Annotated in this window: 48 protein-coding genes and 1 other annotated feature; of the genes, 32 read left to right on the plus strand and 16 right to left on the minus strand. The window is 38.3% G+C overall.

Features of this window, described 5'->3' with window-relative positions:
• Window positions 1-82: 82 nt before the first annotated feature.
• The 13 genes from BQ9859_RS06295 to BQ9859_RS06355 all read right to left on the minus strand — a co-directional run bounded on the left by BQ9859_RS06295 (window position 83) and on the right by BQ9859_RS06355 (window position 10,028).
• Window positions 83-586, minus strand: a complete 504-nt coding sequence (locus BQ9859_RS06295; RefSeq protein WP_074137156.1) for an antirestriction protein ArdA — start codon at window positions 584-586, stop codon at window positions 83-85.
• 17 nt (window positions 587-603) lie between these two features.
• Entirely contained in the window at window positions 604-1,101 is a 498-nt protein-coding gene (locus BQ9859_RS06300) for an antirestriction protein ArdA (RefSeq protein ID WP_075877384.1), read from the minus strand.
• The gene (locus BQ9859_RS06305) at window positions 1,076-1,312 is read right to left on the minus strand and encodes a hypothetical protein (protein WP_060815474.1); all 237 of its coding nucleotides are present in this window, start codon (window positions 1,310-1,312) and stop codon (window positions 1,076-1,078) included. The genes BQ9859_RS06300 and BQ9859_RS06305 overlap by 26 nt, the downstream gene beginning before the upstream one ends.
• Window positions 1,313-1,388: 76 nt before the next feature.
• Window positions 1,389-1,610 (minus strand): hypothetical protein, encoded by a 222-nt coding sequence (locus BQ9859_RS06310; RefSeq protein ID WP_010817890.1) that lies wholly within the window; start codon window positions 1,608-1,610, stop codon window positions 1,389-1,391.
• Window positions 1,607-1,747 (minus strand): DUF3789 domain-containing protein, encoded by a 141-nt coding sequence (locus tag BQ9859_RS06315; protein ID WP_075877385.1) that lies wholly within the window; start codon window positions 1,745-1,747, stop codon window positions 1,607-1,609. The genes BQ9859_RS06310 and BQ9859_RS06315 overlap by 4 nt, the downstream gene beginning before the upstream one ends.
• Before the next feature lie 15 nt (window positions 1,748-1,762).
• A complete protein-coding gene (mobT, locus tag BQ9859_RS06320) occupies window positions 1,763-2,953 on the minus strand; it encodes a MobT family relaxase (RefSeq protein WP_083662724.1) in 1,191 nt (396 codons plus the stop codon).
• Between the two features lie 240 nt (window positions 2,954-3,193).
• Entirely contained in the window at window positions 3,194-3,601 is a 408-nt protein-coding gene (locus tag BQ9859_RS06325; RefSeq protein ID WP_202613454.1) for a hypothetical protein, read from the minus strand.
• Between the two features lie 2 nt (window positions 3,602-3,603).
• Window positions 3,604-4,986, minus strand: coding sequence for an FtsK/SpoIIIE domain-containing protein (locus tag BQ9859_RS06330; protein WP_075877388.1), 1,383 nt, complete (start codon window positions 4,984-4,986; stop codon window positions 3,604-3,606).
• Between the two features lie 65 nt (window positions 4,987-5,051).
• Window positions 5,052-5,312: a helix-turn-helix domain-containing protein gene (locus tag BQ9859_RS06335; protein WP_171020574.1), complete on the minus strand. Its 261-nt coding sequence runs from the start codon at window positions 5,310-5,312 to the stop codon at window positions 5,052-5,054.
• Between the two features lie 13 nt (window positions 5,313-5,325).
• Window positions 5,326-5,982 carry a GPP34 family phosphoprotein gene (locus tag BQ9859_RS06340; protein ID WP_075877389.1) on the minus strand — a complete coding sequence of 219 codons (657 nt, stop codon included), beginning with the start codon at window positions 5,980-5,982 and terminating at the stop codon, window positions 5,326-5,328.
• Between the two features lie 81 nt (window positions 5,983-6,063).
• Window positions 6,064-6,450 carry a YdcP family protein gene (locus tag BQ9859_RS06345; protein WP_075877390.1) on the minus strand — a complete coding sequence of 129 codons (387 nt, stop codon included), beginning with the start codon at window positions 6,448-6,450 and terminating at the stop codon, window positions 6,064-6,066.
• Between the two features lie 15 nt (window positions 6,451-6,465).
• Complete coding sequence (locus BQ9859_RS06350) at window positions 6,466-6,792, minus strand: YdcP family protein (protein WP_022087958.1); 327 nt, start codon at window positions 6,790-6,792, stop codon at window positions 6,466-6,468.
• Between the two features lie 191 nt (window positions 6,793-6,983).
• Complete coding sequence (locus BQ9859_RS06355; protein WP_075877391.1) at window positions 6,984-10,028, minus strand: SrtB-anchored collagen-binding adhesin; 3,045 nt, start codon at window positions 10,026-10,028, stop codon at window positions 6,984-6,986.
• Window positions 10,029-10,475: 447 nt separating this feature from the next.
• Between BQ9859_RS06355 and BQ9859_RS06360 the strand changes: the two genes are divergently transcribed.
• The 5 genes from BQ9859_RS06360 (at window position 10,476) to BQ9859_RS06385 (ending at window position 15,557) form a co-directional block, all read left to right on the plus strand.
• Complete coding sequence (locus BQ9859_RS06360; RefSeq protein WP_075877392.1) at window positions 10,476-12,656, plus strand: helicase HerA domain-containing protein; 2,181 nt, start codon at window positions 10,476-10,478, stop codon at window positions 12,654-12,656.
• Window positions 12,657-12,988: 332 nt separating this feature from the next.
• Window positions 12,989-13,843: a replication-relaxation family protein gene (locus tag BQ9859_RS06370; RefSeq protein ID WP_075877394.1), complete on the plus strand. Its 855-nt coding sequence runs from the start codon at window positions 12,989-12,991 to the stop codon at window positions 13,841-13,843.
• Window positions 13,844-13,926: 83 nt separating this feature from the next.
• Window positions 13,927-14,115 (plus strand): type II toxin-antitoxin system HicA family toxin, encoded by a 189-nt coding sequence (locus BQ9859_RS06375; protein ID WP_075877395.1) that lies wholly within the window; start codon window positions 13,927-13,929, stop codon window positions 14,113-14,115.
• Between the two features lie 54 nt (window positions 14,116-14,169).
• Window positions 14,170-14,559, plus strand: coding sequence for a type II toxin-antitoxin system HicB family antitoxin (locus BQ9859_RS06380; protein WP_075877396.1), 390 nt, complete (start codon window positions 14,170-14,172; stop codon window positions 14,557-14,559).
• Window positions 14,560-14,828: 269 nt separating this feature from the next.
• A complete protein-coding gene (locus BQ9859_RS06385) occupies window positions 14,829-15,557 on the plus strand; it encodes a DNA-methyltransferase (RefSeq protein ID WP_075877430.1) in 729 nt (242 codons plus the stop codon).
• A 331-nt stretch (window positions 15,558-15,888) separates the two neighbouring features.
• On the opposite strand, the gene BQ9859_RS06390 is transcribed toward BQ9859_RS06385, so the two are convergent.
• Window positions 15,889-17,472 carry an IS1182 family transposase gene (locus tag BQ9859_RS06390; RefSeq protein WP_075877397.1) on the minus strand — a complete coding sequence of 528 codons (1,584 nt, stop codon included), beginning with the start codon at window positions 17,470-17,472 and terminating at the stop codon, window positions 15,889-15,891.
• A 133-nt stretch (window positions 17,473-17,605) separates the two neighbouring features.
• On the opposite strand from BQ9859_RS06390, the gene BQ9859_RS06395 reads away from it, so the two are divergent.
• The 12 genes from BQ9859_RS06395 to BQ9859_RS06450 all read left to right on the plus strand — a co-directional run bounded on the left by BQ9859_RS06395 (window position 17,606) and on the right by BQ9859_RS06450 (window position 30,019).
• Complete coding sequence (locus BQ9859_RS06395) at window positions 17,606-19,357, plus strand: recombinase family protein (protein ID WP_083662714.1); 1,752 nt, start codon at window positions 17,606-17,608, stop codon at window positions 19,355-19,357.
• A gap of 429 nt (window positions 19,358-19,786) precedes the next feature.
• A complete protein-coding gene (locus BQ9859_RS06400; protein ID WP_075877398.1) occupies window positions 19,787-20,485 on the plus strand; it encodes a metallophosphoesterase family protein in 699 nt (232 codons plus the stop codon).
• Between the two features lie 96 nt (window positions 20,486-20,581).
• Window positions 20,582-21,841 carry a polysaccharide deacetylase family protein gene (locus BQ9859_RS06405; RefSeq protein WP_075877399.1) on the plus strand — a complete coding sequence of 420 codons (1,260 nt, stop codon included), beginning with the start codon at window positions 20,582-20,584 and terminating at the stop codon, window positions 21,839-21,841.
• A gap of 149 nt (window positions 21,842-21,990) precedes the next feature.
• Window positions 21,991-22,446 carry an rRNA maturation RNase YbeY gene (ybeY, locus tag BQ9859_RS06410; RefSeq protein WP_075877432.1) on the plus strand — a complete coding sequence of 152 codons (456 nt, stop codon included), beginning with the start codon at window positions 21,991-21,993 and terminating at the stop codon, window positions 22,444-22,446.
• On the plus strand, window positions 22,427-22,789 hold the full coding sequence (locus BQ9859_RS06415; RefSeq protein WP_075877400.1) for a diacylglycerol kinase family protein: 363 nt from the start codon (window positions 22,427-22,429) through the stop codon (window positions 22,787-22,789). The genes ybeY and BQ9859_RS06415 overlap by 20 nt, the downstream gene beginning before the upstream one ends.
• Entirely contained in the window at window positions 22,783-23,181 is a 399-nt protein-coding gene (gene cdd, locus BQ9859_RS06420; RefSeq protein WP_161941284.1) for a cytidine deaminase, read from the plus strand. The genes BQ9859_RS06415 and cdd overlap by 7 nt, the downstream gene beginning before the upstream one ends.
• Window positions 23,178-24,071 (plus strand): GTPase Era, encoded by an 894-nt coding sequence (gene era / locus BQ9859_RS06425; protein WP_075877402.1) that lies wholly within the window; start codon window positions 23,178-23,180, stop codon window positions 24,069-24,071. Before cdd ends, era begins: the two co-directional genes overlap by 4 nt.
• The gene (gene recO / locus BQ9859_RS06430; RefSeq protein WP_075877403.1) at window positions 24,071-24,811 is read left to right on the plus strand and encodes a DNA repair protein RecO; all 741 of its coding nucleotides are present in this window, start codon (window positions 24,071-24,073) and stop codon (window positions 24,809-24,811) included. The genes era and recO overlap by 1 nt, the downstream gene beginning before the upstream one ends.
• 147 nt (window positions 24,812-24,958) lie before the next feature.
• Window positions 24,959-26,356 carry a glycine--tRNA ligase gene (locus tag BQ9859_RS06435; RefSeq protein ID WP_075877433.1) on the plus strand — a complete coding sequence of 466 codons (1,398 nt, stop codon included), beginning with the start codon at window positions 24,959-24,961 and terminating at the stop codon, window positions 26,354-26,356.
• Window positions 26,357-26,368: 12 nt separating this feature from the next.
• Window positions 26,369-28,144 carry a DNA primase gene (dnaG, locus tag BQ9859_RS06440; protein WP_075877404.1) on the plus strand — a complete coding sequence of 592 codons (1,776 nt, stop codon included), beginning with the start codon at window positions 26,369-26,371 and terminating at the stop codon, window positions 28,142-28,144.
• Between the two features lies 1 nt (window position 28,145).
• Window positions 28,146-29,345 (plus strand): RNA polymerase sigma factor RpoD, encoded by a 1,200-nt coding sequence (gene rpoD, locus BQ9859_RS06445; RefSeq protein ID WP_075877405.1) that lies wholly within the window; start codon window positions 28,146-28,148, stop codon window positions 29,343-29,345.
• On the plus strand, window positions 29,345-30,019 hold the full coding sequence (locus BQ9859_RS06450) for a tRNA (adenine(22)-N(1))-methyltransferase (RefSeq protein WP_075877406.1): 675 nt from the start codon (window positions 29,345-29,347) through the stop codon (window positions 30,017-30,019). The genes rpoD and BQ9859_RS06450 overlap by 1 nt, the downstream gene beginning before the upstream one ends.
• Before the next feature lie 93 nt (window positions 30,020-30,112).
• On the opposite strand, the gene ispH is transcribed toward BQ9859_RS06450, so the two are convergent.
• Window positions 30,113-31,024, minus strand: coding sequence for a 4-hydroxy-3-methylbut-2-enyl diphosphate reductase (ispH, locus tag BQ9859_RS06455; protein WP_235846404.1), 912 nt, complete (start codon window positions 31,022-31,024; stop codon window positions 30,113-30,115).
• A 156-nt stretch (window positions 31,025-31,180) separates the two neighbouring features.
• Between ispH and BQ9859_RS06460 the strand changes: the two genes are divergently transcribed.
• Genes BQ9859_RS06460 through BQ9859_RS06470 form a run of 3 tightly spaced genes read left to right on the plus strand, consistent with a single transcriptional unit; the run spans window position 31,181 to window position 34,101 of the window.
• Window positions 31,181-32,539: a DEAD/DEAH box helicase gene (locus BQ9859_RS06460; RefSeq protein ID WP_075877407.1), complete on the plus strand. Its 1,359-nt coding sequence runs from the start codon at window positions 31,181-31,183 to the stop codon at window positions 32,537-32,539.
• Window positions 32,536-33,420, plus strand: coding sequence for a deoxyribonuclease IV (locus BQ9859_RS06465; protein WP_075877408.1), 885 nt, complete (start codon window positions 32,536-32,538; stop codon window positions 33,418-33,420). Before BQ9859_RS06460 ends, BQ9859_RS06465 begins: the two co-directional genes overlap by 4 nt.
• Window positions 33,421-34,101, plus strand: coding sequence for a peptidylprolyl isomerase (locus BQ9859_RS06470; protein WP_075877409.1), 681 nt, complete (start codon window positions 33,421-33,423; stop codon window positions 34,099-34,101).
• Between the two features lie 46 nt (window positions 34,102-34,147).
• Here the strand turns inward: BQ9859_RS06470 and ispG are convergent, their stop codons facing one another.
• Window positions 34,148-35,197, minus strand: coding sequence for a flavodoxin-dependent (E)-4-hydroxy-3-methylbut-2-enyl-diphosphate synthase (gene ispG, locus BQ9859_RS06475; RefSeq protein ID WP_075877410.1), 1,050 nt, complete (start codon window positions 35,195-35,197; stop codon window positions 34,148-34,150).
• Between the two features lie 149 nt (window positions 35,198-35,346).
• On the opposite strand from ispG, the gene BQ9859_RS06480 reads away from it, so the two are divergent.
• From BQ9859_RS06480 to BQ9859_RS06530, 12 genes are all read left to right on the plus strand, one after another.
• Window positions 35,347-37,467, plus strand: a complete 2,121-nt coding sequence (locus tag BQ9859_RS06480) for a peptidoglycan D,D-transpeptidase FtsI family protein (RefSeq protein WP_075877411.1) — start codon at window positions 35,347-35,349, stop codon at window positions 37,465-37,467.
• Between the two features lie 100 nt (window positions 37,468-37,567).
• Window positions 37,568-37,717, plus strand: coding sequence for a 50S ribosomal protein L33 (gene rpmG, locus BQ9859_RS06485; protein WP_075877412.1), 150 nt, complete (start codon window positions 37,568-37,570; stop codon window positions 37,715-37,717).
• A gap of 38 nt (window positions 37,718-37,755) precedes the next feature.
• Complete coding sequence (locus BQ9859_RS06490) at window positions 37,756-38,373, plus strand: MBL fold metallo-hydrolase (protein WP_075877413.1); 618 nt, start codon at window positions 37,756-37,758, stop codon at window positions 38,371-38,373.
• A 91-nt stretch (window positions 38,374-38,464) separates the two neighbouring features.
• Window positions 38,465-39,457 (plus strand): ATPase, T2SS/T4P/T4SS family, encoded by a 993-nt coding sequence (locus BQ9859_RS06495; RefSeq protein WP_075877414.1) that lies wholly within the window; start codon window positions 38,465-38,467, stop codon window positions 39,455-39,457.
• Complete coding sequence (locus BQ9859_RS06500) at window positions 39,435-40,391, plus strand: type II secretion system F family protein (RefSeq protein WP_075877415.1); 957 nt, start codon at window positions 39,435-39,437, stop codon at window positions 40,389-40,391. Before BQ9859_RS06495 ends, BQ9859_RS06500 begins: the two co-directional genes overlap by 23 nt.
• A 14-nt stretch (window positions 40,392-40,405) precedes the next feature.
• Window positions 40,406-40,711 (plus strand): competence type IV pilus major pilin ComGC, encoded by a 306-nt coding sequence (gene comGC / locus BQ9859_RS06505; RefSeq protein ID WP_075877416.1) that lies wholly within the window; start codon window positions 40,406-40,408, stop codon window positions 40,709-40,711.
• Window positions 40,701-41,093, plus strand: a complete 393-nt coding sequence (locus BQ9859_RS06510; RefSeq protein ID WP_161941285.1) for a prepilin-type N-terminal cleavage/methylation domain-containing protein — start codon at window positions 40,701-40,703, stop codon at window positions 41,091-41,093. Before comGC ends, BQ9859_RS06510 begins: the two co-directional genes overlap by 11 nt.
• A gap of 107 nt (window positions 41,094-41,200) precedes the next feature.
• Window positions 41,201-41,602 (plus strand): competence type IV pilus minor pilin ComGF, encoded by a 402-nt coding sequence (locus BQ9859_RS06515; RefSeq protein ID WP_143404390.1) that lies wholly within the window; start codon window positions 41,201-41,203, stop codon window positions 41,600-41,602.
• Window positions 41,583-41,960 carry a hypothetical protein gene (locus BQ9859_RS06520; RefSeq protein WP_075877419.1) on the plus strand — a complete coding sequence of 126 codons (378 nt, stop codon included), beginning with the start codon at window positions 41,583-41,585 and terminating at the stop codon, window positions 41,958-41,960. Before BQ9859_RS06515 ends, BQ9859_RS06520 begins: the two co-directional genes overlap by 20 nt.
• 44 nt (window positions 41,961-42,004) lie before the next feature.
• Entirely contained in the window at window positions 42,005-42,340 is a 336-nt protein-coding gene (locus BQ9859_RS12325) for a hypothetical protein (RefSeq protein WP_143404392.1), read from the plus strand.
• 87 nt (window positions 42,341-42,427) lie between these two features.
• Window positions 42,428-42,620 (plus strand) — a binding site (T-box leader).
• A gap of 40 nt (window positions 42,621-42,660) precedes the next feature.
• Window positions 42,661-45,060 carry a leucine--tRNA ligase gene (gene leuS, locus BQ9859_RS06525; protein ID WP_075877420.1) on the plus strand — a complete coding sequence of 800 codons (2,400 nt, stop codon included), beginning with the start codon at window positions 42,661-42,663 and terminating at the stop codon, window positions 45,058-45,060.
• Window positions 45,061-45,207: 147 nt separating this feature from the next.
• Window positions 45,208-47,436 carry a ribonucleoside-diphosphate reductase subunit alpha gene (locus tag BQ9859_RS06530; RefSeq protein WP_083662722.1) on the plus strand — a complete coding sequence of 743 codons (2,229 nt, stop codon included), beginning with the start codon at window positions 45,208-45,210 and terminating at the stop codon, window positions 47,434-47,436.
• The last annotated feature ends 113 nt before the right edge of the window (window positions 47,437-47,549 follow it).

Genomic DNA, 47,549 nt, shown 5'->3' on the forward strand with positions numbered 1-47,549 from the left:
TGGAAAAGGACAGCCATTTTCAGACTGTCCTTGATAGAAAAAGCTGTCAGTAGCGACCTTGCCTGTCGCTGATCTGCCAGCTCTAATATGGTATCTCGCATATCCCACGGCTTGTTTCAATGAATGTCCCCTCTATGGACAAGTCCCTGCCGTATGCTTCATAGTCGATATAGTTCTGTAACGGTAGCGGTATCTGTCCCAATACCTGTAACTCATCAATGAAGTAATAGGCAACGTCGGTCATATCCTCGCAATTAGGATAATAATAAATCTCGTCCTTATGCTCGTAGACTTCTTCCAGACTTCCATAGTAGGAAACAAACTCGTCCAGAGCGTCCGTGATATAGTCGGGAAGCTCACAAATCATGTCGTACATCTCGTTGAGTTCTTGAATGGAGATATACTCCCCGATTTCAATGGGAAAGTTGTCGGTATCATGGACAGCGTATTCCTCATAATAGCTGTTCAGCCCGATACGCTCCGCAACATCTTCCTCGTCGATAGGGAAAGAGAACCAGTCCCCGACAAGTTCACCCTCATTGTACTTGCCAAGATTAGCGATATACACCCTCATGTCGTCCACCACAGGCACACACCTCTTTTCTACGGAAGCTCATAGATACCGTGGTCGGTTTCCACAAAGCGTCCGTTGTCGTCAAGGTACTGCCCGTAGGCTTCATAATCGAAATAGCGGATAACACTCTCACTAAGAGAAGTGAACGCTGGGTCGTTGTTCAGAATGTGGCGGGCAACGTCCGTCATGTTCCTGCACCATGAATAATGAATGATGTTGTTTCTGTATCGGTGCAGTTCGTCTAGGTCAGTGAAATAGCACATCAGCTCCCCGTAGTCCTCTTTCAAGTCAGAGGGCAGGCTTTCATAGGTATGGTACAGGTCGTCGAGTTTTTCAATGGTGGTATCTTCCTGCACTTCATCAGCAAAGGGAAACTCCTTGCCCGTGATGTAATAATAGTCTGTATCTACATCAATCCCCAGCAGTTCTTCCACCTGTTCCGTGTCGATAGGCAGGGTGAACCAAAAGGCTCGTATCTCGCCGTCTGTCGGCTCTCTGGCTTCAATCTGCACACGCATTTCTTCCATGTTTCATCACGTCCTTTCTTTGTAACGCTTCCTGTATGACGGTGTAAGGCACACCGAATACATAGCGTGAAAAATCTTCCAACTGTTTCTTAGGGTAGTCGGACAGGCAAAGGCGTTTCATCTCAAACCAGACCGCACGCTTGTAGTAGGGCAGGTCGGAGAGATACGGACACCCGATTTTTGCCTGCATATCCGTAAAAATATCTTTCAATCAACCACTCCAATCTGAAATTTGAGTATAGAAAAAGCGGTTGATCTCCAAAGGAGTAACCGCTTTTAACGATAGGCTACGCTCCAATGATACGGTTGAACAGCTCTAACAGCACGTCCTTGACACCGCCTGCATTGAATACCAGCCCGACGGCGATTAAGGCAATCACAAGGAAGCCGATTAACTTAGAAAACTCTCTCTTAAATCCTAAGTAGATACCGATTACCACGATTGCCATAAGCACCAAGCTCTGGGCGTTGCTTAAAAACCAGTTGTATAAGTTCTGTCCGAAATTCATTCTTTATCAATCCTTTCTTTCTTGATTTCTTCCATTTGTTCGTCAGCCATTTTGCTGACCTGTGCGATACTCATAAGTACGACACCGATACCCATTCCCAGCGATACCAGCACCAAATCCTTGACAAGTTCTGCCATAATCTCAATTCTCCTTTATTCTGTGATAAGCTCCTCTGTGTCCGCTGTCTGCTGTCGGATTATCTGCAAGTGCTTTTCCGTCAGCTTTGCGTTGTCCTCAATCTCTTTCAGATAGCTCGTACTGTTGCCAGCGTCTATCTTTTTCAGCATTTTTAAGGTCGGGGCAACCTGTCGGCTTATCCAGCCCAGCGTCCTTTCCAATGTGTAAGGCTCTGGGTCTGTCGTCAGCTTGACAGGCGGGCGGTCTTTCCCGATAAACCACGCCCAGCGGTCATTGAGCTTCCAGTCTGTCTTTCGCTTCTCTGGCTCTCTGTCCACGAAGCGGATATAGTGATTGATGATAGAAAATGCCGTCTGTTCTGCGTCATAATGGGTCAGCAGTTCACGGACGGCATAATAGGCTCTTTCATCTTTCAGTCGTATCTCGAAGCGGTTCTTTATGGGTGCTTCCTCAAGCGGTATTCCCAGCTTTGCGTACTGCTCGTAGTTCTTCTCATAACAGCAGAAGTAGACTTCCGATTTCAGAGAGCCGATATACAGCGTGTGTCCCATGCCCGCCTTGTCCTGCTCGTTGTGCTTCACCAGCTCGCCCGAAGCATAGGACTTGAAAGAACGGAACAGGGAAACACATTCCTCACGGTTGCATTTGGCGGTCAGATCTGGAATATCCAGTATGCCCGCCCTGTCATTAATCGCAAGGTCAAGGCGTTTCATCACACCGCCCTCAACCAGAGCGTCCATGAGGAAGTCATACCAGCTACGCCCCTGTGCCACCAGATAGCTTTCAAACTGGCGACAGCCTTTGCCTTTCAGCTCCAGAAGCGTGCCTTTTTCCTCGTCCTGTGAAGTGTAGACGAACACATCACCCAGATAGTAATGCTCTGTGTATTTGTAGTGTCCGTAGTCCTCATGGAGCATATAGTCAATGTTGAGCTTCAATATATCTCTGATAACGTGCTGTATATCCAGCGTGGGGAAACGGATACGCACATAGTCGAACAGCAGGAACATGGGAGCGTCGGGATTGAATTTCTCGACCGCTTCCATGAGCTTTTCCTGCATATCGTCCGTGAGCTTGACCTTTCCCGCTTCGATACGGTTCAAGTGTTCACGGCTAACATTAGCCATGATTGCAAGCCTTGTCTGGGACACGCCGTAAGATAGGCGTTTCTCTTTCAAGGCGGTGATAAAGGTGCTTTCATTCAGCCTGCATACCCCCAATCGTGAAAGTGTGATATTTTCCGCCGATTGTCACAGTCGGTCAGTAGTTTCAGAAAACCCTTATGCCAAGCGGGATTTCCAGACTTTTTGACCGTAGTTTCCAGCGGAATTGTGCCCCTCTGTTAGATACCGAGGGGCTTCTTTCGTGGAGCAGGGCAAGCCCTGCTCCACAGGACGGCTTGCACGGTCTGGGTCGCTTCGCTGACCGTTCCAGCCGTCAGTGGTTCAGCCTATCCTTGTCATGCCCGTATAAACTACGATACAATCGGTATCTCTTGAAAGGCATTTTCTGGCTATATCCTTGTCAATCTCGTATTCACGGCATACCTGTCTGAAATGCTCCCTGTCCATGACAAGAAACGTATAGCGGAAAAGACAGCCCAGCAGGTTCGCCATGTGTGCGGGAAGCTCCACGGAAAACAGCAACGGCATTTCCAGATAATCCTCCGCCAAATCTTCCAATAAATCCGACATTCTCTCATGGAAAAGTGTTTCTGGATAGTCGTCGTCCTGTTTATAATCACTGTCTGCCGTAAAAGCTAAATCGGACAGGAATTTTCCATATCCCAATCCGATACAGGTAAGTACACTGTCGGTACATTCTGGTTCATAATGGATTTCCAAATATCCCATAATCATTCAATCTCCTTTTGTTTCTCTGGTACGGCTTGCCTTGCCAGTGCAAGAGAGCCGATAGTCTGTAAAAAATCATGCCCCTTTGGTACAAGGGGAGTGTAAAATTCCGATATGACGCTCGTACCTACGTCACAATAACCACGTCCTTTGATACGCTTCTGGAAGAACTGTTTCTTTACGTCGCTTCCAAAAAGCATACCGTAGCCTAGCTCGCTGATACGTCCCAAACCCACACGGAAGTTGAAGTTATCTCTGATACCGTCGCTGAAATACTTTGCGTCGGGACGCTGGCAGGCGACAATAAGAAAATAGCCCGCCTGTCTGCCAAGCATGACGATTTTCTTTAGCTGGCTTAAAAGGCTCATGCTTTCCTTTGTCCCCAGCATTTCCAAGAACGCCACATACTCGTCAAAGATAAGGAAGCAGGGCGGTAAGCCCAGATAGGCATAGTTCTCGCCCGTCTTGTAGGCTGGGTGGTGTTTCATTTCTTCGCTCCTTGCCACCATGCCCTCATAGAACGCATTGACACATTCAATCATATCTTCTTTGGTGTGGTACACGTTGTCCATGACCGTACCCAAGTCCGCAAGGTCAGCGTTCTTAGGGTCTAAGATGAAAAGCTGGGCGTTGGTCTGCAAGAGGGCTTCAATGATTGTCAGCAGGAAATAGGTCTTTCCACCGCCAGTCCCGCCACAGATAAGGGCGTGAGGGAGTATGTCGTATTCCCATGTGAGGTTCTTCATCAGACGCAAGCCCCCGTTTTCAGCTTTTACCTCGTCAATCGTGATACGGTTTGCTATCATGTCATAGAGCAGGGTGTACTCGATATAGCCGTCATGGAGCGTCTTGTCGGTCAGCTCACAGTACAGCCCGCTTTCCAGCTTATCTTCCAGTCTAAGGAGCTGGTCTTGATACTTCCCTAAAGAGATTTCACAGCGGATATGGAGCAAGCCCGTTTCCATTTGATAATAGATTTTAGGAAACCAGACGATTTTTTCCCTTGATCTGCTCTGCAGGTCAGTGAAAAAACCGCTGTCCTGTACGGTCTGTGCTTCATACCACTTATTGTCCAATATCATGCGTGCCAGCTTTTGACGGTGTAATAGCTTCTTGAAGCGGTCATGGAAGAAGCGGTAATAAAGAAAAGCGACCAATGCACAGGCAAAAGTCGCTATCCCTATGGTTATGAAGTTGTATGTGGAAAGCGTCACGTCATTATCAAGCAGGCTGAAATGCTCCCAATCGGTACGCATGAGCTGTCCCATGTTCAGTAGCAGGAGAACCGCCACGAACAGAAATAGGAGCGTACCTACGCAGAAGCGGTACACAAGGTTCTTGTCGCTGGCTCTGATACGCTTTCCCTTGTATTTTAAAATATTCATAAACACCCCTTTCTGGATATGGAAAAAGCGGTCAATCGTAAAGACTAACCGCTTTTGTAATTACTTTAATCGATTTTTAATATGGCTTTAATTTCTGGAATAGTTTTCTTTTGCTCACGCAATTCTTTGATGTAGAAAATTCGTTCCATACTTTCCACACGTTTATAACGTCTTGTCAGATTTTCTTCCGCTTGCTCAAAAGGGAGCATACCTTCTTCCGTATAGAACTTTAATGTACTGTATCTTACATCTGTGAGCCTTACTAATTCACCGATAGTTACATACTCTGAATTTTTTATTACCTCCATACTTCTTTGCCTAGACATATGAACTTCTCCATTAGCTATAAGCTACGATTAAAACATTCATCATTGTAATCATGTATTCCACATTATTCACCATATCTTTAATTGATTTTCCTGTATCAGAATTTGTTATTTCTTTTAATTTCTTCTTAATCTCTTTTTGTTCATATTCAGAAAAATAGGTTTTTAACACCTTGCTCTTATCTAAGAGGATAATCAGCGAAGCAATATCTTCCGTAACTTCAACATCTTCTAAAAATTCTGCCCTTATCATATCAACAACATAATGAACAGCATTTGCATTTGGAATATAGGCATTTTTATTTCCGAATATGCCTGTACGGGTAACTTCAACCAAACCTAAATCTTTTAAAGAAGCACCAATGGTATTAACAAGTTCATAGCCTCTATCCTTAAATGAATAGTTATATGCTTCTAATATTTTTTCCAGTTTTACAGGTTTTTGCTGATTTACAAAATCATATAGAGGTTTTAAATAAAGCTTTTCGTCTGGAAGATTATTCGTCACAGTGACTCTCTTTTTATCAATTTTAATACAGTCCTCTAATTGCAATTCTAATAAACCAGACGCTATAAGGCAAATCAACTTCTCTGAACCAAATCCAGAAATTTTCCCTTTGGAATTTACCGCACAAATCAAATACTCTTGTGTAATAGATAAATCTTTCATTTTGAGTTCTCCTTTCTAGTTACTACTTATTACTTACGATTTAATATTACACTATCGTATGCGGTTAGTCAAGAGAATGTGTTATTTTTTCTGTTGTCCCTGCGGAGCGTGGTTCTGCGGATTGCCTGCGGACTGACCGCCTTTATTTTTCAGCACAATGTCGTCTGCCTTGATGTACCACTCCACGTCTGCCCCTCGGTAGTTGGCGTTAGCCACCGTATCGGCAACAGGATTGATAAGCTCCACCTCGGCATTGTACGGGTAGTCCTTGACAGGGATTTCCGCTGGGATAGATACCTGTATCGTGCGTTCCTGCTGACTACACTTCAAGTCATAGGTTCTACGCTTGATTTCTTCGCTGGTTGTCCCGTCCTCATTCTCCACACGCACCTCATGTCTTAATGCGGAGAACTTCAATACTCCGAAAGTCTTTTCCTTATCTAATACAATTCCATTCGCTAATCTCATAATCTGATACCCCCTTTACTTGCTTTCCTCGGCTGGAAGCATATCATCAGCCGTTAAGATATAGTTTGTGTAGCCACGACCTCGCACGTTCTTTCCCTCGGCGGTAATCTTAGGATTGATGAGCTTGACTTTTTGCTCATACTTGAAACGCTTTTCACCAGCCTTTGCGGGAAGCACCACGATAATGTCGTCGGCTCTCTGAATGTCGGAATACAGGTTATAGCTTCTCGTCACGGGAACAAAGCGACCATTGACACGCTGTTGCTCCACCTCATTTTCTCCTGCAAACTCCAAATTTCCAAAAGTCTGTGCCATATCAGGCACAATATATTTCAATTTCATGTGTTCATACCTCATTTCTTTCTGTGATTGATATGTGGGGAGCTACACTCCCCACGCCCCTAGTGGACTGTTCTTTTCCGTTGATCTGCAAGCAGAAGAACAGAAAAGGAACAGTTTCGATTTTCTTTTCCTGTTACAAGTCCATACGGCGGGGAACGTGATTTCTTCATCATCATAAGCAGACCACCCGATTAGGAACGTCTACGCTTGAAGAAGTATGTTCCTGCCACGCCTGCGCCAGAGAGAACAAGAAGCCCTAAAAATAAGGCAATGTTTGTATTATCGCCTGTCTTTGGAGCGTCGCTTGTTTTGGTCGGTGTATCTGGTGTGGTCGGCTGTTCCGGCTCTGTTGGTTCTTCCGGCGTTTCTGGTACTTCTGTGATTGTCACAGTCTGCCCGTCATCCTCAATGTCCTTATGCTCTGTAACCTTAGTCGGCTCGTCTGGATTGCTCAAATCGTATAATTCCTCAAAGGTCACAAGCTCTTTCCCGCCAAGCTCGGAAGCGTCGAATGTAAAGGCAATCTGTACTTCCATACTTTCACTGTCGGCGGTAAAAGTATAGTCATTCTCGACACGCTCTCCGTTGATGATAAGCTCTGCGTTTTCGTCCTTAATCATCTGCCAGCCTTTGAGCTGATACTTTGTGCCGATTTCCAAGCCGTCAAGGGTCACGGTATCAATGATTGTCACGTCTTTTCCAGCTTCAATCTCTTTCTTTCCGTCCTCGCTGGTCGCTGTGGTATGAATAGAGATGATACGCTCCGTGATAAGAACCGTCTGTCCCTCGTCGTCAATGTCCTTGTGTCCAGCCACCTTTACAGGCTCGTCCTCATTGGAAAGGTCGTAAAGTTCCTCAAAGGTCACAAGGTTCTTGCCACCTAAATCAGACGCATTGAATGTATAGGAAATTTCCACTTTCATTTCTTCATCATCAGCAGTAAAGGTATAGCTGTTCTCTACACGCTGTCCGTCGATAAGAAGCTCGGCGTTTTCCTCTTTCAACATCTGCCAGCCTTTCAACTGATACTTTGTTCCTTTTTCCAGTCCGTCCAGCGTAACCGTGTCAACGATTGTTACCTCTTTACCAGCCACGATAGACTTCTCGCCGTCCTTGCCTGTGGCTGTGGTATGGATAGAGATTTCTTTCTCGTATTCATCAGTAAGTGTCCCTAAGTCAACAGTCACATTGTTTCTGGACACCACGATTTCAAAGGCAGGGATAAGCTCAAAGCCTTTGTTGCTCTCACAGCGTAATTCCTCAATGATATAGGTATCGTAAATCAAAGCACCTTTGCTGTCGTCTGGCTCACTTATTCCAAACCAGATACCGTCCTCGCTGGTCTTTCCTGCGTTGGTGTTGTTCTTATGGGAAGCCCAGTCAGAAGAAGTGGAGAACTGCCCGTTATCATCAGTTACGATAATGTGGCTCTCACCTGTGGTCTTGCTGGTGATCCTAAACGGAACTCCCGCAAGACGCTGGTGTGTGCCAGCACCAATCTTGACACCCTCTAGGTCGCCACGCTTCACTTGATTGTAGATTGATGTGTCTGTCCCTGTAAGGTCAACGATTTTTCCGTCCTCTGTGATTTCAAATTCAATCGGTTCTGCGCCGTCCGTCAGATAGCCCTCTGGTGCTTTGCTTTCCTCAATACGGTATTTCCCGTAAGGGAGTAAATCAGCAGAAGTAGAAGCCACGCCCTCAATGTCGGTAAGGATTGTCTTTACCACTTCGCCTTTATTGTAGAGCTTGCCCTCGACAAGTACGGCGTTGTCATTTAAGGAAATGATTTCAAATTCAGCGTCTTTCAAGGTCGCACTTCCTTGACCTTTGGTATCGCTGGTTTCCAAATCTCTTTTCTGGATTTTCACACCGCCACGGATAACCTTGTCTGATACATGGTACTGATTGCTTCCAGACAATACGGCAATGTCGCCGTCCTCGGTAATCTGTGTAAGGTACATTCCTTTCATCTGTTCTTCGCTACCGTTTGCCTGCATATACGCACCGTCAAGAAGATAGCCGTTAGGAGCTTTCGTTTCCTCAACGGTCAGTGTTCCTAAAGGAAGCACGTTCTTACCGTTCTGTGTATAGAAGCTGTCCCCAGATACCTTGTATTCATCAGAAAGGCGGGAAACGTAATGGATAGTGCCGTCGCCGTCCTTTTCAGCGATTGTCTTTGTCACCCATGTTTTGGTAGGCTCGCTAGGGAGATTGTCAGCGGTATAGTGTCCCGCATAGAATTTCCATGTGAACTCCGCACCCTCTAGGGAAGCGTCGCCCTGTGGAGCGTCTTTCTGTGTTTCCATGTCAATCTTGAAAAGCTCGATAAGTGTATCTGTGACCTTTGGCGTATCTGATACATTAAATGTCGCTGTTTTGCCAGCTTCCACATTTAAGGAATAGACAGTGCTGTCCACCTTATAGCCAGCAGGAGCAGAAAGCTCTTTGATGTAGACTGTGCCAGCCTTTACTTCCACGGTATCAGTATTTCCGCTATTATCAGTTGTAAGGGTGGCAAGCTGTTTCGTACAGTCCTTATCAGAATAGACACCATAAGTCGCACCAGCGATAGAGTAAAGCCCGTTTCCGTCGGTAATGCTGGTATTACTGGAAGTCTTTTTAAGGGTGGCATTTCCTACGGCAAGTTTCGCCCAGAACTGTCCAATGTCCTGTCCCTCACCAGAATAGATGTAACCACCACATGCATAGCGTCCCTTGTTCTCGCTGGCAAAGGCTTTCGCCCCAGAGTAAACCTCGTCCTGTATCGCTTTTGGGATTTCATCATAGGAAGCTCTGACGTTATCGCATTGCCAGCCCAGATGAACACTCAATCTCTGCCATACGACGCACTGTTTCAAAAGATAGATATGCTGACTGCTCAATCCGCTGTGGCTCTGCACATACTGATTAACATACTCGATTGAGAGGGCAACATCTGAAATCTGTTCGTAGCTCATGCGTGTGCTTGCGTCGGCTCTGGTCTTGTAGCCATTGCGGAAGTTGGTGTTAATATCCACGCAGAAAGCGTCCTCGCCCTCAACGGTCATGTGTCCCTCATTGAATGTCGAACCGATAGAACCGTCATTCATCACTTTTTCAACGATACCGACACGCTCGGCACTTTCTGTCCAGTATTGCTTCTCGGAAGCGTGGACTGCCGTTGTCGGCAAAGCGGTAACGATAGTCGCAAAGGCAAGGAAGCCCGTGGCTAATCGCTTCAATATCTTTTTCATAGCTTTTAAAATTCTCCTTTCGTTTGGATATAGAAAAAGCCGTCCATTTCTGAACGGCTGGAAATAGAAAAGGAACGTCAATATCGGCGTTCCATAATCTACTTGCGATATTCAATTTTTAGTTTATCAATACTGATGTGCTGTACCATATCTTTGCAAATCTGGGATTTCTAACGTATCAAGGCTCATTCAATGGTAGTAAAATCGTAGTAATTTGAAGTATTTCAACCCTTGAAAATGCTGATAGATACAGTGTTTTAGCGGACAATCAGATTTTTAGTTGTTTATTATATAAATAAAATCCTATCCATATGATGTGCTTTTTTAACAGAGCAAACTACCCATTTATACGACCCTTAAAATGCCTAAATATATCTTATTCATAATGTAATTAATACATATAAAAAATAAATATTCTATTCATCTATTAGTAAAGGAAGTGAAAAAATGTTATATCAAATTCTACCCCGTTATGATTATCGATTCCAAGATGAACCGATGAGGATGTTGTTGAAGACATTAGCATCTCCACGTCGTATTGATTCAGTTATAGACGGTTTTAAAAAGCTGTTTGATCCAAGTCAAGGTACATTGGATTATCAATTCATCATTGATTGTGACGGAGAGAAAAATAGTAAAGGTATGATTTCATTTTATATGCGTACATCTAATCGAAATGCGCCACTCTTGTTAAATTCATTACAAAACATGTTTCAAGAAAAAGCAGACGTTTTCGAAGCACAAAATAAATTGGAAACCTATCATACTGTACACACACTTTATTTGGATGAAAATCCTAGTAAAGATGAAAAGGAAATAAAAAAATTAGCAACCTTTGTGAATGATCAAGCATTTCTATTTATATTAGGAACAATGAAAAAAAAGACACGTATCACCATTGATTTTAGCATCAATAGAAATGGCTTTGTAAATAAAAGCATGTTTCGAGGAGTCAATACTGATGTATCTGCAGAAGTAATGATCAAAGTTTCTGCAAAAACAAAATATCAACGAAACGAAATTATGGAAATCAGCAATACCATACAATCACTGACTGCTGGAGAAAGAACATTTAAAATTCGCTATCGAGATGTTTATCGGTTGAGTAAGATCTCCGGTGCAGAATTAATGAATATTATGCAATTTCCTACCTTTTATCAAAAACCTATAGACTTAGATGTGCTGCTCCGCATACATAAATTGGAAGTTGGACAAAGGACATTGAAGAAAGAAGAACTATCTGCAGGCGTATGTTGTGGTCGAGTCTATCATCCATTACAAGATCGTGAAGTATATCTTTCTGAACGCCAGTTACGAAAGCATGCGTTTATCACGGGGAAAACCGGATCTGGAAAATCTAGCGTGGCGGAAGAAATGGCAAGGAACTTGTTGGAACGTAATGCAAAAGGACAAAAAAATGTTCCTGGTTTTACTTTTTTTGATCCTGCAGAAACAAGTGTATTAGGTGTGATCGATATGATGTTGAAATTAGAATCAGACGGATATGATATCAGTGAACTGAAAGATAAAATACATTATATTGATTTTTCCTATGAAGAATGTATTTTTCCAATCTCTTTGTTAAATAAAGATGTACCAGTAACAGAGATATTAGATTATTTTCGTTCATTATTTGGGGATTTAAATACAATACAAGTAGATCGTATGATCACATCAGCGATACGTGCTCTTTTACTTGATAATCAAGAGCATACCATTCAAGATATTTCAAAATTGTTTCAAGAAGAAAACTATCGAGAAATCTTAAAAGAAAAACTAAGCGGTAATCTGTATGCTGAAGAATCTAGAGCTTTTCTTGCCAGAAAGTTCAATAGTAGTCAAATTGATCCGATACTGAATCGAACGGATCCATTCTTGAACACGCCACAAAAAAAATTGATGTTTGGATTACATAGCAGATATGATGGTTTGCGAAAAATAACGCAATGGATTGATCAAGGGCATATCATTTTATTTAATTTAAAAGGGTTGAATGATAATGATCGTCGCATCGTATTAGGATACATTATATTAAAATATTATCTGATTGGATTAAAACGAGCAGATAATGCATTACTTCATATGGTATTTATGGATGAAGCTCATAAAACGCAATTTTCGATCTTGCAAAAGTGGGTGGCTGAACTTCGTAAATCTGGATTGGCATTAGTACCTATGACACAGTATCTTGAACAATTCGATCAAGGATTTTTAAAGGCATTGTTAGGGAACGTCGATACAAAACTAACATTTCGACAAGGTGATGATGCAGCACGTCGATTAGTATTAGATATGCCAGGCAACATAGATCGAGAGGCATTAAAAAGGTTACCGGATTGTGTTGGATATGTTTCTACAGAAGATAATCGTGAAAATAAATCTGTAATTATAAAGGTGCGACCACCATATCGTTATACTAATGGAAAACTTGTAAACTATATGGATGAGCAGGCAAATAGAAAAAATGCAGAAAAAAACAGGGAAGAGGCTAGAAAGCTAATGAGGAGAGATTTCATGAGCAAAGAAGAGGCGGAGCAAATTGTTTTTCGTAAACAATATGCAAAGGTCGCACGATTACAGGAGGAAGAAGAATTACTAGAGGAAGGAGATGCTTCATGGGACGTATAAGATATATCTTATTTCATGTATCAAAGATGTTGCCAAAACAGCATAGACGTCCGATTATATTAATATCATCTTTGTTAGGGTTAATTGTTTTCTACAATGTATTATATTCGTTGACAAGATCGTCTTATCTAATGATTTTGAAAAGTGGCTTTTTAGAACTAATTAGTCCGTTAAATGATACGAGACAAATTGTCATTGTTATACTTTTATTCTTCTTGGTGTTAGGATGGTCTAGCTGGAAATATTATAAGTATATTCAAACAGCAATAAATATGGGATATGTTATTTTGTTAATATTAGCTATACTGCCATATTGCATAGGGTTATAGTTTATGGGAAATAAGAATAAACCGATGATCTTGGAAGATGATTTTGATTTGTTTCGTAGAATAGCAAAACATGGTTTTGTTGATTTTGAATATATATACAGATTTACATATAAAGGTAAAAAAAAGAGAACAATCGATGAGCGTATCCGGCAATTTGAGCTACATAATTATCTAATGGTGAATAGAACATTTATTCCTCCAGGTTATACAGCCAGTTATCGAGTAGGATATCGAATTGTTACGCTTGCAAAAAATGGGTTAGAAGTTTTGAAAGGCAGCGGCATCGAGGCGGAAGATCGAACTCGCTCAATTATCAATGGTAGTCCGTATCGTATGTATCATCAGGTACAAGTAGCTACGGTTTGTGACTGTCTGCAAGAAAGTTATGAGAAATCAGTTCAAACAAATTGGGAATTGATAAGAATATTGAATGAGAAAGAAGCATATATGGAAGATAGCCTCAATCAACCAGATGCATTATTGATTTTCCGTCAAAAGGAAAAAGATACTTCACCAGTTGTTTTAGTTTTTTTAGAGTTGGAACGCAGCTATGCAAGTGAGGCATCCTTGAAGAGAAAAATTAAAGGATATAAATTATCCATAGAAGATCAATTATATTTACAGAAATTTAATATAAAGGCATTTGACCAACGAATATTATTTGTTGCACAAACGGATGCTCAAAAGGGAGCTTTGCTGGAGAAATTGAAGATTCTCGATTTAGGAGGATTACATGTTCTATTAGCGGGTTATCAAGAGGTGTCTTATGATCCGTTAGACTCAATCTATATAACGAAGGATTCTGAGGAAAAAATTAAGTTGTTGAGTAATATGAAAAATATAATGAATAAAAATTAGGAGGATAATACAGATGATGATAATTAACAGCTTGACAGTGTGTATAAATACACATTATAATATAGGTGGTCGGAGGTGATGATATGCCAATGACTCCAAAACAGATGGTGAAATTGTTAAAACAAAATGGGTTTCGACAGATACGTTCATGTGGATCCCATGTTCAATTTTACAATGACATTACTGGGAAGAGGACGACGGTGGCTATGCACTGCAAAGACCTGCCAAAAGGAACTGAGCGCAAGATTTTGAAAGATGCAGGGCTTCTTTAGGTCTGCGCTTAGACCTTTTGCATAGTATATTATCAAAAGAGAGGAGCGATTACGATGAAATATCATTATCCAGCTGTATTTCTCTGCGAGAGTGATGGAATTACTGTAACTTTTCCGGATTTTCCTTACTTGGTAACCTGTGGAACAACTTTAGAGGAAGCATGTGAGAAAGCAGAAGAATGTTTAGGAATGGGAATCACAGATTATATTCAAGAGAATCAAGATTTACCTAATATGACGCCATTACAAGATATTGCCTTAGAAAAGAATGAATCCGTTGTAATCGTTAGCGTAGATTTGGATGAATGGCTGCGAGAATTTGGCAATAAATCTGTACGCAGAAATATTACGTTGCCACAATGGATGGATCAACTAGCTACAAAGAGAAAAATTAATGTATCAAAAGTGTGTCAAGAGGCATTACGAAAGGTGCTGAAAGTATAGATGAGTATTCATGAATCTAACACTATTAAAAGAGAGGGTGATTTTTGTGTAGTATCCCTCTCTTTTTTGATGCATGATTTAATAGAAATAATATGATTTTAATTTGTCATTTCTGAAATTAAAGACGAAGATTGCTATAAGTACTTTTGAATGAAAGGAAGTGCTGATATGAAAATTAAAATTGTGATTATTATTAGACGTTAGATTATTAAGATATGCATTTATTTCTAAGAAATACAAGGGTTAAAAAAAATAGATTGAAAAGTAAAATGTTTTATACGAGGGAGGGGATAACCGGTGTTAATATCATATTGGGAGATGCCTATAGGGATATAAAGAAAATCGACGATCATAGTGTGGATCTAATAATTACAGATCCACCTTATGATTTGAATTATTGTAAGAGAAAGAATGAGCTGGGATCAATAACAAAAAGTATGTCTAAGTTAATGGAGGATCTGAAAGATGCTGATGTTATAGGAGGAATAAATTATATAATTTTAGATGAATTTGTTCGTATTATGAAAAAAATTAATATTTACATATTTTGCAATAAGAGACAGATTTTACAATATCTAAATTATTTTGTCGGAAAACATCAATGTTCTTTTGAAATACTTCTTTGGATAAAATCGAATCCAGTTCCTAATTGTAGTAATAAATATTTAAATGATAAGGAATACTGTTTGTTCTTTAGAAAGGGCGTACAAATGAATATGATCTATGAAAGAGCGCATACCTACTGGATTACACCAACAAATAAGAAAGATAAGCTGCTATACCAACATCCAACAGTGAAGCCGCAAAATATTATTGAGCAATTAGTTTTAAATTCATCTAATGTAGGTGATACGGTTTTGGATCCTTTTTTGGGGAGTGGTACCACAGCAGCTGCAGCTATAAAATGGAAAAGAAATTTTATTGGTTTTGAGAAGAATGAAAAATATTATAGGATTGCCAAACAGAGATGCTTAAATATAGAGGTAATGAGAAAATAGAAAACTTTATAATTGAGGCGAAAAATGTTTATATAACCTAATATATAAAATAAAAATATGTTAGGGGGATGGCAAAAAAAGGTAAATTTATTGAATGTTTTTGACTTTTATATTATTATATATTTGCTTGAAAAGCACGTTCAACATCCTACAAATGTGAACAAAGAGAAGAGGCTGTAACGAAATAGAAGATTTTAATTAAACGAATCTGTCTATTGAGGTTACGACCTCTTTTTTCTTTTCTTTACTTTGAAATTGTTTCAATTCTCCCAATTATCCCTGTTTTTTGGCATTATGAAAACACCTATTGTGGAAAACCCATCAACATTATTTATGCTTGTGCTTTTTTTCTTATTTTTTTGTTATGATATTTCATCAGATTAAAGCCTACGCACACCAACAGGAACTCCATTTCTACATTTTTGATGCTTCTCCTATGTAATCTGTCATAAGCATAATCTTCTTTTATGACTCCAAAAGCTCCTTCGCTTTGTATGGATCTTTGCACTCGATGATGGATTCCTTCTTCGCTATTTAGTTTTTTTCTCGCTGTTCTTTCAAACTCCTCAAGTATCGGATTCACGCTTATCGTTCGATCTCCCTTGGCTTTCGTACATTGAGATTTGAGTGGGCAATCCGTGCATTTGCCACAACTGTGCGTTTGATTGATTCGATAATATTTGCTTCTCTTATCAACCGTTTCATTGATACAGCCAAATTCATGTCCTGCCGGGCAGATATATCTTCCATTTCCATTTCTGTTCCAGTTTGATTTGATGAATGTTTTTTTCTTGTAGCTCGTTTCTTTTTCTTTTGAATACATCATATATTTGATATAGGCTTCCATATCATTTTCTAAACAGAAGAAATAATTATCATAGGATCCATATCCTGCATCCGCTGCTACTGTTTTAGGCATCCTGTTATAAAGTGCTCTGAATGTTTCAAGAAATTTGATAAATGTCTTTTGATCGGTTCTATCCTGATAGATACAAGCCAATTGGATATATTCGCTGCTTACTGCTATCTGTGCATTGTATCCTGCCTTGAAGATTCCTGTCTTCATATAATGGTCCTCTTTCATGTGCATCATCGTTGCATCGTGGTCTGTTTTCGAACAGCTGTTTCTGTCAGGTCCGCATAGTTCAATTCTTTCCAAACAGTTTTGCAGTGTTTCTTTGTATTTCATCAATTCATCATAATAACGCTGGATCTGGCTTTTTCGCTTACCTTTTCCATAAATGAAAGTGATTCCCTCTTGTTCAACGATATGAAAAATTTGGTTAGCCATATTTTCTATGTCTTTTATTGTCCACTCCTCTTTTTGAGATGCTTCAATACGATCACCCAGTTTCTTGACCCATTCGTTTAATCGAGTGAATATTTTATCTCTTGTTTTGATTGCAGTCTTTTTCCAGATGAAAGTAAACTTGTTGGCATTGGCCTCAAGCTTGGTTCCATCAATATAAACCGTATCATGATCAATTGACGGATCTAATATCTCAATTGATTCAAATATATCTCTAAAAATGAATTGGATGTCATATTTTAAATACTTTTGGATGAAACGATGAAATGCCATGTGACTTGGCGTTTCCTCCTGCATCAAGAACATGAAACGGATGTCTGTTCTACAGCTTTTTTCAATATCTCTTAGACTATAAATATGATTCATGAACGCAAACAGGATGACTTTGATCATCTTGAAGGGATTATATTCTTCACGCCCTCTGTGAGCAGGGTGATCAAGATATTTGTTCCAGTTGACTCCTTCCATCACTTCAAGAAAACTGTACACCGGATCAGAAGAATCGATCTTTTTTTCACAATCCAGTGGTAAAATCATCTGAAATGCGGTATAATTCCTATTGCTCAAATAGGAATGATTTAGCTCTAACACTTCGATGTTTTTCATAGCTAAATTATACCAAAAAATGCATCCTTTCTCTTTCGAGATTAGATGCATTTTTTATTTTTGGCTATTCCTTATTCGTTACAGCCTCTTCTTTTTTTTGTACAGCAGAGATTAAGATAGGAGGATTTATATCGTGCTGACATGTTATGAAACAAAAAAATTTGTAGAATATTTGAAGAAAATGGAAAACGAGAACCAAAGAAAACATTATTTAGTCTTAGGATATGAGGAGGCAAAAGAAAGGATTGAGAAATACTTAAAACTATATAATTACAGTAGTCTAAGATTGAATATAAAGGAAAAAGTCTATGCCAGTAATATTAATCATATTATCCAGTTAACTGAAAGCTATTCGATAAATGAAATGATAATTCCCTCTGTAGATAGTATTAATCTTAACTTAGAACTATTGGAGTATTTTTTGGGAATATTAATTGCCAAGAATATAAATATCATTTCTATCAATGATAATATTCAGATCCATGCGGACCAACAATATTTGAGGGAAGTCGAAAAAAGGTTATTTATAAGCAAATCGATGTCTAAAAAAATTAAACAAATCAATGGTAGAGAACAGATAAAAGATGATTTTAGACAAGATAATAAAAATAAGAGAGTAGCAGCTTATTTACGAGTGTCTAGCAGGGAGCAGACACTTGGTTACAGCATAGATAACCAGCGAGAAAAAATACTTATGTATCTGGAACTATTTGATTATAAAAACACGCAGGTAGATTTTTTTGTTGATTCAGGGAAGTCAGCATCTAACTTAAAAAGACCAAAAATGCAAGAACTTTTAGAAAAAGTAAAAAAAGAAGAATATGATGAAGTGATAGTTTATAAACTCGATCGTTTAACAAGAAATGTAATCGATGTTTACAACTTACTACAGTTGTTTTTAGCAAAAAATGTAAATCTGATTGCAATCTTAGATAACTTAGATATAAAGACTGCAAATGGCAGAATGCTAGTTGGTATTTTAGCTATTATTGCACAGTGGGAAAGAGAGACGATTGTTGAACGAACGAATGATGGTCTAATGCAAATTGCGCTAGAGGGGAAATATCCTGCTAGTAAATGTCCGCTTGGATATGTCAAAGATGAAAAGTTATTTTTACATATCGATCCAAAAACTGAGCCTATCGTGAAAAAAATATTTTATTTAGCCGGACTTGGATATACATATATAGAAGTAGAAAATAAGATACAAGAAGAATATGGATATCAAGTTCATAGAGAAAGAATAAAACGGATTATATTTGAACCAGGATATTATGGACAATACCATTATAAAGGGTATGTTTTTCCAGAAGTTATGCCAGCAATAATAACGGAAGAAGAAGCGCATGATGCTCAAAGAATGCTAGGAAAGCGGTCTCCGTATGGGAAAGAACAAAGTAATTTCATTTTTACAAATAAAATTTATTGCTCTAAGTGTGGCAGACATCTAGCAGGCATACCTACTTATAAGAAGAAAAAGAAATATTATTACTACTATTGCAAGGAATGTAATAAACGTATTAATCAAGATTATATAATCGAGAGACTATTAATTACTATACTCGATAAATTAAAAAAGAATATCCATACTTCAGATATAAAGAAACGGATTAATCGCATCAATATGATTAATAGGAAGTTGAGAAAAATTACAAGAGAGTATTCTGAAAATATTCTTGATGAAGAAATCTATATGGGAATGGTAAAAGAACTAGAAAAGAAAATACGAGCTGAACGTAATGAGGTTAAACTAATTAAAATTGACAATCTATCCTGGTCTGAAATGAAAGGAGAAGAAAAAAAATTAATCGTAGAAAAAGTAATTAAAGAAATTCGCATAGATTTAGAAAAGAAAAAGATATACCCTAAATACATTGTATCGTAATCAAAAATTATTTTTTTGTTACAAATATAAAAAAGTAATTGCAATTATTGACGAACTATTGTAAAGTATATGTGTAGGATGATGAGCGGATAAGCTGATCAAGTATAACTGCAAATAGTTCGAATAGTGTTTAAAAAAAGTGCCAGTTGAAAAAGTGCCTATAACATGATTATTATAGGCTTTTTTTATGTTTTAGAGTTGTATCACTAATTTAAAAAAACACGTGAGAAAATGCTAAAATACTTGATAGTACAACAATAGTATAACAAATATTGTGTGAAAGAATCAGAAATATCAAGAAGGAGATTTCCGTATAATATAAAGGCTTGTAACGGTAGAATAATGAAAGCAAATCATTAAATAATGTATTGTTATCTATGTTATAATTTAAGAAAACAAAGTTGATAAAAAGAAAAGGGTGAGGATACAATGATCTATGTATTAAGCGATATACATGGAATGTATCAAAAATATCGAGAGATGTTGCAATTGATCCAATTTAATGATGAAGATACGTTGTATATATTAGGCGATGTCATTGACCGAGGAAATGATGGGATGAAAATATTGCTTGATATGATGATGAGAGAGAATGTGATTCCTCTGATTGGAAATCATGAGTGGATGGCGATACAATGCTTAACCTGGATACAACAAGAAATTACAGATGATTTTTTGGAAAGTTTAAAGGATTCACATATCCTTTCGCTCTCCTTGTGGCTGCATAATGGAGCGATTACCAGCATACAGGAATGGAAAGGGCTAGATGATGAACAAAGGAAGGCAATCGTAGACTATTTAATGGATTTTATCCCATATAAAACGATAAATGTAGGAAATAGAAAATTCTTGCTGGTACATGCAGGATTACCTGATAAAAAGGAAGATCTGCAACTGGATGATCAAAAATTAGAAGATCTGGTTTGGACAAGACCGGATTTTGAAAAAGAATATCATTTTACAGAGGATTGTACACTGATTGTCGGGCATACACCTACTTTTTTGATTCATGGAAATCCGGAAATTTTTCATGGAAAAGGGATTATTGGGATTGATTGTGGAGCGGTATACCCAAATGGGAAATTAGCATGTTTATGTTTAGATACGATGAAAGAGTATTATGTGTAATTTTATAAAATGACAATTCCATGATTTTATTATAACAATAATGAAATTTTAAGCTTTTTACAATTTTGACATGATAGAATAGATGACGGTGATAGTATGAGAAAAGAATATAAGGGTAAACGTTCAAATAGAGTGAATAAAAAGAGACTAGGTATTGTAATCATTTGCGCTGTCTGCTTAATTGCAGTCGTAGTAGGAATTGGCTGGTTTGTATATCGAACATTTTTTTATGATCCGTTTCCTGAAGATCCATTTATGACGAAAGAAGTTGGTCATGTAACAAAAGAAATCGATCAAGAAAATGGCTGGATGATTCGTTATCCAACATTTGATGATCAAATTGTTGATGAGACGGTTCAGACTGCAATTGAAGATATCAAGAAGGATGCAGAAGAAGGAAAAACAATTATTGTAGATTATCGAAGCAGTGATGTTTATGATCATTATACAAGTGTATTGATTAAAGAAACAGTTAAAGAAGATAATAGTTCAAAAGTTTTATACCATAGTATCAATTATGATAAGAAACAAAAGAAAATATTACAGACAGATGATATATTAAGAGGTCAATATTGTCGTGACCTGTTGGGAAAAGTGAAGAAAGATAATATTGATGCACTGGAGATAACAAAGAAAGAGATTACTGCGTATCTATCTAACGATAGTGAAAAGAAAATTACATATGAGGATCATAAAGAATATATTGCTTTAACAGATCCTAATATTCCAAGTTTGTTTCAGCAAGATCCTTTAGAAGTCGCTGCAAAGCAAAAAGTGGATCCTAAAAAGCCGATGGTCGCATTAACATTTGATGATGGGCCAAATCCAAACACAACTCCAGAGTTGCTAGATATTTTGAAAAAGTATGATGCTCGAGCCACTTTCTTTATGGTAGGAACCAATGTATCTAATTATCCAGATATAGTAAAGCAGATTTATCAAGATGGCCACGAAATAGGAAATCATTCTTGGGCGCATGAAGATTTATCCTTGATGAAGAATGGAAATCAAATTATTGATAACTATCAAAAAACAGATGATAAAATATTTGCTGCATGTGGTCATGATCCTAAATATGTACGGCCTCCTTATGGAAAAATGTCAGATGTTTATGATAAAGCAGTGGAGCGTGAATCTGTTCTTTGGACAGTAGATACTAGAGATTGGGAAAGTCATAATGCCAAGGCAATACAATCTATCATTGAAAAGTATGTAGGAGATGGTTCGATTATATTATTGCATGATATACATGCAGACAGTGTGGAATCAATGAAAAGCGTGATTCCAATGTTACAAGAAAAGGGATATCAGCTTGTAACGATTGATGATCTGTTACGTTATCGGTATTCAGATTAAATTAAAAATAGTATCGTTTAAATAATTGAAGCGCTATGTTGTATCCTGTAACAAATGCGCTTCGATTTTTATTTGAATTCGCATGGTTCACTTTTCGTTTGCAAACAGATTATGCTATAATTGGTTACGAAAATGGACTGGTGATATATATGGAAATAACAATTGTAAATCAAAGTGGCGAAAAAAATTGGAATCGATACCGCCATGATTTTGAAATGATCGTGGAGCGGGCTGTTCAGTTTGTGAATATTGATCCAGAGGCTTGCTTATCTGTCATCTTTGTTAATGAAGAACAAATTCATGAAATGAATCGTGATTATCGAAACATCGATCGTCCAACGGATGTAATCAGTTTTGCATTGCATGATACACAGGATGATTATGAATGCGGTGAAGAGGAGGAACAATTGGGAGATATCTTTATTAATGTAGCAGCTATTCGTTCACAAGCAGCAGATTATGGACACTCTTTGCGCAGAGAAGTTTGCTTTTTGTTTACACATGGGCTGTTACATTTGCTTGGATATGATCATATGCATAAAGACGAAGAAAAAATAATGTTCCAATTGCAGGATGAGATACTAGATGCGCTGGTTAAAAGATAAATTAATGCATAAATTTGGTTATGCTTTTTTTGGGATCATCCATGGAATCCGTCACGATTCTAGTATTGCACTGCAATGTATTTTAGGGTGTGTCACGATTTTTGTTTGTTTATTTCTGCATTTGACCGTTATTGAATGGTGCATCATTTTGATCATGATTTTTTTGGTCATCTCCTTTGAATTCATCAATTCAGCTATTGAATCGACCGTAGATTATATATCTCTGCAACAACACCCTATGGCGAAAAAGATAAAGGATCTTGCGGCTGGAGCTGTTTTACTCATTTCCATATGTGCTCTTTGCGTTGCTGTCTTGATCATAGGAGGAAAGATATTTTGGTAAAAAAAGATATTATTGCGGCTGCTTATGCAGCATTAGAACACGCTTATGCCCCGTATTCTCAGTTTCGTGTAGGAGCATGTGTGGTAACAAAGGATAATCGGTTATTTGTCGGAACAAATGTTGAAAATGTCTCTTATGGATTAAGTTGTTGTGCTGAACGAAATGCACTGTTTGCAGGAATCAGTGCCGGCGTAAAAAAAGGCGAATTCTGTATGCTGGCAGTGGTGAGCGAAAAGAAGCAAGCGCCTGCACCTTGTGGTGCATGTCGACAGGTGATGTGCGAATTAATGGATCCAAATGCACAAATAATCATGGTGGGTGCAGAAGAAGAATACAGTATGACAGTGAGAGATCTATTACCATTTGCTTTTGATGAGGAGGATATGCAATGAGTTTTAAATCAGGTTTTATCGCAATTATTGGAAGACCTAATGCAGGAAAATCAACGTTGCTGAATGCATTGTTACATCAAAAAATTGCCATTATGTCTCCAAAACCAAATACGACCCGCAATAATATCATGGGAATCTTGACTACAAAAGACACACAGTATGTCTTTATCGATACGCCGGGAGTACATAAACCTAAGCATGAACTCGGCAGAACGTTGAATAAGAATGCATATGTAGCAATTGATGAGGCAGATATAAATGCCTGGATCATTGATATTACGCAGCCATTTGGCAGTGGGGATGGATTCTTGTTAAATCGTCTAAAAAATAGTGAAGTACCATGTTTGTTATTGGTTAATAAGATCGATCTTTTGCCTAAAGAAGAAGTTATCAAACGGTTATTGCAATGGCAGCAAGTATATTCTTTTGATGAAATCATCCCTTTATCTGCATTAAAGCAAGATAATTTAGATGAGCTGTTGCGTGTGATTCGCTCTTACTTAAAAGAAGGAGTAGCTTATTTTCCTGCAGAAATGGTCAGCGATCATGGTGAAAATTTCCGGATTTCAGAAATCATTCGGGAGAAAATCTTATTTCGCACCGAAGAAGAAGTACCGCACAGCATTGCGGTCATCATTGAAAATCGTGAAGATCATACAGATAAGATCTATATACAAGCATTAGTGATCGTAGAACGTTCTTCACAGAAGGCAATCATGATTGGCAAACAAGGTTCTATGATTCGAAACATCCGAATTGCTGCGCAAAAGGAATTGAAAAAAATGTTGCATAAGCCTGTAGAACTGGAATTGTATGTGCGAGTGGAAAAAAATTGGCGTAATCGTGAATCAAAGTTGAAACAATTCGGACTGCAAGAATTGGATGAATGATGGAACAAGAAGTTTCGGGAATCGTTTTGTCGGTCAGTGAGTATCGTGAGAAAGATGCATTGATCACGATTCTGACAGACAGGGATATGAAGATTCGATTTGTAGCACGTGGTGTACAAACGATCACAAGTAAAAATGCGGGTGCATTGTTAGTAGGAACTCAATCTTTCTTTGTATTGCAAATGAAAGAGCATAGAGATCTGCATATGTTAAAACAAGCACGTGTTCAGCAATATCGTCGCCATATTGGGGAGTCTTTGTTAAAGCAGGCTCTTTCTCTGTTTTACTGCGAATTGTTTTTGAAATGTGAAAATGTGGAACATGGATATGAACTTTTAGTGCGTGCATTGGATGATCTGGAAAAAAAGGAAGACAACTATACGTGTGCTTGTGTATTGATCAATCTACTGTGCATGTCACAAGGTATTGCTCCCTGGGTGGACAGCTGCGTAAGCTGTGGAAGGATTGATCAGATTGCCACCCTTTCTCTGAAACAGGGCGGTTTTCTCTGTAAACAGTGTATGGATCATTTACATGAAAGAGCATGGTCAAAAAAACAATTGCAGCGTTTTCGATACTTGTGTCATGCAAACATAGATCAAATTGATTTACTGCGGAAATATACGCAATATGATTTTCAGGATCTTGCATGGATCTATTCTTTTTTTCAAGAATACAGCGGCATTTCAATCAATAGTTATGCATTTGTCAAGCAGGTGGCAACTATGAATGCTAGCTGAAAATTGACGGCAGCGGATATGAAAAAGTTATTATTTAAAATGTATGTTGATTTATAGACAAAAGGGCAAAAAAATGATATATATAATATTATCTATCCGTTTGCCCTTTTTATGCTGCGCAAATGGGCAGAAAATTAAATATTGGATATGGAAAGGGGCATTTTTGTGAGCGAAAAAACTTTTGATACAATTGTTTCTCATATGAAGAATTCAGGCTTTGTTTTTCAGGGATCTGAGATTTATGGTGGTTTATCAAACACTTGGGATTATGGACCATTAGGTGTTGAATTTAAAGATAATGTGAAAAAAGCGTGGTGGAAACGTTTCATTCAAGAAGATCCGCATAATGTAGGTATACAGAGTGCGATATTAATGAATCCTAAAGTCTGGGTAGCAAGCGGGCATGTTGGAGGATTTAGTGATCCATTGATGGATTGTAAACAATGTAAAACAAGACATCGTGCGGATCAATTGATCGAACAGGCAACAAATGGAGAAGTGAATCCAAGTGGCTGGTCAAATGAAGAAATGATGAACTATATCAAAGAACATCATATTGCTTGTCCAAATTGTGGAGCACATGATTTTACAGATATTCGTCAGTTCAACTTGATGTTCAAAACTTTTCAAGGCGTGGTAGAAGATGCGAAAAGCACAATCTATCTTCGTCCGGAAACGGCACAAGGAATGTTTGTAAACTTTAAAAATGTACAGCGTGCCATGCGTAAAAAACTGCCATTTGGCATTGGTCAAATTGGTAAGAGCTTCCGTAATGAGATCACACCTGGAAACTTTATTTTCCGTACACGTGAATTTGAACAAATGGAATTGGAATTTTTCACAAGACCTGGTGAGGATCTGAAATGGTATGAATACTATAAAGAATATTGTATGCAGTTTTTGCAAGATTTAGGTATTTCAAAAGAACATCTGCGTTTGCGTGAACATTCACAAGAAGAATTAGCACATTATTCAAATGGAACGAGTGATATTGAGTATAATTTTGGATCACCGATCGGCTGGGGAGAATTATGGGGCATTGCCGATCGTACAGATTACGATTTGAAAGCACATATGAATACAAGCAAGCAAAGTTTGGAATATTTTGATCAAGAAAGCGGAGAGAAATTTATTCCATATTGCATCGAACCAAGCGTTGGTGTAGAACGTATGATGTTAGCGTTGATGTTTGACGCATATGAAGAACAGCAATTGGAAAAAGATACACGTATCGTTTTACATTTGCATCCTTTCTTGGCACCAATCAAAGCATGCGTTTTGCCATTGTCCAAAAAATTAAGTGAACCGGCAATGGAAATCTATCGTACTTTGTCAAAAATCACAAATTGTGAGTATGATGATGCAGGAAGCATCGGGAAACGTTATCGCCGTCAGGATGCGATAGGTACCCCATTCTGTGTCACTGTTGATTTTGAAACAGCAAACGATCATTGTGTCACAATTCGTCATCGTGATTCCATGGAGCAAATTCGTATTTCGTTGGATGAGTTGGAGGAATATATTTCTACACGTATTGGATTTTAAAGGAGCAAAGGTATGGCGCGATTGAGTGAAGATGAAATTGCATTGGTGCGTTCTCGTTCCAGCATCGTTGATGTGATATCGCATTATATTTCACTTAGTAAAAAAGGGAGAAATTACGTAGCATTATGCCCTTTTCACGATGACCATAATCCTTCTATGAGCATTTCAGAAGATAAGCAGATCTATAAATGCTTTGTCTGCGGAGCTGGAGGAAATGTATTTACTTTTGTCTCTAATTATGAAAAGATATCTTTCTTAGAAGCAGTTTATAAAGTAGCTGAATATACTGGTATTATTCTATCTGCACCTCTGGATAAAGTGAATGCGCAGCATGTAGATCCGCATGTTGCGGCATTATATCAATTGTTAAAGGAAATGATTCAATATACGCAGTATGAATTAGATACAGAGGATGGTATAAAAGCAAAACAGTATTTACATAAACGTTCATTAACTGATGAGATTATAAAAAAGTTTCAAATTGGGTACAATCCTTATGAAGACAGTGTGTATCAATACCTGCATGCAAAAGAATTTTCTGACGCTGATATGGTAGAAACAGGCGTTGCTAATTTGTATGGATCCAAAATGATGGATCGGTTTTCTAATCGAGTGCTTATTCCGATTCATGATGCACATGGAAATCCAGTAGGTTTTACTGCACGTCGTTTAGATGACCGTTCCGATGAAGCAAAGTATATCAATACTGCAGAAACAACGATCTATCACAAAGGGAATTTGCTTTTTAATTATCATCGTGTAAAAGAACAAGTAAAGAATGAAAAACGAATCTTTTTGGTTGAAGGAGCAATGGATGTACTTGCCTTTGAAAAAGCAGATCTGCATACAGCACTTGCTACTCTTGGTACAGCATGTACCAGAGAGCAGTTACAGCTGTTAAAAGCGCTGCACGCACCAATCACTATTTGTTATGATGGGGATGCGGCAGGACAAAATGCAACATATAAATTTGCAAAACAAGCGATGGATGCCGGGCTTGTGATCGATATCGTCAATAACACGACTGGTCTAGATCCTGACGAGATAGTAGATACCTATGGAAAAGAAGAGTTAAGAAATCTATGTGATAAGACGATTTCTTATGTTGATTTTTTGTTTTCCTATTTACAATTGCGTTATAATCTAGAAAATTACACACAAAAAAAAGAATATGCGGTGGAAATTGCACAAGCGATCGCGCATGTTCAAGATACTTTTGAAAAGAAAAATTATTATCTTCGTTTGAAAGAGCTCTCTGGATTTGATATGGAAATCAGTGAGGAGACCATAGAAAAGAAAAATCCTGAGAAGCGGCCATATCAGAAAAAACAATATCTGTTATTTCCAAAAAGTGGCAGAGAGAGGGCTGAGTATGAGATACTTGCCCAAATGTTGGTAGGTATCAGCGCAGCAGAGTTATTTAAGGAAGAACTTGGATTTTTTAAAGATGATGATAGTAACAAACTAGCTATGTATATCATCGATTATTACCGAACGCATGATGTGATTTCCATATCTGAACTATATGATCAGATTACACAGGAAAAAGTGCGGGATCTGCTTTTAAGTGTTGCACAGTGGGAATTAGCTCCTTTAAAAGTGGAAAATGACGTTTTACAAGAAGCCATTCGAAAAGTAAAAGCATGCATTCTTCAAGATAAGATACAGGCTTTAAATGAGAAAGCAAAAAATGTGAATGATCCAATGGGGAAAGCAGCTATTGCAAAACAAAAAAATCAGCTGATCGCACAGCGCAACGAGTTGATCCAAAAGGAAGGAAGTAGATAGAATGAGCACAAAAAAAGTACAGGGCGCAAAATTGTATAAGACACTGGATGAAATCAAACAAGAATTGCTTGCTTCTATGGAAAGCGAAGATACTGTGATCACACAAAAAGAATTGATGGATTCGATCGATCATCTAGATTTAAATGATAAAGATATCGATGATTTGTTTCAATGGTGTGAAGATCATGATATCACCTTTGCAGACAGTGAAGAAGATGATGAGGATATGATGCTAGATGTAGACGATGATGATGAAGTTTTATCTGGCGATGACAGCTTAGATTTTGATGATGATGATTCTGATCATGCCTTGGCAAGTGAATTAGAGAATCTGGAGCAGTCTTTTGCAAACACCTCACATACAAAGATCAACGATCCTGTAAAGATGTATTTAAAAGAAATTGGACGGGTAGATTTACTGGATCCAAAAGATGAACCTGAAATCGCTCGCCGGATCCAGGCAGGGGATGAAGAGGCAAAGAAAACATTGATAGCTGCAAACTTACGTTTGGTCGTTTCAATTGCTAAAAAATATGTGGGCAGAGGTATGTTGTTCTTAGACTTGATTCAGGAAGGAAATATGGGTCTGGTCAAAGCAGTAGAAAAATTTGACTATACGAAAGGTTTTAAATTTTCTACCTATGCAACTTGGTGGATTCGTCAAGCAATCACTCGTGCAATTGCCGATCAAGCAAGAACGATTCGAATTCCGGTACATATGGTAGAGACAATCAACAAATTAACAAGAATCCAGCGTCAGCTGGTGCAAGATCTGGGCAGAGATCCTACTGCAGAGGAGATTGCTGAAAAAATGGAAAATATCACACCTGAAAAAGTACGTGAGATTCAGAAAATTGCATTGGAACCTGTTTCGTTAGAGACTCCTATCGGTGAAGAAGATGATTCACATTTAGGTGATTTTATTGAAGATAAGGAGACATTATCTCCTGATGAATATGCAAACAATCAGTTATTGAAAGATGAAATCAATACAGTACTGCAAGGCTTGACAGAGAGAGAAGAAAAAGTATTGCGTCTGCGTTTTGGACTGTTAGACGGCCGTACACGTACATTAGAGGAAGTTGGAAAAGAGTTTAATGTAACTCGTGAGCGTATCCGTCAGATTGAAGCAAAAGCGCTTCGCAAGTTGAAACATCCGACTCGATCTAAACGTTTAAAGGACTTTGTTGATAAGCCATAATGGTTCGTTTGGGAAAGAGACTGCAGGCTATTCATGATCTGGTCGACAAAGATAGTGTGGTTGCCGATATTGGATGTGATCATGGATTATTGTGCATTGCTCTGCTTGAAAGTGGCACTGCAAAAAAAGCATATGCGTGCGATATCGCGGCATCGCCATTAAAACGGGCAATTGAAGCAATCCAAGCAGTTGGTTTAGAGAACAAGATCATTCCTATGCTGAGTGATGGAATAGGCGAATTGCCGCAGGATGTGGATACAGTCGTCATTGCAGGCATGGGATATGAAACGATACGTAAAATCTTGCTTGACGGAAAAAATAAATGGGAACAGGTCCATTCATTCATATTGGCCAGCCATACAGATGTAGAAGATTTACGTCGTTTTTTAAGCGAGCATCAATTTATGTTCGATCAAGAATGTATTGTTTTTGAAAGGCATTATTATCAGATTATAAAAGTGCATTATGAGCAATCTGCTGTTCTTTTATCGGATGAAGAAATAATGTTTGGTGTACATACGGAAAAAGAAGATTTATTTGTTGAGTATTGGACAAAAGAAAAAAATAAATGTGAATTGATCTTAGCGCACATGCCGGCTACACATGAACGTTATCATCTGATTGAGGAAAGAAAGAAAAAAATCACTGATAGATTGCAGCATTATAGACAATAAAAAAGAGCCTGAATATGTGAGAACGTTCTTTAGAAAATTTGTTTCTGAAGAATCTGTAATCATCTATTCAGGTCTTTTTTTGTTATTTATCTTTTAATCAATCATGTGTTCCACTTGAATAGTTGGCAGGGAAGTGCGATGTTCCCAATTTTCTAATACCTGAATCACTTGATTGGTTAAGTAAGTGGGTGTACTTGCTCCGCTTGTAACTGCAACACATTGACATCCTTCAAGATCTTCTTTGCGGATACCGGTTACATCATCAATGCGATAAACTTTTGGAATACCTTGTTCGAGCGCAATTTGCGCCAATCGCTTTGAGTTATTGGAATGCTGATCACCAACGACGTATAACAAATCAACGCCTTTTCCTTTTAGGTTGGCAACAGCCTGCTGACGAATTCTGGTTGCATTGCAGATTTCTTCACTGAAGTGAGCATGCGGATAATACAAGCGAATTTCTTGAAAGATTTTTTCCACATCAAAGATGGACATCGTGGTTTGATTGGTAACGAAGATCGGTTTTTTTAATTTCTTAGGTATTTCAGTCATATTTGTAATAAGGTGCACGTGCGGGCTCAGTGTACATACTGCTTCTGCTTCTGGATGATGTTTTTTGCCGATATATAGGACTTCTTCTCCATTTTGTAGATGCATTCGGACCAAGTTTTGTGTTTTAACGACATCGGGACAGCTTGCATCGATACAGATCAATCCTTTTTCTTCAGCCTTCTTCTTTACTTCATCGCTAATGCCGTGTGCAGTAAATATTACGACACCCTCATGGATCTCATCCAACAATTCCAAACGATTTTTATTTGCATCTTCAATGGTATGAATTCCTTTTAATGCAAGTGCTTTTTTTACATATTCATTATGAACCAACATTCCTAATACCGTTATTGGCTTATCTGGATAATCTATACAGCTTTGTTTTGCAATAGAGATTGCCCGTACGACACCTTTGCAATAACCACGAGGAGATACCTTTATCACTTTCATCATGTTTCAGCTCCATTCATATCTATTATGTCATACTTGCAAAAAAACGACAATAAAGTTGCTAATGCAATATGTCAAATAGAAAATAAAAAGTGAAATTGCTTTTAAAATATCGCATTTTTCATGTATAATAAATAAGATTTAAAGGAGGCGACAGCTATGGAAATCAAAGATCTTAATAAACGCAGTGCCGCTTTTGCTGCATTGGAAGGTTTTCGTGAACTGACACCGATTCAAGAACAAGTAATACCTTTAGCAATGAAGGGGAATGATATCATAGGAATTTCTGATACTGGAACAGGAAAGACACATGCTTTTTTGATGCCGATCTTAGAAAAAATTGATCTATCCAAACAGGAAGTCCAAGCGGTCATTACTGCGCCGACCAGAGAATTGGCTGTGCAGATTTATCAACGCGCAGAGAAAATGTGTGAGATAGAAAGTGCATTATCTATTCGCTTGATCAGTGGCGGCATTGAAAAAAGTCGAATGAATGAACAGCTGAAAGTACAGCCGCATATCGTTATTGGAACTCCCGGACGTATTCGTGATCTGTTTTTGAATGAACAAACTCTTCGCTGTGACACAGCAAAGATCTTTGTTGTGGATGAAGCAGACATGACATTAGAATTTGGTTTTTTGGAAGATGTAGACCAGATTGCGGGCCGCATGGGCAGTGATTTGCAAATGATGAGCTTTAGTGCCACCATCCCTAATGGCTTAAAACCATTTCTGAAAAAATACATGAAGCATCCTCAAACAGTCATGATCAAAAGCAATGAGCAGTTTCAACCAAAGATTCGCCACATTTTAGTACCATGCAGACATCTCAGTTATCCAGAGAAATTGCTGCAAGTATTAAAGGGCATACAACCTTATGTATGCTTGATTTTTGCAAATACACGCGCATTGGCGAGCGAAACAGCAGAGAAGATGCGCCAGGAAGGTTATGGTGTCGTTGAGCTGCATGGCGATTTGACTGCGAGAGAACGCATGCGGGCTTTAAAGGAGTTACAAAGACAAAGCAAAAGTTATGTAGTTGCAACGGACATTGCTGCAAGAGGCATTGATATAGAAGGAATTACACATGTCATTTCCTTAGGTTTTCCAAAAGAACTGGATTTTTATATTCACCGCAGCGGACGAACTGGCCGTGCAGGACGTGACGGTATCTGTTATGCGCTGTATCGAAGCGAAGATGATCCTATAATCCGAACTTTAGAAAAAAATGGAATTCATTTTGAGCATCAGAATATTCGCAATGGAGAATGGACGGTTTTGAAAGATCTTCATGAAAAACATGTGCGCAAAAGTGATCCTTTGGAGCAAGAAATCAGTAAGATCGTAAAAAAGAAAAAAACAAAAGTGAAGCCAAATTACAAAAAGAAACAAAAACAACAGATTGAGCGTTTGCGCAGAAAAGCACGCAGACAGATGATTCAGGAAGACATTCGCCGGCAGCAAAAAGAACGTGCGAAAGCAAAAATGCGTGCCAAACGTGAGGAGGAAGCACAATGATCATCGGTTCTCATGTTTCGTTAGCTGCACCTGATTATTTATTACATTCGCTTCAAGAAGCAAATTCCTATCAAGCCAACGCTTGTATGATTTATACAGGAGCTCCACAAAATACTAGAAGAGTAGCAATTGATAAGTTTAAGGTAAAAGAAGCGGTTGCATATGGAAAAGAACATGACTTGACCATGGATCATGTCATTGTTCATGCACCTTATATTATCAACCTGGCCAATACTATAAATTTAGATACATTTCAACTGGGTGTTGATTTTCTAAAACAAGAGTTAGATCGTGTGCGTCAAATAGGAGCGAAGATTTTAGTATTACATCCAGGAGCCCATGTTAAACAAGGAGAAGAGGTTGGCTTGCAACAAATTGTCAAAGGTCTGAATCTTGCCATGGAAGGAATGGATCCTTCTATCCATGTAGCATTGGAAACTATGGCAGGAAAGGGAACGGAGTTAGGATATCGTTTTGAACAATTGGCATATATCATTTCTCATTGCCAATATGGGGATCAACTAAGTATCTGCATGGATACATGTCATTTGAATGATGCTGGTTATGATGTAGCAGATTTTGATGCGCTCTTAGAGAAATTTGATCAAACGATAGGATTGGATCGTTTAGACTGTATTCATATCAATGATTCAAAGAATGAAAAAGGAGCCCGAAAGGATCGCCATGCAAACATTGGATTTGGAACAATTGGGTATGATACATTGCATAAGGTCGTACATCATCCTTTGTTAAAAGATATCGTGAAAATATTAGAAACTCCCTATGTAGAAGGACATCCTCCTTATCGTTATGAAATTGCAATGTTAAAAAATGGAATCTTTGAACCGGATGTGCTTGATAAGATCAAGGAGGAAAAATAAATGAAGAAAATTTGGGTGGCAATTTTTGCCTTTCTATTATGTGCCTGCAGCAGTGAACCAGAATTAATACAGTTTAGTGATGTAAAAGTCGGAGATACAATTGCAGTCATTGAAACCAACTTTGGGGATGTCACAGTTCGTTTGTTTCCTGAACAAGCTCCTAAAGCCGTTGAAAATTTCACTACACATGCAAAAGAAGGGTATTATGACGGATTGACTTTCCATCGCGTGATCAATGGTTTCATGATCCAAGGTGGCGACCCTAATGGAGATGGAACCGGAGGAGAAAGCATTTGGGGAGAACCCTTTGAAGATGAGTTTAGTGATCAATTGTACAATTTCAATGGTGCACTCAGCATGGCAAATTCTGGAGAAGATACCAATGGTTCTCAATTTTTTATCGTTCAGCAGCAAGATGGCTCTCAGTACAGTGATGATGTGATGGCGGCAAATTATGATTATCCTGCGAATGTAAAAGAAAAATATCAAGAAATAGGAGGTACACCTTGGTTAGATGGTGTTCACACTGTTTTTGGACAAGTCATTGACGGTATGAATGTCGTAAATGAAATCGCATCTGTTCGTGTGGATGAGAATTCAAAACCGCTTGAAGACGTGATCATCAAAACAATTACAATCGATACTGTTAGCGAAGATACGGTTTCAAACTATAATAAGTAAAAAAAGGATCTGTAAAGGAATAATTAAAATTCCTCCATAGATCCTTTTAAAATACAATAATTTCTTCCTTTAGACGTTCAACGATACGTTCTTGTGGAAGCTTTTCAATGATCTGACCTCGTTTGATCAATAAACCTTCTTTTTTTCCACCTGCAATGGCAATATCTGCGTGTTTTGCCTCGCCAGGACCATTTACGACACAGCCCATGATAGCAACAGTCACATCTTTGTTAATTGTTGCTAAAAAAGCTTCAATCTCATTTACCACAGGCTGCATGTCCCATGCAGTTCGACCGCACGTCGGGCAGGCAATCAAATTAGGAACATGATCAATCAGTTTACAATACTTTAAAAGTTGCTTGACAATAGGAAGTTCGCTGCACGGATCACCATTGACACTAATGCGAATCGTATCTCCGATTCCTTCATTCAATAAAGGTCCTAAAGCCATGGAGCTTTTGATGGCGCTTGTCAGCAATGTGCCTGCTTCTGTTACTCCTAAATGTAAAGGATATGGGAAGGTTTTTGCTGCTAAGCGATAAGCATCAATACAAAGAAGGGGATCGCTGGATTTAAAGGACAATACGATATCATAAAAATCCATAGACTCTAATATAGCAACATGTCTTTTGGCGCTTTCCATCATTCCTTCTGCTGTCGGTTTTCCATATTTTTCGTGAATATCCTTCTCTAAAGACCCGCTGTTGATTCCGATGCGGATAGGAATATGATGCGCTTTACATGCTTTTACCACGGCCTCCACATTTTCACGTTTTCCGATGTTTCCAGGATTCAGGCGTATCTTATCAATGCCTGCCTCGATTGCAGCCAACGCCAAACGGTAATCAAAATGAATGTCGGCTACTAAAGGAATCTGTGTGTTGGCTTTGATCGTTGCTACTGCTTTGGCATCTTCCATATCCATGATTGCCATGCGTACAAGCTCACAACCACCCTCTTGTAGTTGCTTGATCTGCGCAATGGTAGCTTTGGTATCTTTTGTTGGGGTATTGCACATAGATTGGATGATCACCTTATTTTGTCCTCCAATGGTTATGTCTCCAATCTTGACTTGTCTGGTCTGTTCTCGTATCATAAATATCACCAGCTTTATTATAAACAAAACAGTGGATATTTACAATCTTGGTGCTAAAGTGATGATTCGATGATTTTTTACTTTTTTGCCAGTTCGCTAGCTTTTACATTTTATTTTGTATTATAATGTTATCCATAGGTGGTGAAGAAATGATTCCAAATCCTTTTCGTAAATTTGATTTAGAAAACATGAAACATTCCAGCGACCAGTTAAATCAGTCAATGGATTTTTCAGGTGAAGTATCGAAGAGATTAATTATATTTGCAGTTATTATAGGTTTGCTGTTTAGTGCTGTTTTCGTGCGTTTATTTCAAATTCAGGTTTTACAGCATGAAGAATATACAATAAAAATGGAGAATTATAACACTACGACACAAGCGTCTTCCACACCGAGAGGACAAATATACGATCGTAATGGAAAAGTAATTGCTGCCACAGTGGTTTCGCATAACATTATTTATACGCAACCAGAAGAGATTACCACTGCACAACGTTGGGAACTGGCACAAAAATTTGCTTCTGCGTTTGACGTAGACAAAAATGAACTGTCGAAAAATCAAAGAAAAGATCTCTATATATTTAAGCATACGTTGTTAGATAGTTCAGATCCTTCTTACGCATGCAATGATCTATTGACACAAGAGGAATTAAATAGTTATAGAAATGGTTCTTGGGGAGATGACAAGGAATCCCGTCGTACCGAAATCTTATATGAGCGTATTACAGATGATATGCTGGAAGAAGAATTAAGTGATGAAGAAGAAGCAGGTTATGTCGTATATGCCCGTATGATTTCCGGAACCAGCGGACAAAGCAAGACGATCTTAGAAGATGTTGATGATGATACGGTTGCTTATCTAGTTGAACACAAAAGCAGTTTTCCAGGATTTGATATTGATCTTGGTTCATGGAAAAGAGAATATCCTTATGGCGATACTTTGCGGGATGTTTTAGGAAATGTGACAACAAGTACACAGGGGGTTCCTGCAGAATTGGCAGATTATTACCAGGCATTAGGATATCCTTTGAATGCCAGAGTAGGAAGTTCCGGTCTTGAATATCAGTATGAAGGCTTATTAAGCGGGACTCAAAAAGTATCTAGCGTAGAATATGATGAAGAAGGGAATGCGGTCATAAAAGAGGAGACATCTGGAAAAAAAGGTTATGATGTTTATTTAACGATCGATATTGAATTACAACAAGAATTGGATAAGGTCGTAAAAGAGACGCTTGAATCTGCAGCCGATAATCAGTATCGTCAAAATTTTACCACGTTATTTGTTTGCTTAATGAATCCCAAGACTGGTGAGATTTATGCAATGAGCGGTTATCAAAGAGATAAGAAAACGAACAAAGTAACGCCATTTGCAAGCGGCAACTATTTGAGTTATACCAATCCAGGTTCTATTGTCAAAGGTGCAACCTTATACATGGGATTAAATGAAGGAGTTGTAAAACCTGGAGAAGTAATTAATGATGCACCAATGTATATTTCTGGAACACCAGTAAAAGCTTCCTACAAGAACTATGGACCGGTTGACGATGTGAAAGCCTTACAAGTATCAAGTAACGTTTATATGTTCCATATTGCAATTCGTTTAGCCGGGTCTACTTATGTACCTTACCAATCTTTAGGAATTTCAGATCCATCATCTACATTTTCTTTAATGCGATCTTATTATTCGATGTTTGGTCTCGGGAATGTAACGGGTCTAGATGTACCTAATGAAGTTGGCGGTTATGTAGGTTACTCTACAGAAGCAGGTAAGTTATTGGACTTTGCAATTGGTCAGTATGATATGTATACACCTATTCAGATCTTACAATATGTCTCGACCATAGCAAATGACGGTACAACAGTAAAACCGCATTTGTTTAGCTATGCAACCGAAGTCAATTCAACCAATGTCGTGACATCTTATCAAAATCAGGTTGTCTCTACATTAAGCGGAAATTTAGATTATCTCGATCGTGTGCAACAAGGTTTTCGAGCGTGCGTGTCATCAGGTTATTGCGGAGATGCAGCAAACTCACTAGAAGAGGATATTGCCGGAAAGACAGGTACAGCAGAAGTTGGCGACTCAACAAGTACAGCATTTATTGGATATGGACCTTATGAAGATCCATCGATGGCATTTGCATGTGTAGCTCCTACTTCTTCAGATACGGGCAGTAACTTGCAAAGCAATGTTTGTACTACGGAGGTCATGGGGCCTGTGCTTGAAAAATATTTTTCAATCATGAAGAGTGATGATGCACAAAAAAAATAATCGGAAAGTCTTTATTTTTCGTAAGAATATCAAAATAGAGTTGGCATTTTTTACAGTAGTATGTTATAATTTATCGGCATAGAGTGTGAGGAGGTACTATATGAGAGATCGAATTACTTTCAAATGTGCTGAATGTGGAGAAGAAAACTACATTGGTACACGTAATAAACGTAAACATCCGGAACGTATGACAATTTCAAAATACTGTCCGCGCTGCAACAAAAAAACTGAGCATAAGGAGAAAAAATAAGAAGGGCCGACTGCGGTCTTTTTTATTCGTGAGTAAATATGATACATGTAGAAACTTTTGAGTTAGGATTATTGATCCAATCCAATTGCTATGTCGTTAGCAAAGATGGACATGCTTTATTGATCGATCCTGGTTCTAAAGGACGTAGTGTGCAAAAATATATTGAAGAGAATCGATTCATTGTTGATGCCATCCTTTTGACGCATGGACATTTTGATCATTGTGCAGGTGTTGACCATTTTGTAAAAGAGTATGATTGTCCAGTATATATCCATCCATTGGATGCTCAATTATTGCAAGATCCTAAATTAAATTTTAGTGCAGATTTTGCACCTTTGGTGGTGGCGACAAAGCCGCATCTCTTTCAATCTGGGAAACAGACGATAGGTGCTTTTGAAGTAGATGTAAAGGACGCTCCAGGTCATACAGAAGGCAGTTGCTTACTATTGATCGAGCAATGCATGTTCTGCGGCGATGTGCTGTTCCAAGGGAGTATCGGAAGAACGGATCTGATAGGTGGAAGCAATACAAAAATGATTCAATCTTTGCGTATGCTAAAGCAGCTACCAAATGATTATTTTGTCTATCCAGGACATGGCCCTGCCACCAAATTAAGCGAAGAAATTAAATATAATTATTATCTTCAATCAGTATAATTTAATGAAAAACAGTATTCGATACTGTTTTTTTTAGTATTTGTACATAAAATCTCGTAAGTAAATGATGAAGAGAGAAGGAGGTGGATAAGTGGAGGAAGAATTACGTTCGCTGATTCATTTGATGTTATTACGAAAGGCCAGTGATGCGCATTTTACGTTGCAAGGCGGGATCCTTCATTTTCATTTGCGATGTCTGGGGTGCATGGACCGGCAAGATGACGGTTTATTCGACGGCCACCTTTTTCAGTATTTGAAATATATTGCAAATTTAGACTTAGGCGAATCAGCAAAACCCCAGTCTGGCAATTTTAATCGGATCTACCAAGGAAGATCTTTAGAATTCCGTTTCTCTCTGCTTTGTACCAATGAAGTGCAAACAGGTGTATTGCGCCTATTGGACCATTGTCATTTGCGATCGTTAAAAGATATTTGTACCGATTCTTTCCAAGAACGAGTATTTCAGAGTTTATGTAAGGGAAGACAAGGTTTAGCTTTGTTTTCCGGTCCTACAGGTAGTGGAAAGACGACTACCCTGCATGTTTTGCTGCGTACGGCCTCACTACAGTACCATCGTCAAGTAATTTCTTTAGAAGATCCTATTGAAATAAGAGATGCTGCATATTTACAATTACAGATCAATGAAAAAAGTGGTTTTACTTATGAAGTAGGTATTGAGCAATTGCTTCGCCATGATCCAGATATCATTATGTTAGGGGAAATCAGAAATGCAGCAACGGCGCAGATGGCCATACGAGCAGCGTTGAGCGGGCACAGTGTTTTTTCTACTGTTCATGCAAAAACTTGTGCAGAAGTACTTGTTCGAATGCAGGAGTTCGGTATACCAGAGCAGCAGCTTCACGCCGCATTAACTTTCGTCAGTACCCAACGCTTGGTTACTTTACGGTCTCGACAGGAAAGAAGATGCGTTTATGAAATATTATATGGACAACAACTTGTATCTTTTTTTCAGACAGATCGTTTATCCATAGAACACAAGACCATGAAGGATTTGTTATGGGAAGCTTATTTAAATGGTGAAATTACGGAGGAAACCTATAGTGAAGAATGCACATTTGAATGAATGGAAAGCGTTTGGTACGTTATTAGATAATGGCATCCCTTTAGAAGATGCAATTACTTTCGCTTTTTTGAAACATGATATATTGATAAATAGACTAAAAGCAGGAGAGGATCTGTTTCAAAATCTGGAAGGAACTTCAAAATCATTTGAAAGGTATCTTCATTTCTTTTTACGTGCAGCACCGGTGTCGAAAGCCGTTTTAGCTTCCGTAAAACTGTATTCACTGCGAAAGGACCTGATGCAGAAAATTTGCAAACAGATGAGTTATCCTCTTTTATTATTCTTCATGTCACTTTTGCTAGTTTCATTCTTTTTAACAACTATTTATCCGCAGATGCAAGAAATTACCAATATGCAATCTGCAGGCATTGCTTGGATCTTGTTGAATTTTCTCTATATGTTTTTTTTGACTGTTATTTTTATTGCCCTCCTAGGTATTATTCTCTTTATTTTTCTATGGAAGCAAATGGATGCACGCAAAACATTTATCATTCGTTATCATGCCCGCATGAAAATCTGCAAGGAATTGATTTCTTATCTTTTTGCAATTTATATGTTTGAACTGATGAAAGCTGGAATTTCGACTCATCGTGCATTATTGATATTGGAACAATTAGAGGAGGAAAGTATTTTATATCCATGTATTTATGATATTCGGCATTTATTAGAAAAGGGGTTCTCCTATGAAAAAATAATAGAAACTTCGACCTACTTTTCTTCACAGTTTGCACGTTATTTTCAAATTGGCTATGTAAGTGATTCATTAATGAGGTTTTTATCTCTTTATGCAGATATGCAAATGGATCGTTGGCAGAAAAAGATAAAAAAGCTGGGAATTTATTTGCAATTGATCATTTATGGAGTAGTCGCTATTTTAGTATTTACGATTTATCAGATGCTGTTAATGCCGCTGAATATGCTGGAACAAATATAAAGAAAGGTGATGAGATGAAACACAAAGTACAAAATGGATTTACCATTCTTGAGATGATGATCGTACTCTCTATTGTTGCATTGCTATTTTTATTAACGCTACCTAATATTCAACAAAAAGAAGAAATCATTGAAGAAAAAGGTTGTGAAGCATTGACAGCTGTTGTAGATGCGCAGATTTTGTTATATGAAATAGACACATTACACACACCAACCTCGATTGATCAATTGATTGCTGGAGGATATTTGAAAGAATCGCAAAAGAGATGTCCGGATGGTCGTTCGATCGTTCTTGTCGATGGACAGGCTTATGCACGATAGAAGTGGTTTTACCTTAGTTGAAATGTATTTGGTCATGTTCATCATCTGTATTTTTTTATCCATCTATAGCATTCCAAATTTATATTCAAAGCAGACGTTGACATTATCCATGTTTCAGCTGCAAAGCTTCCTGGAAAAAATACAGAGTGAAGCAGTAATCGAAAGAAAACAGCGTACGATTCGGTTCAAAGATAATCTGGTAATAGTAGATGATGAGACGTTAAAATTGCCATCTTCTATTCGATGTGTGGGTGCAGAGCTGCATTTTTATCCACAATATACAAGCGCTCCGGCAGCAACAGTTCGTTGTTCTGCTGGAAGTGAGCAGTCACTGGTCATTCAATTGGGGAGAGGAAGGAATGCAATACGCAGGGAAAAATAAGGGCTTTGTTTTGCTGGATGTATTGGTTTTATTATTGCTGTGTGTGATATTGGTGCAATTTATGTTAATGGCAACACAAACAATGTACTACATGGAGGAACCTGTTATTGAAGAAATGGAGAGAAATGCAAGGTTTTACTTTGAGTGAATTATTGCTGGCAATGGGAGTTTTTATGTTTTGTGTTTTATTGATAGAAAGAGCGATGCATTGGATGACGATAATGCTTACGCAGCAATCTTATTTGGTACAAGATCAAATGGCGGTATTACAGTTACGTTTAGATATTGCGCAGTGTGATCAAGTGTTTGTGGAAGAGGGGAATCTAATAACTGTTCAAAATGAGAAAACAGCAACGTATTCTTACCACAATCATCGTTTAGTGAAACGTCCAGGATATGAGATTTTCATACAGGACATAGAAGGAGTACAGTTTGAAGACAAGTATGATGCAATATTTGTGGATTGGCGACGAGAGGGGAAACAATGGAATGCAAAGGTCACAAAATGAGGGCTTTTTTACCGTTGTCGGCTTAGTTATCCTAATGTGTTTTTTAAGTTTTGCTACGATCCTTCAACTGCGTTGTGATGCATTATTGCAATTATCGTACGCACAAGAACGTGTAGATGCATATGTTTATCTGTTAACGTATATTAAAGAAGAATGTCGAAAGGATAGTCAAGAGATGTCTGAATCAGAAATAGATCAACACGAATGGTATCTGTTATGCGGGACAAATAGTTATCGTATTTTTTGGGAAGAAGACAATTATGCTGCGTATCAAGGGATGCATTGCATATTACGCGTGTATATAAATGAAACAGGGGGCATAGAGCATGTATTATTTGGCGAATATGCAGATATTTGAATAATCTTGTATTTGACATTCATACTAAAACATGTGGTGATGATATGTATACTTATATAGCTGCGATTTGCAGTTACGCTCTATGTATCTGCATTGGTATGTTATTTCGTTTTATTTGTCTGGATTGCGCATGGCTCATTATTTTATTTGGTTTTAGTATTCTGATCCTTCCCGTCTTTTATAGGCAATCCAATTGCAAAGCTTTGGAAATAAAAGACTTTGCAATTGCTTTGATCTTTACATTTATGGCATCAATGTTTATTCATTTACGGTTTCATCCAATTGATCTACATAGTTTTTGTTATCTTTACCTATGCTCAATCATAGGCATTGTACAATATGCGAGCTCGATTCGTTTTAAGACATTGATTCATCGTTAATGCGGGCTGTTTTGACGCAAATTTAAAAATATATGTAAGGGGATTGCTATTGACATCACTTTGCCTATTAAGTTATACTTATATGCGTAAATGATGAAGAATCAGAGTAGTATCCTGTGCAGCAGCAAAGAGAATTGGCTGGGTGGTGGAAAGCCAAAGTGTTTAATCAGGAGAACTCGCTGAGGAGTCGGTGAATGCCCGTTTACTTCGCGTTAAGAAGATTGAGTGCATACAATTACGTATGAACTAAGGTGGTACCGCGTATTTTTACGTCCTTAGAAGTAGCTAGGGACGTTTTTTTATGAAAAGGAGAGATAGTTATGAGTTTCAATCATCAGCAGATTGAAAAAAAATGGCAAAATTATTGGTTGAAAAACAAAACTTTTGCATGTGATACTTCCGATTTTAGTAAACCTAAGTATTATGTCTTGGATATGTTCCCTTATCCAAGCGGAAACGGATTACATGTCGGACATCCGGAAGGTTATACGGCTACCGATATCATTGCACGTATGAAACGTATGCAAGGATATAATGTGCTACATCCAATGGGATGGGATGCATTTGGTTTGCCAGCAGAACAATTTGCAATTCAAACCGGACATCATCCAGCAACTTTTACAAAGAAAAATATCGATCATTTCCGTGAGCAGATCCAAGCACTTGGTTTTTCTTATGACTGGGATCGAGAAATATCAACTACAGATCCATCTTATTATAAATGGACACAATGGATCTTTATCCAGCTTTATAACAAAGGACTTGCATATGTGGATGAAATTCCGGTGAACTGGTGCCCGAAATTGGGGACTGTTCTAGCAAATGAAGAAGTCATTGATGGAAAAAGCGAGCGTGGCGGTTATCCGGTAATACGTAAGCCAATGCGGCAGTGGGTATTGCGTATTACAGAATATGCAGAACGTTTATTAAAAGATCTCGAACTCTGTGATTGGCCGCAGTCTACAAAAGAAATGCAGATCAACTGGATTGGAAAATCACAAGGCGCAAATGTTATCTTTAAAATTAAAGGAACAGATAAAGAATTCACTGTATTTACAACTCGCTGCGATACTTTATTTGGGGCAATTTATTGCGTCATGGCGCCGGAACATCCTTTTGTTAAAGAAATTACGACGCCAGAGCAAATGGAGGCTGTGCTAGCTTATCGAAAGAGCTGTGAATCAAAATCAGATTTAGAGCGTACAGAATTAAATAAAGAAAAAACGGGTGTTTTTACTGGCGCATATGCAATCAATCCGGTTAATGGAAAAGAAATTCCAATTTGGATCTCTGATTATGTATTAGCCAGCTATGGAACAGGTGCAATCATGGCGGTCCCTGCACATGATACACGTGACTATGAATTTGCAAAGAAATTTGGCTTGGAGATCATTGAAGTGTTAAAAGGCGGGGATATTGAAAAAGAGGCTTATACAGAAGATGGTATCCATGTCAATTCCGGTTTCTTGGACGGCATGGGAAAAGAAGAAGCAATCAAGACAATGATCCAATGGTTGACTGACCATAAATGCGGCTGTGCAAAAACAACCTATAAGCTTCGTGACTGGCTGTTCTCTCGTCAACGTTATTGGGGAGAACCAATTCCCATCATTCATATGGAAGATGGTACAATGCGCACGGTGGATATTGATGAACTGCCACTGGAACTTCCAGAGACAAATAATTTTAAACCAAATGAAAACGGAGAGTCGCCGCTTGCACATTGCGAAGATTTCATCAATGTTGAAATCGACGGTGTAAAAGGTAAACGAGAAACAAATACCATGCCGCAATGGGCAGGCAGCTGCTGGTATTATCTACGTTATATCGATCCTCATAATGATGAGGCGTTGGCAGATCCAAAATTATTGGAACACTGGCTGCCGGTCGATCTGTATATTGGCGGTGCAGAACATGCTGTATTGCATTTGTTGTATGCTCGTTTTTGGCATAAAGTGTTGTATGATTGCGGTGTAGTCAAAACAAAAGAACCTTTCCAAAAATTATTCCATCAAGGTATGATTCTTGGTGAAAATAATGAAAAAATGTCCAAATCAAGAGGAAATGTAGTGAATCCTGATGAGATCATCTTATCACATGGTGCCGATGCATTGCGTGTATATGAGATGTTTATGGGACCATTGGAAGCAAGTTTGCCATGGAGCACAACTGGACTTGACGGAGCACGCAGATGGCTGGATCGTGTATGGAGATTGTTTGATGAATACGATAAGCTGACAGATGAAAATGATCATGCATTAGACAAGGTCTACAATGCGACGGTAAAAAAAGTAACTCAGGATATCGAAACCTTAAACTTAAATACGGCGATCTCACAAATGATGATCTTTATTAATGAATGTTATAAGAGTGAGCATATTTATCGCCCTTATGCTATTGGGTTCATAAAAATGTTTGCATGTTTTGCCCCGCATCTGGGAGAAGAAATTTGGCAGAAATTCTTCCATCAGGATGAAACAATTGCTTATGCTTCCTGGCCAACTTACGATGAACAAGCGTTGGTGGAAAGCGAAATCGAAGCAGTTGTTCAAGTGAATGGAAAAGTACGTGGTAAAATGAAGATTGCAGTAGGAACTGCCGAAGAAGCAATGAAAGAAAAAGCAATGCAGATTGAAAGTGTTCAGCGACAGCTGGAAGGAAAAGAAATCGTTAAGATCATTGTTGTAAAAGGCAAGGTCGTCAATATCGTTGCAAAATAAGTAGTTTCAATAAAGATGTTTTCTTATGATAGGAAACATCTTTTTTTCTGTTTGTCATGGGAATGGAAAACATTGCTAGAAATCCAAAGCATATCATTTGAGCAATCAAATTGAATTATGTTAGGATAGTCACGAGGATGTGAGATTGTGAAAATTCAAAAAAGAAATGGTCAATATCAAGCATATGATGCAGCTAAGATCTTAGCTGCCATAACAAAAGCATTGGAAAGTGTAAATGAGAATACAGACCTTGCTGCAAAAAAGCGTGTCGTTGCTAATGTTGAGAAAAAAATAACGGAAGGAACGCCTGTGGAAACGATTCAAGATTATGTGGAAGAAGAATTGATGAAACAAGGTTATTTAAAAGCAGCAAAGGCATACATATTATATCGACAGAAACATTTGGAATTACGAAAGACGATAGATGAATTTGTGATGTTGGTAAAAGATCCGAATATAGGGAAATTGTTGAGTGAAATTCAAAAAGAATTTCCTCAAGAAGAATATTCCCTGCAGCTTCTTTTAAGTAAATTCAAGTCTTTTTATAAAGAAAACATGTCTATGGATGCAGCATTAAAGATGCTGATGCGTGCAGCAAACGAATTGATCAGCAAAGAAAGCGGAAAGTGGGAAATGATCTCTGCTCGTTTTTTAAGTTACCAGATTGATTTGCTGATTGATCAACGTATGCAAAAGATGGGTGTTACTAATTTCTATGATAAAGTTCGTTGTTTGACAAAACAAGGATATTATGGAGAATATCTGATAGACAACTATACAGAAGAGCAGTTTCAGGAATTAGCAGCCTATATGGATGTCGAGCGGAACAAGTTGTTTACTTATAGCGGTTTAGAATTGATCGTTAAACGTTATTTGATTCAGGATCATGAACGGAAGATCCTAGAAAAACCACAAGAAATGTTCTTGTTGATTGCCATGCATTTAGCAATGCAAGAAAAGGATAAAGTACAGTGGGCAAAAGAATTCTATGATCTGCTCAGCACTTTAAAAATAACGATGGCAACTCCAACGATGTCCAACGCGCGTAAACCATTTCATCAGATGAGTTCTTGTTTTATTGATACAGTGGATGATTCGTTAGCTGGTATTTATAAAAGTGTTGATAACTTCGCGAAGGTTTCAAAGAACGGCGGTGGCATGGGACTGTATTTTGGTAAAGTAAGGGCAGCCGGGAGCAGTATTCGCGGTTTTCAAGGAGCTGCCGGCGGTGTCATTCGATGGATCAAATTAGTCAATGATACAGCAGTAGCGGTCGACCAGTTAGGCGTGCGACAAGGAGCTGCCGCAGTTTATTTAGATGCTTGGCATAAAGATCTCCCAGAATTTTTACAATTGCGGACAAACAATGGAGATGATCGCATGAAAGCGCATGATATATTTCCGGCTGTTTGTTATCCAGATCTTTTTTGGCATTTAGCAGATACCAATCTGGATGCCAGCTGGTACATGATGTGTCCTCATGAAATATATGAAATAAAGGGATATCATCTGGAAGATTATTATGGGGAAGAGTGGCAGAAACGTTATATCGACTGTGTAAAAGACAAGCGTATTTCTAAACGTGTCATGAGCATAAAGGAAATCGTGCGTCTGATCATCAAGTCTTTGGTAGAAACAGGTACTCCGTTTGCCTTTAATCGCGATCATGTAAATAAAATGAATCCAAACGCTCACCAAGGAATCATCTATTGCAGCAATCTTTGCACTGAGATTGCACAAAATATGAGTGCAATGGAGCTGCTTCCAGTCGAACAAGTGGAAGTTAATGGAGAACCGATCATTGTCGAAAGAACCAAACCCGGTGATTTTGTCGTATGCAATTTAGCATCTTTGACATTAGGACGTTTACGTGTGGAGGATGATCAGGAAATGGAGCATGCAGTCAGAGTCGCTGTTCGTGCTTTAGATAATGTCATTGATCTGAATTACTATCCGATCCCTTATGCTGAAGTAACAAATAAAAAATATCGGCCGATTGGATTAGGAACAAGCGGATATCATCATATGCTGGTCAAACAAGGCATTTCTTTCGAAAGTGAAGAACATTTACAATTTGTCGATCAGCTATATGAAAAGATCAATTATTATGCTTTGAATGCTTCCTGTGATCTGGCAAGAGAAAAAGGCCGATATCAATATTTTGAGAATAGTGATTATGATACGGGAATGTATTTTGAAAAGCGAAACTATAAAGATGCAAAATGGAATGCCCTGCGTGAAAAAGTGCACCAGTTTGGATTGCGGAATGGTTATTTGATGGCGATTGCTCCTACGAGTTCTACTTCGATCATTGCAGGAACAAGTGCTGCTGTTGATCCAATCATGAAGAAGTTTTTTAATGTAATAAACAACTAAAAATCTGATTGTCCGCTAAAACACTGTATCTATCAGCATTTTCAAGGGTTGAAATACTTCAAATTACTACGATTTTACTACCATTGAATGAGCCTTGATACGTTAGAAATCCC

Source organism: Merdibacter massiliensis, from assembly GCF_900155395.1.
Classification (GTDB): Bacteria; Bacillota_I; Bacilli_A; order Erysipelotrichales; family Erysipelotrichaceae; genus Merdibacter; species Merdibacter massiliensis.

Bases quoted from the DNA above. Each gene is read 5' to 3' on its own strand.
- BQ9859_RS06300 (WP_075877384.1), bottom strand. From the start codon at position 1,101: ATGGAAGAAATGCGTGTGCAGATTGAAGCCAGAGAGCCGACAGACGGC.
- BQ9859_RS06310 (WP_010817890.1), bottom strand. From the start codon at position 1,610: ATGAATTTCGGACAGAACTTATACAACTGGTTTTTAAGCAACGCCCAG.
- BQ9859_RS06315 (WP_075877385.1), bottom strand. From the start codon at position 1,747: ATGGCAGAACTTGTCAAGGATTTGGTGCTGGTATCGCTGGGAATGGGT.
- BQ9859_RS06325 (WP_202613454.1), bottom strand. From the start codon at position 3,601: ATGGGATATTTGGAAATCCATTATGAACCAGAATGTACCGACAGTGTA.
- BQ9859_RS06330 (WP_075877388.1), bottom strand. From the start codon at position 4,986: ATGAATATTTTAAAATACAAGGGAAAGCGTATCAGAGCCAGCGACAAG.
- BQ9859_RS06335 (WP_171020574.1), bottom strand. From the start codon at position 5,312: ATGTCTAGGCAAAGAAGTATGGAGGTAATAAAAAATTCAGAGTATGTA.
- BQ9859_RS06340 (WP_075877389.1), bottom strand. From the start codon at position 5,982: ATGAAAGATTTATCTATTACACAAGAGTATTTGATTTGTGCGGTAAAT.
- BQ9859_RS06345 (WP_075877390.1), bottom strand. From the start codon at position 6,450: ATGAGATTAGCGAATGGAATTGTATTAGATAAGGAAAAGACTTTCGGA.
- BQ9859_RS06350 (WP_022087958.1), bottom strand. From the start codon at position 6,792: ATGAAATTGAAATATATTGTGCCTGATATGGCACAGACTTTTGGAAAT.
- BQ9859_RS06355 (WP_075877391.1), bottom strand. From the start codon at position 10,028: ATGAAAAAGATATTGAAGCGATTAGCCACGGGCTTCCTTGCCTTTGCG.
- BQ9859_RS06360 (WP_075877392.1), top strand. From the start codon at position 10,476: ATGTTATATCAAATTCTACCCCGTTATGATTATCGATTCCAAGATGAA.
- BQ9859_RS06370 (WP_075877394.1), top strand. From the start codon at position 12,989: ATGGGAAATAAGAATAAACCGATGATCTTGGAAGATGATTTTGATTTG.
- BQ9859_RS06375 (WP_075877395.1), top strand. From the start codon at position 13,927: ATGCCAATGACTCCAAAACAGATGGTGAAATTGTTAAAACAAAATGGG.
- BQ9859_RS06380 (WP_075877396.1), top strand. From the start codon at position 14,170: ATGAAATATCATTATCCAGCTGTATTTCTCTGCGAGAGTGATGGAATT.
- BQ9859_RS06385 (WP_075877430.1), top strand. From the start codon at position 14,829: ATGTTTTATACGAGGGAGGGGATAACCGGTGTTAATATCATATTGGGA.
- BQ9859_RS06390 (WP_075877397.1), bottom strand. From the start codon at position 17,472: ATGAAAAACATCGAAGTGTTAGAGCTAAATCATTCCTATTTGAGCAAT.
- BQ9859_RS06400 (WP_075877398.1), top strand. From the start codon at position 19,787: ATGATCTATGTATTAAGCGATATACATGGAATGTATCAAAAATATCGA.
- BQ9859_RS06405 (WP_075877399.1), top strand. From the start codon at position 20,582: ATGAGAAAAGAATATAAGGGTAAACGTTCAAATAGAGTGAATAAAAAG.
- ybeY (WP_075877432.1), top strand. From the start codon at position 21,991: ATGGAAATAACAATTGTAAATCAAAGTGGCGAAAAAAATTGGAATCGA.
- BQ9859_RS06415 (WP_075877400.1), top strand. From the start codon at position 22,427: ATGCGCTGGTTAAAAGATAAATTAATGCATAAATTTGGTTATGCTTTT.
- era (WP_075877402.1), top strand. From the start codon at position 23,178: ATGAGTTTTAAATCAGGTTTTATCGCAATTATTGGAAGACCTAATGCA.
- recO (WP_075877403.1), top strand. From the start codon at position 24,071: ATGGAACAAGAAGTTTCGGGAATCGTTTTGTCGGTCAGTGAGTATCGT.
- BQ9859_RS06435 (WP_075877433.1), top strand. From the start codon at position 24,959: ATGGAAAGGGGCATTTTTGTGAGCGAAAAAACTTTTGATACAATTGTT.
- dnaG (WP_075877404.1), top strand. From the start codon at position 26,369: ATGGCGCGATTGAGTGAAGATGAAATTGCATTGGTGCGTTCTCGTTCC.
- rpoD (WP_075877405.1), top strand. From the start codon at position 28,146: ATGAGCACAAAAAAAGTACAGGGCGCAAAATTGTATAAGACACTGGAT.
- BQ9859_RS06450 (WP_075877406.1), top strand. From the start codon at position 29,345: ATGGTTCGTTTGGGAAAGAGACTGCAGGCTATTCATGATCTGGTCGAC.
- ispH (WP_235846404.1), bottom strand. From the start codon at position 31,024: ATGATGAAAGTGATAAAGGTATCTCCTCGTGGTTATTGCAAAGGTGTC.
- BQ9859_RS06460 (WP_075877407.1), top strand. From the start codon at position 31,181: ATGGAAATCAAAGATCTTAATAAACGCAGTGCCGCTTTTGCTGCATTG.
- BQ9859_RS06465 (WP_075877408.1), top strand. From the start codon at position 32,536: ATGATCATCGGTTCTCATGTTTCGTTAGCTGCACCTGATTATTTATTA.
- BQ9859_RS06470 (WP_075877409.1), top strand. From the start codon at position 33,421: ATGAAGAAAATTTGGGTGGCAATTTTTGCCTTTCTATTATGTGCCTGC.
- ispG (WP_075877410.1), bottom strand. From the start codon at position 35,197: ATGATACGAGAACAGACCAGACAAGTCAAGATTGGAGACATAACCATT.
- BQ9859_RS06480 (WP_075877411.1), top strand. From the start codon at position 35,347: ATGATTCCAAATCCTTTTCGTAAATTTGATTTAGAAAACATGAAACAT.
- rpmG (WP_075877412.1), top strand. From the start codon at position 37,568: ATGAGAGATCGAATTACTTTCAAATGTGCTGAATGTGGAGAAGAAAAC.
- BQ9859_RS06490 (WP_075877413.1), top strand. From the start codon at position 37,756: ATGATACATGTAGAAACTTTTGAGTTAGGATTATTGATCCAATCCAAT.
- comGC (WP_075877416.1), top strand. From the start codon at position 40,406: ATGAAACACAAAGTACAAAATGGATTTACCATTCTTGAGATGATGATC.
- BQ9859_RS06510 (WP_161941285.1), top strand. From the start codon at position 40,701: ATGCACGATAGAAGTGGTTTTACCTTAGTTGAAATGTATTTGGTCATG.
- BQ9859_RS06520 (WP_075877419.1), top strand. From the start codon at position 41,583: ATGCAAAGGTCACAAAATGAGGGCTTTTTTACCGTTGTCGGCTTAGTT.
- BQ9859_RS12325 (WP_143404392.1), top strand. From the start codon at position 42,005: ATGTATACTTATATAGCTGCGATTTGCAGTTACGCTCTATGTATCTGC.
- leuS (WP_075877420.1), top strand. From the start codon at position 42,661: ATGAGTTTCAATCATCAGCAGATTGAAAAAAAATGGCAAAATTATTGG.